Origin of the sequence: Pseudomonas sp. NPDC087697 (assembly GCF_044743155.1) — a bacterium.
Classification (GTDB): domain Bacteria; phylum Pseudomonadota; class Gammaproteobacteria; order Pseudomonadales; family Pseudomonadaceae; genus Aquipseudomonas.
In genome coordinates this window covers 1-56,242 of record NZ_JBIUVW010000045.1, presented here as the reverse complement: position 1 = coordinate 56,242, position 56,242 = coordinate 1, and the positions used below count along the sequence as shown (strand labels likewise).

Here is a 56,242-nt window from a genome sequence, read left to right as displayed (position 1 = left end):
CGCGATGGAAGTGCAGGGCGCCAACGACCGCAAGCAGCTCGCAGAGCTTGAGCGTCACTATCAGTTGCGTGAAGGCCGTCGCCTGATGGCTCAGGGCGTGACGCTGCGCGATCCAGCGCGTTTTGATGTGCGCGGTGAAGTGACCGTCGGCCGTGATGTACTGATCGACATCAACGTGATCCTGGAAGGTCGTGTGGTTATTGAAGACGACGTGGTCATTGGCCCGAACTGCGTGATCAAGGACAGCACCTTGCGCAAAGGCGTGGTGATCAAGGCCAACAGCCATATCGAAGGCGCGATATTGGGCGAGGGCAGCGATGCCGGTCCGTTCGCGCGCCTGCGTCCGGGCACTGTGCTGGAAGCCCGCGCCCATGTGGGTAACTTTGTCGAACTGAAGAATGCCCATTTGGGTGAAGGTGCCAAGGCCGGCCACCTGAGCTACCTGGGTGACGCCGAGATCGGTGCGCGCACCAACATCGGCGCGGGCACCATCACCTGCAACTATGATGGCCTCAACAAGTGGAAGACTGTCTTGGGTGAAGACGTATTCATTGGCTCCAACAACTCGTTGGTGGCGCCTGTGGATATCTTGGACGGCGCGACCACTGCGGCGGGCTCGACGATTACCTCGAATGTGGATAAATCCCAATTGGCCATTGGGCGGGCTCGGCAGAAGAACATCGATGGCTGGAAGCGTCCGGTGAAAGTCCACAAGAGCTGAGTTATCCACAGGTCAATGATCGGGCTGGAGTTATTCACAGCCTGATCCATCGCATTCGCGAGCAAGCGAACGTCGCCCGGCCCTTCCCACAGGTTTATACGCAATTCCTGTGGGAGCGGGCTTGCTCGCGAATGGGTTAACCACAGATGTTTTTTTCGTGCGCCGGCTTGACGAAGTTTCGCCGATAGGTTTTGATTGCTTTCGTTATCTTTCGAATCGAAACTTACCTAATCATGTCAAAGCGCAATACACCACAACGTCGCCACAATATCCTTGCCTTGCTCACTGAGCAGGGCGAAGTCAGTGTGGATGAACTGGCCAAGCGTTTCGAAACCTCGGAAGTTACGATTCGCAAAGACCTCGCGGCGCTTGAAAGCAATGGCTTGTTGCTACGCCGTTACGGCGGCGCGATCACCATGCCGCAAGAGTTGGTCAGTGATCCGAGCCAACCCGTCTCTCAGTACAAGCAAGCCATTGCCCGAACCGCGGTGATGCGAATTCGCGAACACGCGCGAATTATCATCGACAGCGGCAGCACGACCGCCGCGATGATTCCGAAACTTGGGCAACAACCGGGTCTGGTCGTCATGACCAACTCTCTGCACGTTGCCAATGCTCTGAGCGAACTTGAACATGAGCCAGTATTGTTGATGACGGGTGGAACCTGGGACCCGCATTCCGAGTCTTTCCAGGGGCAGGTCGCCGAACAGGTCCTGCGCTCTTATGATTTCGACCAGTTGTTCATCGGTGCCGATGGCATTGATCTGGTGCGCGGTACCACGACTTTCAACGAGCTGCTCGGTCTGAGCCGAGTGATGGCCGACGTGGCTCGTGAAGTGATCGTGATGGTCGAATCCGACAAGATCGGCCGCAAGATTCCAAACCTGGAGCTGCCATGGAGCAGCGTCCATACCCTTATTACCGATGATCGCCTGCCGCAAGAGGCACGCGATCAGATTCAGGCCCGCGGCATTAACTTGATTTGCGCGGCAGTCAGCCAGGAGATATAGCATGTGTGGAATTGTCGGCGCAGTCGCGGAACGTAACATCACCGCCATTTTGCTCGAAGGTCTCAAGCGCCTCGAATACCGCGGCTATGACAGCGCCGGTGTTGCGGTTTACACCAACGGCGAAAAACTCGAGCGCATGCGTCGCCCGGGCAAGGTCAGCGAGTTGGAGCAAGCGCTGGCCGCCGAACCGCTGGTCGGCCGTCTGGGTATTGCCCACACCCGTTGGGCGACTCACGGTGCGCCCTGCGAGCGTAACGCTCACCCGCATTTCTCCGGCGATCTGGCGGTGGTGCACAACGGCATCATCGAAAACCATGAAGCCCTGCGTGAACAGCTCAAGGCCCTGGGTTACGTGTTCACCTCGGACACCGATACTGAAGTCATTGCCCACCTGCTGAACCACAAACTCAAAGACCTCAGCGACCTGACCATCGCCCTCAAGGCCACGGTCAAAGAACTGCACGGTGCCTACGGCCTGGCCGTTATCAGCGCGCAACAACCCGATCGTCTGGTCGCCGCCCGCAGTGGTAGCCCGCTGGTGATCGGCCTGGGTCTGGGCGAGAACTTCCTCGCGTCCGACCAATTGGCACTGCGTCAGGTCACTGACCGTTTCATGTACCTGGAAGAAGGGGACATCGCCGAAATCCGCCGCGACAGCGTGCAGATCTGGGATATCGATGGCAAAGCTGTCGAGCGCGAAGCAGTGCAGTACCGCGATAACACCGAATCCGCCGAGAAGGGCAAGTTCCGCCACTTCATGCTCAAGGAAATCCACGAACAACCATCGGTCGTGCAACGCACTCTGGAAGGTCGCCTTGGCCCGAACCAGGTGCTGGTTCAGGCTTTTGGTCCACAAGCCGCCGAGTTGTTCGCCAAGGTCCGCAATGTGCAGATCGTCGCCTGTGGCACCAGCTACCACGCCGGTATGGTCGCGCGTTACTGGCTCGAAGAACTGGCCGGGATCCCGTGCCAGGTCGAAGTTGCCAGCGAATTCCGTTATCGCAAAGTGGTCGTGCAGCCAGATTCGCTGTTCGTCACGATCTCCCAGTCTGGCGAAACCGCCGACACCCTGGCCGCACTGCGCAATGCCAAAGAGCTGGGTTTCCTCGCCAGCCTGGCCATCTGCAACGTCGGCATCAGTTCCTTGGTGCGTGAGTCCGACCTGACCCTGCTGACCCAGGCCGGTCGCGAAATCGGTGTGGCATCGACCAAAGCGTTCACTACTCAGTTGGTGGGTCTGTTGCTGTTGACCCTGTCGTTGGGTCAGGTGCGTGGCACCTTGGCCAAAGGCGTGGAAGCTGAACTGGTCGAAGAACTGCGTCGCTTGCCGACTCGTTTGGGCGAAGCGCTGGCCATGGACAGCACCGTCGAAAAAATCGCCGAGTTGTTCGCCGACAAGCACCACACGCTGTTCCTCGGCCGTGGCGCGCAGTACCCGGTGGCGATGGAAGGCTCGCTCAAGCTCAAGGAAATTTCTTACATCCACGCCGAAGCCTACCCGGCCGGCGAGCTCAAGCACGGCCCGTTGGCACTGGTCGACGACGACATGCCGGTGGTGACTGTGGCACCGAACAACGAGCTGTTGGAGAAGTTGAAATCCAACCTGCAGGAAGTTCGTGCCCGTGGCGGTCAGCTGATTGTGTTTGCTGACGAGAAAGCTGGCATGAGCAATGGCGAAGGCACGCATGTGGTCAACATGCCGCACATCCACGACATCCTGTCACCGATCCTCTACACCATTCCGCTGCAGCTGCTCTCGTACTACGTCGCCGTGCTCAAAGGCACTGACGTCGACCAACCGCGCAACCTGGCGAAGTCGGTGACGGTGGAGTGAGTTATCCACAAGGCTGAAACCTGAGCTGGTTTTTACCAAGCGGTTTCGACGCTATGCAAAAACCCCCTGAGTCAGGGGGTTTTTTATTATCTGGCCCTTTCATCACGAAGCGGCTGTGAGGATGCTTTCCGGGGAGGGGATAGGGGGCTGCTGTACAGGCAGGACGAAAGCTTGCGCCATTCGTCCTGCCTGTTAACAGATTTAAGCGAGTGCCAGTTGGATGACCTTGTAAATCACCATGACCATTGCCACCACCAGATAGCCGCGCAGCACGCCCATCCAGATGCGATTGCGTTGCGACAGTACCATCGGCTTCAGTTGTGCCAGTGGCGGCGTCCGCCACGAGTACATCATTTGTTGGGTGAAGGTAACGGTGTTCTCAGGCAGCATCCCGTTGTCGACCTCTTTGCGGGCGTGTAGCACATTCACCGCAATGGCGATGACGAGTCCCACCAAGCCACCACCGATGAGGATGTTGGTGATGGTTTCACCGGACATATCCGGGAAGGCCACCGAAGCCGTCAAGATGACCGACAGCAGTACCAGCACTGCCACAATGATCGCAGTAATGACGTTGGTGAAGCGCTTGTTTGCCCATGGGCCCAGCACTTCCTTGTCGTTGCACAGCAGCAACAGGAACACGGTGGCGCTTGGCAGCAGTACACCCGCCAGCGTCTGTACCGCGTTGGTCAGCAGGCCGAGCGGCACACCCGGAATCAACACCAGCGCTGCGGCCAGTGCAATCAGGCCGCAGTACATCACGTAAAAGCCCTTGGCATCGCTTGGTTTACGGTGCAGCGAGTGTTTCAGTTTCAGTACATCACCCAGCGCGTAGGCGGTCGACAGCGAGACCGCCATTGCGCCGATGATGCTGGCGTCGATCAATGCGATCGCAAACAGTACCCCCGGCAGGCGCCCGTGATATTTGGCGATGCCTGTGGCGATGGCGCCGGCATCGGTGAACTGGCCAAACTCAGGGTGACCGACAAAAACCTGCGCGGTGAAAGCGATCATTGCCACGGCACCAATCACCACCATCGCAATGCCCAGCCATAGATCGGCGCGTTCGTACTTGATGAAGCGCGGGGTGATGCGTTTGTCGATCACGTAGCTTTGCTGGAAGAACAGCTGCCATGGTGCCACGGTAGTGCCAACAATGCCGATGATCAGCAGCAACACTTCCGACAATTTGCCGTCAGTCGGCAGTTGCGGGATGAAAAAGTCGTGAGCGACTTGCGCCATGGGTGGATGGATCATCACGAAAATCGGTACCAGGAGCAGGCTGCCAATCACCAGGATCAACGCGAAGCGTTCGAAGCGCCGGAAGTCGCCGGTGCAGGCTGCGAGCATGATGAACACCGCTGCCACACAGACACCGGCCACCTTGGGCACTCCGAGGAAGTCCATCCCGAGGCTGATGCCGATGAACTCGGTGACAATGGTCAGCGCGTTGAGGATGAACAGGTCGATCGCACTGAACGCACCCCAGAACTTGCCGAAGCGTTCAAAGATCAGTCGGGCGTGACCGACACCCGTCACGGCACCCAGACGCAGCACCATTTCCTGATTGACGTACAGCACCGGGATCAACAGCGCCATGGTCCACAGCAGCATGGTCCCGTAGTTCTGGCCAGCCTGGCCATAGGTGCTGAATGCACCGGCATCATTGTCACCCACCATCACGATCAACCCGGGGCCCAGGATGGCCAGCAGCGTTTTGAAGCGCTGCCACCAACCATTGCGCGGGGCGATGTCGTCGTGACGGATAGTACCGAATGCTCCGCGGATGTCTCCGACGTGGGCGCTGTCAAGAACAGCTGTTTCAATCTTCAAGTTGGACATAACGAAATCTCTCCAAAAGCGTAACGCTGGATGCCGCTTTCGATTCCCGCCGGACCGGTGTGCTGGTGTCTCCCTCTGTAAACCACAACCTAAAGCTGGAATCAGAGTGGAAAATCAGGCGTCCTGGTGCTGAGGGGCGCGAAATAAACGGGCACTAAACCGTCGACCAAATAGGTCGGAGTCGTGAGAGGTCACGCGGAGAGAAATGCGGAAAATCGAGGGGAAGATCAGCCAGTGATGGTTGTGCTACTGCCCGCTAGACGCCGCCATTTCAATCAGAGTGACCGGACTACTACTACTGGGGTCCATAAGTGGTCTCTCCTTCATGATGTTCATGGCGGCACAGCTTCGAATATTGAGATGGCCTTTGATTACTTTCAGGTGGCATGACGCCCTCCTTTCCGTACCTGGTGGTACGAACACGTTAAAACAATCGCTACTGCACAAACGGAGGCAGGCGATGAGTCAGAAACCTGCGACCGCAACGAACGCAAGACGCACGCGCGGATCACGAGCGCGCAGATAAATCTGCCCACTCAGGTTTCATGTTTTAGTTACGCGAAGGAGTTTGATACTGATGCGCGCAACGTCCTGCACTTGGCAAGACGTTGGCTAAGGGGATCTAGCTGAGGTCGTGCCAAGCTTTTACGGAGAATTTCTCCGATTCACAACAATGACTGTCCAAAGAAAAATGACCTCAGATGTAACAAGTTGTAAATTTTGGCGGGCGGAGCTGGGAAAGTCAACACTGCTCATTCAACCCCCCGCTCGCTACCTGATGGCCGGTGGAGTCGAGATGCGGCAATGGGCATCGATTCCGCCAATGGGAGGGTGGCCATTCACAAATACGTAAAAAATACGTCAAGTTTATGTTTCTGTAACAATTAGAAACGTACAATCCGCCCCGGAAAAGCCGCGCGTCGGCATCGACTTCGATTGCGTGTGCCGCAGGCAAAATCTGCCGGCCCGATGACGTAGTGCTTTTCCTGTCCAAATGTCCTTTTCACTCCCGTTCAGGAGACTCCAGCCATGGACCCTGCCGATTCTCGGCGGGCCACCCATTGGGATGCCAAGTGAGGCGCAGAGGGTAAATGGTGTGTTCAGATCCACGGATTTCTGAGCCACTGAACCATTTTCTGCATCGCCCCCGTAGCGTTCGTTTGTGTGGCCTCCCTCCATCGTTTTATTACCCCGCTAGAGTGTACGTAGCTGTGCTGCAACTGCCCGTTGAGCTGTTCAGTGCGCGGTCACTCTAGAAACTGTTGATCGGTGGTCAACGATCACCTCCAGAACGCTACTGGAATCACTGAACATGAATAAGGTATTGCGTCATTACATACCGGCCACGGCACAACGGTTGCTTCCCAACCGCTGGGACCTGATCGCCATGCCGTTGGTGATTGGCTTCCTGCTGTTTTTCTCGATTGGTGCCCACGAGACCTGGGCCCCGATCTCGACGTTGCAGACCCAGGCCATCTCGCTGGACCCGGCTGACTTGCCCGAATATGCGATCCGCACAACGTTGCGCATGCTCGCGGCCATGGTGGCGTCACTGATCTTTACCTTGGTGTACGGGACGTTGGCGGCCAAAAGCCGGCGTGCAGAGAAGCTGCTGGTGCCGGTGCTGGACATCCTGCAATCGGTGCCTGTTCTGGGCTATATCTCGTTTACCGTGACATTTTTCCTGTTGCTGTTTCCAGGGCGGGTGCTGGGCGCGGAGTGCGCGGCAATCTTTGCTATCTTCACCGCCCAGGCCTGGAACATGACGTTCAGCTTCTATCAGTCGCTGCGCACGGTGCCTCGGGATCTCGAAGAGGTGTCCAGCAACCTGCAGCTTTCCGGCTGGCAAAGGTTCTGGAAACTGGATGTGCCGTTCGCCATTCCGGGCCTGGTCTGGAACATGATGATGAGCATGTCCGGAGGCTGGTTCTTCGTGGTGGCCTCGGAAGCGATCACCGTGGGCGACAAGACCATTACCTTGCCGGGCGTCGGTTCCTATCTGGCGACGGCCATTGAGCAGCGCGACATGCACGCCGTGGGTTACGTCATTCTGGCGATGATTGTAGTCATCCTGATTTACGACCAGTTCCTGTTTCGGCCGCTGGTGGCCTGGGCAGACAAGTTCCGGATGGAGGACACCGCTTCCCAGGCCGGGAGCCCTGAGTCGTGGGTGTTGAATCTGATTCAGCGCACCCGCGTCGTTCAGCGCCTGTTGCGGCCGTTTATCCGGGCCATCGTGCGCATCACCAACATGCGCCTGAGCCTGCCACGCTCTAAAGCAGTGGTGGTTCATCAGACCAGCCCGGCGGTTTCAAGGGCTATCGACTGGGTCTGGGGCGCGGCGATTGCGCTGATGACTCTTTACGCGCTGTATCACATTGTCATCTACGTCGGCAGCGAGGTGACGCTTGATGAACTCTGGCATGTGATTGGTCTGGGGGCGATTACCCTGCTGCGGGTGGCCCTGTTGATTCTGTTGGCCTCACTGATCTGGGTACCGCTGGGCGTGATGATCGGTTTGCGCCCGCATCTGGCGGAGAAGATCCAGCCGCTGGCCCAGTTCCTGGCGGCGTTCCCGGCGAACCTGTTGTTTCCGGTGTTTGTCATCGTGATTCTGCACTACAAGTTGAACCCGGACATCTGGCTCAGCCCGCTGATCGTGCTGGGGACGCAGTGGTACATCCTGTTCAACGTGATCGCCGGTGCCAGTGCATTTCCCAACGATTTTCGCGAGGCCGCGGCGAATTTCCACATTCGCGGCTGGCAGTGGTGGCGCAAGGTAATGCTGCCCGGCATTTTCCCGTATTACGTGACCGGTGCGATTACTGCCTCGGGCGGGGCGTGGAACGCCAGTATCGTTTCCGAATTCGTTTCCTGGGGGCAGGACAAAGTGGTCGCTCACGGCTTGGGGGCCTATATCGCCCAGACCACCGCGGCTGGCGACTTTCCAAAAATCACCTTGGGCGTGGTAGTGATGTCGTTCTTTGTCGTGGCGTTCAACCGCGTGCTGTGGCGGCCGATGTACGCCATCGCTGAAAACAAACTCCGTCTGAATTAACAGGTGTCGATGTCATGAATAGCCATACTGAAAAAACAGGCGCGCACTCCGAAATTTATGCACTCACGAATGTGAGCCGCGGGTTTGGCAAGGGCAAGGACGAGTTACAGGTACTCAGCGATGTCGATCTGACCCTGCGCGAGGGCGAAATCGTCGGCATGCTGGGTCGCTCCGGCTCCGGCAAATCGACGCTGCTGCGGATCATCGCCGGCCTTATTCAGCCCTCTTCGGGCGAGGTTCACTACAACGGCTCATTGCTGACCGGACCTGCCAAAGGCGTGGCCATGGTCTTTCAGACCTTTGCTTTGTTTCCCTGGCTGACAGTTCTGGAAAACGTAGAAGCCGGTCTTCAGGCGTTGCAGGTCGAACCCAAGGAAGCGCGCAAGCGTGCATTGGCGGCGATCGACCTGATCGGCCTCGACGGATTTGAAAACGCTTACCCACGGGAGTTGTCGGGCGGCATGCGTCAGCGGGTGGGCTTTGCCCGGGCGCTGGTGGTCAACCCGACCTTGCTGCTGATGGACGAGCCGTTCTCGGCGCTGGACGTACTGACGGCAGAAACCCTGAGAACCGATTTGCTGGACCTGTGGAGCGGCGGCCAGTTGCCGATCAAGTCCATCCTGATCGTGACCCACAACATCGAAGAGGCGGTGTTGATGTGCGACCGCGTGTTGGTGTTGTCGTCGAACCCCGGTCGGGTCGTGGCGCAAATCAATGTGCCGTTCGCCCACCCGCGCAACCGTCTGGATCCGACCTTTCGCAAAATGGTCGATGACATCTATGCCTTGATGACCAACCGACGCAGTGCCGATGCCAAAACCGGCAAGGCCGAACTGCAATTGGGCAGCCCATTGCCTGAAGTGTCGACCAACCTTATGGCCGGTCTGATCTCTGCACTGGCGGCCGAGCCGTATTATGGGCAGGACAGCCTCTCCAATGTCGCCGAGCGTTTGTTGCTGGAGGTCGATGACCTGTTTCCGGTGGCGGAGATGCTCGAGCATCTGGGATTTGCCGAGCTCAAGGGCGCCGACATCAAGCTGACCGACGCGGGCAAGCTGTTCGATGAGTACGGCACCCAGGAACGCAAAACCATTTTTGCCGAACATCTGCTCCGGTATGTGCCGTTGGCCACCCGTATCCGTCAGGTGCTGCAGGAGCGCCGTGGGCACTGGGCGCCGCGTGTCCGTTTCGAGCAGGAGCTGGGAGACTCGCTCAACGATGCAGCGGTGGAAGAAACCCTGGAGAACGTGATCAGTTGGGGTCGGTACGCCGAAATATTTTCCTATGACGACAACACTGAGACCTTCAGTCTGGAAGATGTCGAAGGCAGTCTGTAACCGGCTCATTCAAGGTCGGCACGACGGTGCACCAGGTAGCCCATGGACAGACTCCAGGAAATGCAGGTATTCGTCGCCGTGGCGCAAGAGCAGGGTTTCTCTGCGGCGGCGCGGCGTTTGGGGTTGTCTGCGGCTAGCGTGACGCGGGCGGTGGCGGCGCTGGAGGCGCGCATCGGTACTCAATTGCTGACGCGAACCACGCGCAGTGTGCATCTTAGCGAGGCCGGTCAGCGTTACCTGGAAGACTGCCGACGCATTCTGGCGGACATTCAGGAAGCCGAGGCGTCAGCCGCTGGCAGTCACGCGCAGCCGCGTGGGCAACTGACAATCACCGCGCCAGTGTTGTTTGGTGAGTTGTTCGTCACGCCGGTGATGGTTGGCTACCTGGAGCAGTTTCCCGATATCAGCATCAACGCGCTGCTGGTCGACCGGGTGGTGAGCATGGTCGAGGAGGGGATCGATGTTGCTGTGCGCATCGGTGAACTGCCTGACAGCAACCAGCACGCCATTCTGGTGGGCGAGGTGCGGCGGGTTATCTGCGGGTCTCCCGATTATCTGAAACGCCACGGTCGGCCTGTGCATCCCGATGATTTGTGTCGAGCGCGGATTGTCGCCACTTCATCCATTGGGCAACAGAGAAACTGGCCCTTTATTGTGGCTGGGGAGGTGTTGAGCATTCGCCCTGAACCGCGTCTGGTGGTGACCGCGAATCAAGCGGCAATCACCGCCGCTGCTCTGGGGCTTGGACTGACCCGGGTTCTTTCCTATCAGGTGGCCAGCAAGGTCGCCGCCGGTGAGCTTGAAATCGTCCTGCAAGACTTCGAACTTTCTCCATTGCCCATCCATGTGGTGTATCAGGGCGGGCGCAAGGCGCCGGCGCGGATACGCAGTTTCGTGGACTATGCAGTGAAGGCGTTGCGTGAACATCCGGCGTTGCGCACCTGAAGCGTTATTGCACCGGCTGAAATGATGGATTGTGTTTTCTGGTTATTCTGTTGTTTTGGTAGCAGGTGGAAGATGGCGCCATTCAGCGCGGTTCTCTCCTGAACGGCGCGATCCACCCGCGGAGTCGACCATGCACGCCATCAAACTCTACAACTTCCCACGTTCTGGACACGCCCACCGTGTGGAGCTGATGCTGTCCTTGCTTGAGCTGCCAACCGAGCTGATTTTCGTCGATCTGGCGAAAGGCGCGCATAAACAGCCGGACTTTCTTGTGATCAATTCCTTCGGTCAGGTTCCGGTGATCGATGACCAAGGTGTGGTGCTGGCTGATTCCAACGCAATTCTGGTGTACCTGGCGCACAAATACGGCAAGGGCCGTTGGCTGCCCACTGATCCGGTCGGTGCGGCCAGGGTTCAGCGCTGGTTGTCGGTAGCGGCCGGGCCGATTGCCTTCGGCCCCGCCATTGCACGGCTGATCACGGTGTTCGGTGCGCCTTACAACGCCGAAGAAGTGATCGTCCGTTCCCACAATTTGCTCAAAGTGATTGATCAAGAACTGAGCAAATCCACCTATCTTGCTGGCGATCAGCCGACCATCGCCGATGTTGCCGCCTACAGTTACATCGCCCATGCGCCGGAAGGCAACGTGTCGCTGGCCGACTATGACAACGTGCGGGCCTGGCTGGCGCGGGTCGAGGCCTTGCCCGGTTTTGTCGGCATGCCCCGCACCGTGGCCGGTTTGCAAACCGCCTGAAGCGCTTACGGCCCAGCGAGGTTGGGCCGTTCACACTGCGCCGGGCGCGCAGGGGAGGACCGCGATGGAGCTTTCACCTTGGCATGCTGGCGAGAAACAGTTGCAGGCTCATGCAGGGGTTGCCGAGCGCATGGAAGCGCACGGGCGCAAGGTGATCCGCAGTGAAATGCCGGATCAGCATCGGCAGTTTTATCGTCAGTTGCCGTTCATATTGTTCGGTGCCGTCGATGCCGACGGTAACCCTTGGGCGAGCATCCTCGGAGGCCAACCGGGTTTTGTCCATTCTCCCGAACCTGCGCGGTTGCAACTGGACAGCCTGCCCACGCCAGACGACCCGGCGCAATTACAGGCCGGGGCGGCGATTGGTTTGCTGGGGATCGAGTTGCACACAAGGCGGCGTAACCGTATCAACGGCCGGGTCAGCACGATTGGCGCGCAAGGCCTGAGCGTCGCGGTTGAGCAGGCTTTCGGTAATTGCCCGCAGTACATTCAATTGCGTCAGTTCGAATCAGTACCGCTGGCCGATCCGTCGACTCGCATTGCACAGCGTCTGAATACGCTGGATGACGCGGCCACTGCAATGATTCGTGGTGCCGACACCTTCTTTGTCGCCAGTTATGTGGATGTGGATAACTTGCGCTCTGTGGATGTTTCCCACCGGGGTGGCCAGGCAGGCTTCGTCCAGGTTGAGGGCGACTGCCTGACCATTCCTGATTTTGCCGGCAATCTGCATTTCAATACATTGGGCAACCTGCTGCTCAATCCGCGTGCCGGGTTGCTGTTTATCGATTTCACTTCGGGCGACCTGCTGCAGGTCAGCGGTCGTACCGAAATCATCCTCGACGGCCCGCAAGTGGAAGCCTTTCAAGGTGCCGAACGGCTGTGGAAGCTGCATGTGCAGCAGGTAGTTCGGCGACCCGCAGCATTGGCGTTGCGCTGGCGCTTCGACGGGGTTTCACCCAACAGTTTGATGACCGGCACCTGGGAACAGGCTGCCGCCCGGTTGCAGGCCGCGGCGTTGGGCGATCGCTGGCGGCCCTTGCGAGTCATCCGGATCGAGCGGGAAAGCCAGAACATTCGCTCGATCTATCTGGAGCCGGCTGACGGCGCCGGGTTACCGCTGTTCCAGGCCGGGCAACACTTGCCGGTGCGTTTCACGCTTGATGGCCAGGTGCACATCCGTACGTACAGTCTGTCGAGCGCGCCATCCGACGAATTCTTTCGCATCAGCGTGAAACGTGAAGGGTTGGTGTCTTCACATGTGCACGAACAGATTCGGGTCGGAGACCTGATTGAAGCACGCGCACCGCAAGGGTATTTCACGGTAGCCGCCAATGAACGCCGGCCGCTGGTGCTGTTGGCGGCCGGGGTCGGCATCACGCCTTTGTTGTCGATGCTGCGTGAAGTGGTTTACCAGGGCCAGCGTACCCGGCGTACACGGCCGACTTGGTTGATCCAGAGTTCGCGTAGCCTGGCCGATCAACCGTTTCGGGCTGAGCTTGACCGTTTGTTGGACGGTGCGGATGACGCTGTGCGGATAGTTCGGCTGCTCAGCCAGCCGGAGCACCAGGCGCTGGAAGGCGAGGACTTTGACCTGACCGGTCGCATAGACCTCACGCTGCTTAAAACCATCCTGCTGGTGGAAGACTACGATCAGCTGGATTTTGTCCTGTGTGGCCCGAGCAGTTTCACTCAAGGGCTGTACGACGGTTTACGTGGGTTGGACATCCGCGATGAACGCATTCACGCCGAAACCTTTGGTCCTTCGACGTTACGTCGGCAACCGGATCCGGAGGCGGTAGTCATCGAGCAGCCTCCAGCGGCCACCACCTCGGTCGCGGTGGTGTTCCAGCGTTCGGCCATCGATGCACGCTGGCAGCCGGACGGCGGTAGTTTGCTTGAGTTGGCGGAAAGCCGGGGGTTGCGGCCAGAGTTCAGCTGCCGTGGCGGTTCCTGTGGCACCTGTAAAACCCGTTTGATCAGCGGTCAGGTTAATTATCCACAGCCCCCGGCGGAGTTGCCAGGTGCGGCGGAAGTGCTGATTTGCTGTGCGGTGCCGGCTCAGGGTTCGCAGCCGTTGGTGCTCGACTTGTAATCAGTGTGGGAGCGGGCTTGCTCGCGAAAGCGGTGGGTCGGCTGACATCAATGTTGCATGTTCAATCGCCTTCGCGAGCAAGCCCGCTCCCACCAAAGGCGGTTAGGCGTAGGACAGGGATTTTTCCTCCAGCAGCTCCTGATACAGCTCCGTCCATTTGCGACCCATTTCGTCCGCGGTAAACAGCTGCCGGTAACGAGCTTCAGCCTTCACGCCCATTTCCGCTGCGCGGACAGGGTTTTCCCAGAGCGTGCGCATCGCTTCGCGGAACGCCTGTGGATTACTCGGTGGCACCACCAGCCCGGTTTCACCGTGAATATTGATGTAACTGGTGCCGGTACCGATTTCGCTGGAGATCATCGGTTTGCCGTACATCGCTCCTTCGAGCAGGGAGATACCAAAGGCTTCGGAGCGCAGGTGTGACGGAAAGACAATCGCGTAGCTCAGTTGCAGCAGCGCGACTTTATCTTCGTCGTCCAGGCGTCCGAGGAAATGCAGGTTACGCAAACCCAGTGCGGCGGCTTGGGCGTGCAGCTCATTTTCCAGAGGTCCGGCACCGACGATCACCACCGGGTAATCGACGTCTTTGAGTGCCTCAAGGAGGATGTGCAAGCCTTTGTAATAGCGCATTACGCCCACGAACAGGAAAAATTGCTCACCCAGACGCTGGCGCCAACGGGCCATACGTTCGGTGTCGGGTTTCGGATAGCCGGACTTGTTGAGGCCATAGGGAATGACCCGGGTTTTTTCCGGAAAGCTCTGTAGAACGTCGCTGGTGTGGAGGTAGTTCGGTGATGCCGCGACAATCCGGTCAGCGCTGGCGAGAAAGCGGTTCATCAGTGGACGGTAGAGCTTGAGCAGGTGTTTCTGACGGATGATGTCCGAGTGATACGTCACCACGCTGGGTTTGTTAATGCCGCTGACGAAATGCACCACGTCCATGAACGGCCAGGGGAAGTGGTAGTTGATCACGTCAGCGTCGGCGGCCAACTCCCGAAACTGTTTGAACACACTGTAGGAAAAACCGGTGGAAGCGAACTGCACATCGAGTTTGGCTCGATGGACCTCGTGTTGACCGAACGGGATGACCGCTGGTGTAGGGTTGGCACTTAATGTCAGGACCTTGCTTTCAATGCCGTGCTGTACGCCGCTTTCGCAGAGCTGGAAGATGACTTGTGCAATGCCGCCGACGGTGTCGGACAGGTACGATTTGTAGAAATGAAGAACACGCATTCAACCCTCCAGAGCCCGGCAGTAGGCGCGAGCAGTGACCCTCGCGCAACGCTCCCAGGAAAAAAGCTTTGCTTGTTGCAATCCCGCTTCTCGGCATACCTGCCAATGCGCTTGATCATTGATAAGACGGATCATGACTTCGCACAAGCCGTGCAGATCTTCAGGTTCAATATAGTTGCCCGCAGTGCCCGCGACTTCGGGCATTGCCGAGCGTCGGGTCAGTATCACCGGCGTGCCACTGGCCATCGCCTCCAGAACCGGAAGACCGAAACCTTCATAAATTGACGGAAAAATCAGCCCTCGGGCACCGGCCATCAGGTGTGCGACCTGCTCATCAGGCAGGTACCCCAGCAGGCGGACATGACCGCTTGCCAGCGCCGTGTGTAATTCATCTGCGAGCTGCTCACCTTTCCATCCGGCCATCCCCACCACCAATAAAGGGAAGCGCTGACGCAGTGCCTGAGGCAGCTCGGCGTGGGCTCGCAGTACCAGTGCCAGGTTTTTGCGCGGCTCCAGAGTGCCAACACACAGAAAGTATCCCTGCGGCTGCACGCCATGAGATTGCAGTACCTGCTGCAAGGACTCGTTAGAACGTGGATGAAAACGCGCGGCGGCCCCCAGTGGGGCAACCACGAATCGCTCGGGTCCAAGGCCGAAATAGCGCTGAGCCTCGTCGGCGACAAACTGCGAGTCGGTCAGGATCAGACGTGCCTGTTGCACGCCCTGGCCCAGTCGGCGTTCTATCTCCCGCAATCGCGCTGCGGGCTGGGTTGATGGGTAGTGCAGATGGGTCAGGTCGTGCAGGGTAATGACAGTCGGGCCCTTGAATGCCAGGGGCCACAGACTCGGTTCGTGGTAGAGGTCGATGGCCGCAGAGCGCCCTCGGTCGAAGCGCCGTTGCTCCAGCCAGCGCCGCGCCTGGTAAGCACCGGGGATTTGTCGTAGCAACGGTGTCAGCCGTGAATAACCGGGCATCGCTGCCGCCGGTAGCGACGAACTCCAGCCCCAGCCGTGGAACAATGACAGTTCGAGGTCCGGCTCATGGCGCAGGGCGCTGACCAGCTCGGCCAGATAGTGGCCGATACCCGTTCGGGGTGCCTGCAGAATTCGTGCGTTAAGGGCAATCTGCATGCTGCCTCTCAACTGCGACCGGGGCCTTCTTCAGGTTACGCAGGACTCGCTTGACCAATTGCGCACTGGCTTCGCGCCAACCGAGCCAGCGCCATTCGCTCACCGTGCGCGCGGCCGGGAAGGTCCCGGTGTTTTCCATGTGGGTGACCAGGTCGACCAGGCTTTGCGGGGCTGCGAGATCGAAGTAGGCCATGAATTCACCGCCAATCTCGCGGAACACCGGAATGTCGCTGCCCATCGCTGGCAAACCGCGCTGCATCGCTTCCACCAGCGGCAGGCCGAAACCTTCGACGTAGGAGGGGAACACCAGTGCACTGGCGTGGGAGTAGGCATGTTCGAGACTGGTGTCACTCAGGTCGTTAAACATGAACAGCCGCTGGTTCAGCTCCGGATGTTCACGCACGCGGGCGAGCAGGGCATCGCACTTCCAGCCGATTCGGCCGGCAATGCACAGTCGGGCTTTGGAGCCCGCGGCCCAGGCAAGCTCGAAGGCGTCCAGCAGATAGCCGTGGTTTTTGCGCGGTTCGATGGTGCTGACCATCAGGAACACCGGTTCCGACGTTGCGAACAACCGGGTCAGGCGCGGTTCCACGGCGGCGCTGGCTTCGCTGAGGTCCAGTTCGGAGCCGAGGTGGAAATAGTCGAACCACAACGTGTCGGCTTTCGCCGGGCCGACCCGGCGATGCAATTCCTCACGCACCTGATCGCGCACCGTGGTGGAAATAGTCACGTAGCCGTCGGCGATTTTGCTGATCCAGTCGAACCACTCGTTAAAAATCTGCACAAGCCGTGTGTCGTAGAACTGCGGGTGGGTCAGGGGAATCAGGTCGTAGATCACCGAAACGATACCCACGCCGTCGCGCTTGAGCTGCTCGGCCAACGGGAAGAAATCCGCGTGCCAGGACGAATCCAGCAATACCAGTTGATCCCCCGGCTGGTGTTGCAACGGCGAGCAACGCTTGGGCAGATGATATCGGTTGAGCTGGTCAATCAGGCGCAACGGAACGCTGAAACCCGCCACTGCCGTGAGACGGTAAGCCACATACAGCGCTCGCCGGGTCCATTGCGACGTGCAGCGCTGGTCGAGGCGTTGGTGCAGTTGGTGGTAGCGGTGCGCCAGGCGCTCCAGCCGCCCGCCGAACGCCATCAACCCATTGAAAAACGGATTGTCCAAAGGGCCAAGTTTCAGCACTCGGTAGAGCTTGCCCTTGAACATCGCCACGGGAATGCATTGCACGCCGTCCACGGTTTCCGGCAGCTGATTGATGACATTGCGCACCACCCGCTGAATGCCCGAATTGACCTTGGGGTGCTGGAATACATAGGTGCACTCCACCAGCAGGCGAGTCATGGCGTGGTCTCCGAAACAGTCTGTGCGGTTGTGCGCGTGATGGTGGTTTTCGCTCCTAGCCACGAGCAGCCGACGAAGTCTTCATGTCGGTTGTTGATGACGTGGAACACCAGGCCGTAATCGCGCCATTCGAAGTTGCGGTCCAGGTGCGAGTCCAGCCGAGATAAGCTCAGGGCCACGGAGTAGTTGCCCTTGCCCAGGCCCATGACGAAGGCAAAGCGATAGGTGACCCGCTCAAAGGCCTGCAGGTCGGTCAGCGCCTGATCCTGACGATGGGTGTTGATCCCGTACATGGCCTGGCCCAGGCGATCCTTGATCATGAAGCCCAACACCAGCCGTTCGACGTCCTGGCGGACTTCGACCTGGACCTCCAGCATCACGGGCTGACCGACTTCGGCGGCGTCGATGGCGCGTTCGCGCTCATCCAGCAGGCGCACGCTGAGGATGCCGGCTTCGCCAGTACCGGAAACGGTTTGTACTTGCCCGCCGGCGAGCATTTCCTGACGCACTGTCTGGCCTTCCCGTTCGGCGAGCAAGGCGTTGTAGTAATCCAAGACCGCTTCGGGCTTGTCGTGCATGGCCATGCGGCCGTTTTCCAGGAGGATCGCCGAGTCGCATATCGACTGGATTGCCGAACGGTCGTGGGACACGATCAGCAGTGTGGTGCCGGCTTTGCGAAAGCTGCGGATGCGGTCGAAGCTCTTGTGCTGGAAGTAGGCGTCGCCCACCGACAGTGCTTCATCGACGATCAGGATGTCCGGGCGCTGGGCGGTGGCCACGCTGAATGCCAGGCGCATCTGCATGCCGCTTGAATAGGTGCGCACGGGATGATCTATGGCTTCGCCGATTTCCGCGAAACGTTCGATCTCGGGCATCAGGGCTTCGATGTCTTCGATCTGCATGCCCAGCAGTTGCCCGGCCATGACCGCGTTCTGCCGGCCGGTGAAATCCGCATGAAACCCCATGCCCAGTTCCAGCAGCGCGGCAACCCGGCCTTCGAGCTGAATCTGTCCACAGGTCGGTTGGGTGGTGCCGGTGATCATCTTCAGCAAGGTACTTTTGCCGGCGCCGTTAACCCCGACAATGCCCACCGCTTCGCCGGGGGCAATCTCGAATTCCACATCTTGCAGCACCCAGTGCTGGCGATGACGGATCGGCGAAAACGGGATCAGCCATTCCGCCAGTCGGCTCCAGCGGGTGGGGTACTGCTTGTAAGCCTTGCCCAGGCCTGTAACGCGTATGTGTCCCATCAGAGTTCATCCACCATTTCGCCGACCCGCTGGCGAAACAGTCGCAGCCCGATCACGCAGAACAACACACCGATCACCAGGATCGGCAGCAAAGAGTTCCACGCCGGCCATTGACCGTAGAGGAACAGGTTCTGGTAACTGGTTATCAGGTTGGTCAGGGGATTGAGTTGCAGCAGGCGCTGGACCCACTCGGGCAGGATACTCATCGGGTACACGATCGGCGTCAGCCAGAACCAGAACTGCAGGCAGATGCCGAAAAACTGTCCGACATCGCGAAAGAATACGTTCAGCACGCCAAGAATCATCCCCAGCCCGGCGCAGAAGATCACCTGCAAGGCCAGCAGCGGCACCATCGCCAGCAAGGCCATGCCCGGCAGGCGCCCGGTGATCAGTAGAAAGCCCAGGAACAGCCCGATGATGATCGCGAAGTTGATGCCGGCATTGAACAGCACGATCACCGGCAAACAGATTCTCGGGAAGCTGATTTTTTTCAGCAGATTGGCGTTTTCCAGAAACATGTTCTGGCAGCGCAAGGTGATTTCCGAGAACAGTCCCCAGGTCAGCAGGCCGGCGCAGAGGTAGATGCTGTAGGCCATACCGTCATCCACCCCCGGCAAGCGAGCGCGCATGATGTGGGAAAAGACCACCGTGTACACGACGATCATCGACAGCGGGTTGAGCACGGTCCACAAGGCACCGAACAGCGAATTGCGATAACGCGATTGGAACTCTCGCTTGACGCTACCGAGGATGAAACCCCGGTAGCTCCACAGCGAGCGCAGATTGAGCAACATTCAGACCGTCCTGCCGTACTGATCTTCGAAGCGGACGATATCGTCCTCTCCCAGATACTCACCGCTTTGAACTTCAATGATCACCAGATCGATCACCCCCGGGTTTTCCAGACGATGCTTGTGCCCGGCAGCAATGAAGGTGGACTCGTTTTTGGCCACCAGGTGCGATCCCGAGCCATTGTTGGTGACTTTGGCCATGCCTTCGACCACCACCCAGTGCTCATTGCGGTGGTGATGCATTTGCAGCGACAGCTTGGCGCCGGGTTTGACCACGATGCGTTTGATCTTGAAGCGCGGACCTTCCTCCAACACGGTGTAAGTGCCCCACGGACGGCTGACGGTGCGGTGCAGGCGATAGCTTTCGTGCTCTTTCTCTTTGAGCTGTTTGACCACCTTGCGCACGTCTTGAGCTCGGTCGGCATGGGCCACCAGCACGGCGTCGGCAGTGTCGATGACGATCAGGTTATCCACACCCACGGTCGCGACCATGCGGCCATCGCTCTGGACGAAGTTGTTGTGGCTGTCGATGAACAGCGCGTCGCCGCTGGCGCGGTTGTTTTGTGCGTCGGCCGGAACCAGGGCACTGACGGCACCCCATGAACCGATGTCGCTCCAGTCGAAAGCGGCAGGCACCACCACCACCTTGTCGGAACGCTCCATCAAGGCATAGTCGATGGAGATATCAGTCATCTCGGCGAAATGTGTCGCCGACAACTCCTGTTGCAGACAACCACCGGTCTCGACCGTGGTGCTGGCCGCGAGGCACGCGTCGGCCTGTTCGAGCAATTGCGGGGCGTGGTTCTGCAACTCCGCCAGCAAGGTGCCGATCGAGAAGCAGAACATGCCTGAGTTCCACAGGAAGTTACCGCTTTCCAGGTAATGCGTGGCGGTTTGCAGGTCGGGTTTTTCGACGAAGCGTGCAACCTTGGCCGCTCCTTGCTCGTCCAGTGGCTCACCGCGTTCGATATAACCGAATCCGGTCTCCGGTGCCGTCGGGACTACACCAAAAGTCACCAGATGCCCGGCCTCGGCCAGTTTCACGGCATGCCTGACGGCGGTCTTGAAAGCATCTTCGTTCTGGATCAGGTGGTCAGCTGGCATCACCACCAGAATTGCTTCGTTGCCGTGCAACGCCTGCAGCGACAGGGCGGCGGCGGCGATGGCCGGGGCGGTGTTGCGGCCCACCGGCTCCAGCACGAAGTGTCCGCGGTGATGACCCAGATCGGCGTCCTGATAATAATCCTTGCTTTGAAAGTAGTAGTCACGGTTGGTCACCGTGACGATATCACCGTGTGTGCCTAGCAGCCCGGCCGCGCGTTGATAGGTCTTGCCCAGCAGCGTCTGGCCGTCAGGCAAGGTCATGAACGGCTTGGGATGACCTTCACGCGAAACCGGCCACAGCCGGGTTCCGGCACCCCCTGAAAGAATCACGGGAATCAGCATGGCCTACTCCTTGGCGACGCGTTTCATGTCCGCATCCATCATCATGCGGATCAGGGTCTGCAAATCTGTTTTTGGCTTCCAGCCCAACAGCCGTTGCGCCTTGGCCGGATTGCCCAGCAGCACATCGACTTCGGCCGGGCGGAAAAACGCCGGGTCGATTTTCACGAAGTCACGGTAATCGAGGCCGACATGCTCGAAGGCGATCTGGCACATCTCGCGGACCGTGGTGGTGACCCCCGTGGCAATCACGAAGTCATCGGCCTTGTCCTGTTGCAGCATCAGCCACATGGCTTCGACGTAGTCGCCGGCAAAGCCCCAGTCGCGCTTGGCGTCGATGTTGCCCAGGCGCAATTCCTGCTGCTTGCCCTGTTTGATGCGGGCGGCGGCGTCGGTGACTTTGCGGGTCACGAATTCGATCCCGCGCAGCGGTGATTCGTGGTTGAACAGGATGCCGCTACTGGCGTGCAGGTTGAAGCTTTCGCGGTAGTTCACGGTGATCCAGTGGCCATAGAGCTTGGCCACCCCGTAAGGGCTGCGCGGATAGAACGGGGTGTTTTCGTCCTGTTGCTCGGCCTGGATCAGGCCAAACATTTCGCTGGTCGAGGCCTGGTAGAAACGGCTGTGCGGGCTGAACTGACGGATCGCTTCGAGCAGGTGGGTCACCCCCAGACCGTCGACGATCCCGGTGGTCACGGGTTGGTCCCAGGACGCGGCGACAAAACTTTGCGCGGCCAGGTTATAGATTTCGTCAGGGGCCGACTTGAAGACCGCGCGCTGCACCGAGCAGGCGTCTGCCATGTCGCCGTCCAGGTAGACGATGTCGCCTTCGACGCCCATTTCGCGCAGACGCCAGCGCGAGTCGCTGCTGCGCCGCGCCACCAGACCGTGGACTTTATAGCCCTTGTCGAGCAGCAACTTGGCCAGGTAGGCGCCGTCTTGACCGGTGATCCCAGTGATCAGTGCACTTTTAGTCATTCTTGTAATACCCGTGACTCCCAGTCGGACAGAATCGCCCGCAAGGATTGTTGTGTTGTAAGTTCAGGCGCCCATCCTGTGCTCTGGTGCAGCTTGGCATGGCTGCCACAGACGCGACGCTGTTCTGCGCGGCGAAGGCGCGCGGGGTCTTGAATCAGTTGCATATCGACCTGGGCCAGATCCGCCATCTGCTCGATCAGGCCGCGGATGCTCCGTTCGACCCCAGAGCAAATGTTGTAGACCTGCCCGGGCGCACCGCGCGCAAGTAATGCGAGGTAGGCGGAAACGACATCGCTGACATCAAGAAAGTCGCGCGTCACGTCGATGTCGCCGACTTCAAGTTCAGGTGCTTGCAGGCCGTGCTTGATCCGGCAGATCTGCCGGGCGGCGCTGGCAATAACGAAGCTGTCCAACTGCCCGGCGCCGATGTGGTTGAAGGGCCGCGCGACCAGTACAGGCCAACCTTCGGTCATGCCCCATTGCAGACACAGCATCTCCGCCGAGAGTTTGCTCACGGCATAAGGATTACGCGGGCAGGGCGGTTGGTGTTCGTCGATCGGCAAGGCGCTTTCGCTGACCTGACCGTAGACATCGCCAGAGCTGACATACAGGAAGGTGCCGTTGAAGCCTCGGGCCTTGAGGGCTTGCAGCAGGTTCAGGGTACCCAGGAGGTTGACCTGAAAAGTCTTCGCCGGGTCACGAAAGGCTTCGGGGACAAAGGTTTGTCCTGCCAGGTGAATCACCGCATCGGGCATGTGCGGCCACAGGCCGTCGAGGCTTTTGGGGGCGCAAAGATCATAACGGGATGTGACAGGCGACAATTCCCACTCCGACTCGGAAGAGTTCAGACGGGATTGGATGTGACGTCCTACGAATCCATTCAGACCCGTAACGAACAGACGCTTCTTCAAGCAGCAGCCCCCTCAATGAGCAGACTTCGTCAACCCCCAGTCTTGGCTGGTTAAATCCGGATTGCTTACGCAGTTTTCTCGGAAATATCTGGTACGAAGGTTTTGTTTTAATTGTTTGGTCGTCAATCTGTGCCAATTGTGCGGCAATTTCAACAGGTCCAACCGTGACCGGTCAGTTCTCGTCAACGTAGCCTGATTTATTCTCGCCGGGCGGTTCACGGATCCCCAATGGATGTGTTTAGAATGCCCCTCGTCATGATCGCCCAGGGTTCGGCCGGGTTGTTCAGAAACCCCGCGAAACTGACCATTAAAACAAGAACGTAGACGGACAAGGAGACGATGGACGAGGGCAGGCAAACGCCGACTCGATCCGTGGCTTTGCCGTCATAGAGCGAGGCTGCCGGGACGGCGGTTTCATCGTGAGATGCCATGAATTTCATTCTTTACTCGGACATCAACGACAGCTCCATCAGCCAGAGCCTCGGTCGCCCCGAATACAGTTATTACTTCGTGCTCAAGGCCTATCGCCCAGTGCTCGAAAGCCTTGGGCGAGTGCATGTGGTGTCCTCCACCGCCGAGGTAGACCCCCTCTATAACCAACTGCTCGCCGTTGGCGAAGACAGCCTGTTTCTGTCCTTCACGCCACCGCAGAACACCCCGAACGACCTTGAGTGCCCGACGATCTGCGTGGTGGCCTGGGAGTTCGATTCGATTCCCGATGAGCAGTGGGACAACGACCCGAAACAGGACTGGACGCAAATGCTGGCTCGCCAGGGCCGGGTTATCACACTCTCCAGTCATACCGCCCGGGCGATCCGCCGGGCCATGGGTGAAGACTTCCCGGTGTTGGTATTGCCGACACCGTTGTGGGAGAACTTCGCGGCCATTCGTAGCCGACACACCAGCCTGCCGGTCAATCCGGGTTCGTCCCTGGACATCAAGGGTTGCATCCTCGATACCCGCGTTCTCGGGTTGTCCGCCGACTCGCTGACCCCTGATCAGCAGGCCGAACTCGATGCCTTGTTACCGCCACCACTGACGTTGAAACGGCGCTTTGTCATCGCCAAACATTACCTGCGCCTGTGGGCGCTGGATCTGGGCAAGGCGCAACCGGTGCCGGTCCATCGCACGCACTTCCTGAGTCGGTGGTACTGGGAGGGCATTCACGATCTGTTATCGGACGCTGCTCATAACCGACTGGCAAACCACCTGCCGGCCATTGCCGGCCCGCAGTCGCTTGTGGTGCCCGAACCCGCGCCGATGGATTTGCCCGATACCACGGCCCAGGTCGAAACCCGGGTCGATGGTGTGATCTACGTCACCGTGTTCAACCCCCGGGACGGTCGCAAGAACTGGCATCGACTGATCTCGGCGTTCTGCTGGGCTTTCCGGGAAACCGAGGACGCCACGCTGGTGCTGAAGATTACCCACAACGATCTGTCGTCCTACTACACCGAACTGATGACCTTACTGGCGCAACTGTCGCCGTTCGCTTGTCGGGTGGTGGTGATGCACGGTTATCTGGACGATCCGCAATACGCCCGGCTCTACGAAGCCGCCAGCTATTACGTCAACGCTTCGCGCTGCGAGGGCCTGTGCCTGCCGCTGATGGAGTTCATGGCCAGTGGCAAACCGGTGATCGCCCCGGACCACACCGCCATGGAGGACTACATTGACGAGCGTGTGGCGTTCGTGGTCGAGTCCAGCGAAGAGCTGACCATCTGGCCTCAGGACACTCGCATCATCTACCGCACCCTGCGTTACCGGCCGGACTGGGGCTCGTTGAAAACGGCTTACGAAAACAGCTATCGAATGGCCAAGGAGCAGCCGCAGGATTATCAGCGTATGTCCCGCGCCGCCATCGAACGGATGCACAAGTACTGCGCCTTCGCCCCGGTGCAACAGCGCCTGTCGGATTTTTTCGGGCTGGCACCGCTGACTTCGCAGGCAGCGACCGTGACGGATAACGCCTTATGCTGATCATCATTCATTCGGAAACCAACCAGCACACCATTGCCAAGAACCTCGGCCGCTCGGAGTACAGCTATTACTTCGTGCTCAAGGAGTACCGACCGGTGCTGGAGCGGTTGGGGCGGGTGGTGGAGGTCAGCGATCCGCAGACCGAAGTCGATGCCTTGTATCTCGACTGCCTGTCCCGTGGGGAAGACTGCGTGTTCCTGTCGTTCTCGCCGCCTCATCGCACACCCGTGCACTTCGCCTGTCCGACCCTCGCGGTGTTTGCCTGGGAGTTCAGCACCATTCCCAACGAGCCATTTGCCGGAGAACCACGCAACGACTGGCGCAACGTATTGCGAGCGTCAGGCGCTGCGATTACCCACTCCAGCTACACCGTTAATGCCGTGCGCGAGGCAATGGGCGCCGATTATCCGATCGTCGCGGTGCCGGCGCCGGTGTGGGATCGTTTTGCCGCGCGCGGTGCGCAGTTACAGCGCCAGCCGTTGGCCAGTCAGGTGCGATTGACGATCAAGGGATTGCTGGCAGACAGTCGCCAGCTCGACCTGCGTGCCTTTGGTCCTGCGCATTTGCGCGCCGGCAAGGGTATCAATTTCCAGGCGCCGGCTCGCGAGCACGAGTTAGTCCTCGACGGTGTGATCTACACCTCGGTGTTCAACCCAAGTGACGGGCGCAAGAACTGGGAAGACATGCTCAGTGCCTTCTGCGTGACCTTCCGCGAGGTGGAAGACGCGACACTGGTGCTTAAACTGACCCACCACGATGCCGAAGAAGCGCTGACCGACATCCTCCATCACTTGTACAAAAATCAGTCTTATCGCTGCCGCATCATACTGATTTACGGCTACCTCGCGGATGCGGACTACGAGCGTCTGGTGCAGGCCACGAGTTACGTGGTGAACACGTCCTACGGTGAAGGCCAGTGCCTGCCGTTGATGGAGTTCATGTCCTGCGGCAAACCGGCAGTCGCGCCACGCACCACGGCGATGATTGATTACCTGGACGCCGACAACGCATTCCTGATCGACACCACCGATGAGCTGACCGCCTGGCCCCACGATCCACGCCGGGCGTTCCGCACACTGCGTTATGTCACCAACTGGGCATCGTTGTGCAGGGCTTATCGGGCCAGCTATGACGTAGCCCAAGACGATCCCGAGCGTTACGCGCAGATGTCCGCTCACGCGGTGGCCAGTCTGGAAACCTTCTGTAGCCAGGCAATCGCTGCGCAACGCCTCGGAGAGTTTTTCGCCCGACTGTTCGAGACCCACGCTGTGTCTGCCGTGGAACCCCCCGAGGCATGATCCGCGCACTGTTGAAACGCCTGCTTCCTGCGGTGAAGTCCGACCCGTTACCGGTTGTGCCGAGCCCGGTGTCACCCAGGGATGTGGGCTTGCACGACGCGATGCTCGACGGCTGGTTTCTGGGTGACAGCGGTGAGTTGCTCAAGGGTTTCGCCATCACGGCGGATGACACCTTGCTGGACGTCGGTTGCGGTGAAGGTGTGGCGACTTTGTTTGCGGTACGTCAGGGCGCGTCGGTGATCTTCACTGACAGCGAACACGACAAGGTCCGCAGCCTCGCCCGGCAGGTGGAAGCACAGTCGGACAAGCCGAGCCTGGGGCTGGTGAGCAACAGCCTGCCACTGCCTTTGGCCGATGGCTGCGCGAGCAAAGTTGTGTGCATGGAAGTGCTCGAGCACATCGATCAGCCCGAACCGTTCATGGCCGAGCTGGTGCGTATGGGACGTCCCGGGGCGCTGTATCTGCTGAGCGTTCCGGCGCCGGTGGGCGAGCATTTGCAGCAAGGCATCGCACCGGCCAGCTATTTTCAATCGCCCAATCATGTGCAGATTTTTACCCCGGAACGCTTTGCCGCGTTGGTTGAAGACGCAGGGCTTGTGATCGAGCATCGTCAGGCCACCGGGTTTTTCTGGGTCATGGGCATGATCTTTTTCTGGGCCAGCGAGCGGGCTGCCGGTCGGGATCTGGGGGGCGCGGTGCGAGACCGAATTCAGGCGCCGTACCCGCCGCTGATGGAGAGCTGGGCGAAAACCTGGCAAGACTTGCTGGCGCAGCCCGATGGCCTTGCGATCAAGCAGATGCTCGACCGGTTTATGCCCAAAAGCCAGGTGGTCATCGCCCGCAAACCGGCGGATACCGATGCAACGTCCAGGAGGACGGCATGAGCAGCAAACGGATCATGGACATCGAGTTATTGCGCGGTATTGCGGTGCTCGGCGTACTGATTCATCACCTGCAAGGCAGCCTGTTTTCGGATACGGTGCCGCTGTTGCACACCATTACCGAGTATGGGCAATCCTGGTGGGGCGTCGATCTGTTTTTCGCCATCTCGGGTTTCGTCATCGCACGCAGTCTGATACCGGCGTTGCAAGGCTGCAGCACGCGTCAGGAGTACTGGCAGCAGACGCGCAACTTCTGGCTGCGGCGAGCCTTCCGGCTGTTGCCGTCAGCGTGGCTGTGGCTGGCGCTGATGTTGTTGGCGTGTGTGTTTATCAATCGCTCCGCAGCCTTCGGCACATTGCACGCCAACCTGCAGGCGACGCTGGCCGGGGTGGCGCAGTACGCTAATTTCCGTTTCGCCGACAGCTTCTACCACTACGAGTACGGCACCAGTTTCGTCTACTGGAGCCTGTCGCTGGAGGAGCAGTTCTACCTGTTGTTTCCGCTGCTGATTCTGGTCTGTCGCAAGCATCTGGTGTGGGCACTTCTGGCGCTGGTCGCGGTGCAGCTGTTGACGTTGCGCACGCCGCTTCTGATGGTGGTCCGCACTGACGCGCTGGCCCTCGGCGTGCTGTTGGCCATGTGGAGTACGCGACCTGGGTATGTGCGCTGGGAACCGACGTTCTTGCGTCGGCCGTGGGCCGGTGTGTCGGTGCTGGTGGCCGGTGTGGTGATGCTAAGTGTGCTGGCCACCGATCGCTTCACGTTCACCGATTATCGTATCGGCGCGATTGCCGTGCTCAGCGCGCTAATGGTCTGGGTGGCGTCCTACAATCGTGACTACCTGATGCCACGGGGACTGCTGAAGAGTCTGATGATCTGGATCGGAAGTCGCTCCTATGGCATCTACCTGATTCATATCCCGGCCTATCTGCTGGTCCGCGAATTCACCTTCCGCTTACAGGCGGCTGGTCTGGCTAGTCCGGCAGGCCATCCGATCCTGACGTTGCTGATCGCTTGCGGGCTGATCGCCCTGTTGAGCGAGCTCAACTACCGCTTTATCGAAATGCCCATGCGCAATCGCGGCGCCTTGCTGGTGCAACGTCTGGGCACGTCCCGAACCGCCGTCCCATCCTCTGGAGTTACCTCATGCTGAGCCTTTTGAAGAAACTCACGGCGAGGGCTCCTGCCCCCGCTCCCGTGCAGCCAGAAGTGCCCGCAGCCAAGGTCGATCCGTTCATGCTGGGCTTGTACGATGCGGCCCTCAGCGGCTGGTTCAATCAGCAAACCGGTGAGTTGTTCACCGGTTTTCCGGTGAGCGCCGAGGACACATTGCTTGATGTCGGCTGCGGTGACGGTGGCAATGTGCGTTTCTGTGCCGCGCGCGGTGCAAGGATCATCATCGCCGATATTGACGCGGCCAAGGTCGAGGCGACCCGTCAGCGTCTGAGCGACACGATCGCACCCAGCGTCGAGTGTCACGTGACCGACTGCGCGCCGCTGCCGATCGCCGATGCGACGGCGACGCGGGTGGTCTCTACCGAGGTCATCGAACATGTTGACGATCCGGCGCAGTTCCTCGCCGAACTGGTGCGGGTCGGCAAGCCCGGCGCGCTGTATTTGCTCAGCGTCCCGCATCCCAGTTCCGAAGACCTGCAAAAAGACATCGCGCGCCCCGAGTATTTCCAGAAGCCCAACCACATCCGCATCATCAGCGAAGAGCAGTTCAAGCAAATGGTCAGCGATGCCGGCCTGGAACTGATCAGCCATAGCCAATACGGCTTCTACTGGTCGATGTGGATGTTGCTGTTCTGGGAGGCCAACGTCGACTTCGCTAACCCCGATCATCCACTGCTCCATCACTGGGCCGAGACCTGGCAGGCGGTGCTGGATTCGCCGCGCGGGGCGCAGATCAAGCAGGCGCTGGACGCGGTTGTGGCGAAAAGTCAGGTGATCATTGCCCGCAAGCCTATGGCTGCGTAGGCTAACGTGCTGAGCAACAAGGGCCCTTAGAGGCCCTTTTTGCGTTAAGGGATTAACTCAGCCACAGGCCTTTATGTCAGCGACTTTTTTCGTCCGTTGCGCACTACTGCTAGTCGCTGTGCTGCTCAACGGTTGCCAACAGCAGGACGCGCCGCCTCTCGATCAACAGCTTTACGTCTGGCAGCGGCAATGGACCGAGGCCCATGACGACGCCCTGGCTCAATCGCGCGGGGACTTTTCGACGCTGCGGGTGCTCGCCTTACAGACTTATCCACAGGCCGGCTGGCATCGTGCGCGAATCAATCCGGCGCTATTGAAAAACGATGGTCGCCCACTGATTGCGGTGATTCGACTCGATGGCCAGCTCAAGACCCTGGATCAAACCGAAGCCACGGCGCAGATCCAGCGGGTAGTGGCCGATTGGCAAGCCGAGGGCCTGACGCTGGCCGGCGTCGAGATTGACCACGATGCCGGCACGGCGCGCTTGCCGGCCTACCGTGAGTTTCTCGCCGGGTTGCGCAACATGCTGCCGGCCGCGCTGAAACTGAGCATCACCGCGCTGCCCACCTGGCTCGACAGCCCCGAATTGCCGGCGTTGCTGGCGGTGGTCGACAGCAGCGTGTTGCAGGTGCATGCGGTGAGCAATCCCGAACATGGCTTGTTTGATCCGGCGCAGGCCAAACAATGGGCCGGTCGCTGGGACCGGATTACCACGAAACCCTTCTACCTGGCGTTGCCGGCGTACGGTATCGCGCTGCTGCCGGGGGACGGTGGGGCGCCGATGGTCGAAAGCGAAGTGCCGATCGATCGTGTTGGGCGACGCCGTGAGCTGCTGGCCGATCCGCTGCAGTTATCGAAACTCGCCAGCCAACTGCGCGCCGAGCCACCGCGCCATCTGGCCGGGTTGATCTGGTTCCGTCTGCCGCTCAAAGGCGACAGGCGCGCCTGGAGCCTGGCGACGTTGCGTGCGGTGGCGCGGGGGGATCGACTGGCGAGTCAGCTCAACCTGAACCTTTCCAATGACGACGGTCTGTACGACATCAGTGTGAGCAATCGCGGCAATCTCGACGGTGGTTTGCCCGAGCGCGTGACGCTGGCGGTCACGCAATGCGATGCGGTGGATGCGCTCAATGGTTATGCCGTGCAACAGACGCCCGGACAACTCAGCTTTACCCGCCTCAAAGACGGCCGTTTGCCGGCAGAGGCCAAGCGCACTCTTGGTTGGGCGCGCTGCACAAAAATTGATCAAGGAAGCTCATATGTCTATCCGTAACTGGCCGTGTCATTTGCTCGCTTTAAGCCTCTGTCTGCCGTTGGGTTCGGCGATGGCCTGTGGGCCCAACTTTCCGATGCGTTTGCTCGGCGATCGGGCACAGACCCTGGGCGAATTGCCGGAAGGCAGCTTCCGGTTCGAAGTGAATCGCCTGGGCAAAGCCATCGCCGGTCTGAAGCGTGCCGAGATGATGACGGTCGACTACGTTTACGGCACTGACAATGATCTTTATGTGCAGGAGCGGAACACGGCCGAGCAGGTGGGTTTGAGCGACTCTCAGCGTGCGCAGGTGGCGCAGCTGCGAACGCTTCAGGACGCGCAACAGGTGCAAGCCGAGGGCGCCAGCCTGCCGCCTGAACTCAGCCTGTACACTACTGGTGCCGTGGCCTTCAGCGCGGGCGAGCATGCCGTGGCGGCGGAGTATTTTCGCAAAGTGCTGGCGCTGCCGGCCGATCAGCGTGCATTGCGCAGCACCTGGGCTGCGTATTCGCTGGGCCGGGCCTTGTTCGCGATTGGCCAGGAGGCCAATGACCTCGACGAAGCTGGGCGCCGCGAAAGTCTGCAACAGGCCCGTCAAGCTTTTGTGCAGGCTCGCCAATTGAGTGTCGAAGGCTTTAGCGATCCTCTGGAGCTGGGCATCGCCAGTCTCGGCGAGGAAGCGCGGCTGGTACGCCAGGCGGGCGACTGGAACACCGCTATCGAACTTTACGCGACTCAAAGTCTGCAAGGCTCGCAGGTCGGCTACAGCTCGCTTAAGCAGTTGATGGGCGAATTGAGCGCGATGCCAGAAGCGCAGCTCAGCGAGCTGCTCAAGGGCAAAGCCGTTCAGCAATTAGTCACGGCGGCGCTGATCAGCCATGTCGGCTGGTCGTACGGTGAACAACCGCCAGCTGAACAGAAAATGATCAAATCGTTGGTCCAGAGTACCGTCGGCAGCCTGGATAATGCTGACCGCCTGGCGGCGCTGAATTATCAGATCGGCGACTATGCCACCACCCAAATCCTGCTCGAACACGCCGGTGACGGCGGGCTGGCCTGGTGGCTGCGAGCCAAAATGGCCTTGCGTCAGGGTGACAAAGCGGCGGCTGCCAGCGCCTATGCCAAGGCGGCCAAAGCCTTCCCGCAGGACGAAAACTGGGGCGAGCGCAGCACCTTCAGCGGCGATTATGAAACCCTCAAACCCGGCTGCCGGGTCGACGGTGAAAGTGCGTTGCTGGCGCTGGACCGTGGCGACTATCTGCAAGCCTTCGAACAGCTGTATCGCAGCCAGGATCTGTATTGGCAGGACGCGGCCGTCGTCGCGGAGCGGGTGCTGACCGTCGATGAGCTCAAGCAGTTTGTCGACCGCCAGGTGCCAGCGCCGGCGCCGTTGACTCAGCAGGAGCGCGAGCGCTACGTGCCTGTACCGGTCGCGGCGCGTCTACGCGACTTGCTCGGTCGTCGATTGCTGCGTGAGGAGCGCTATGACGAAGCGTCGGCGTACTTCGATAATCCCGAGTTGCAAGGCAAAGCTCGGGCCTATGGGCAATTGCGTCAAGACGCCGAATCACGCTGGTGGCCAACCCGTCGCGCAGCGGATTATTTCAACGCAGCCAGGATGGCTCGCGAGTGGGGTATGGAGCTGCTCGGTTACGAAATGGCTCCGGATTACGCCACTTTTGATGGCAACTACAGCCTTGAGAGTACTGAGCTGAAAGTCGGTCCGCTGATCACCGAAGGTGAGGTGCAACGACAGCAGGCCAGCGCAGCCAAACCGGATGAGCGCTTCCACTACCGGTATATCGCCACGGGGCTGGCCAGCAAAGCCGCCGACCTTTTGCCTCATAGCAGCCAGGCCTTTGCCGCGGTGCTGTGTACCGCTGCGGGTTGGGGAACCAGTCTTGAGGAAGAGAGTGCGTTCTATCAGCGCTACGTCAAAGAAGGCCCGTATGTGGATTGGGCCGTGAACTTTGGGCATCAATGCCCCTATCCCGACTTCCAGAACGCCGATAAACGTTACGTGACCCAAGCGCTGGAGCCCGTGCGTTCAACTTTGCGGCCGTATAAAAAGTGGCTGCAGATGGGAAGCGTGGTGGTAGTCACGGCAATCGCCTTACTGCTGATCAATCGCCGTCGGCGCAAGGCGTCGTAGGTTTCAAGCCTGCTGGACGAATGTCAGGCGCAGCGCAAAACCGATCAGCAAGCTGCCAAACAGCCATTGCTGCACGCGCTGCGCCGAAGGGCTGCGTTCCAGCCAGCGGCCGAGCCAGGCGCCGATCAGCGCGTAACAACTGTCGAACAGCAAACCGGCCACCACCAGCAATACGCCCAGGGTCGCGAACTGCGTCAGCACCGGTCCGGCCTGCGGGTCGATGAACTGCGGCAACAGCACCGAGCAGAACAGCAGCGCTTTGGGGTTGAGCAGGTTGGTCAGCAAGCCGCGCTGGATTGCTTCGCGCCACGCCAGTTTTGAATGTGCGGTACCACCAGCATTCAGATTCGGCAACATGTTGGAGCGCAAGCATTGAATACCCAGCCACAGCAGATAGGCCGCACCGGCCAAACGTACTACCTCAAAGGTCCAGGGCGCAGCCTTGAACAGCGTTGCCAGGCCCAACGCAGCCAGCGCAACGTGGCAACCACGGGCAATCGCCAGGCCGATAGCGGTGGCCAGCGCCGCAGCTTTGCCCTGCCTGGCGCCAGTTTGCAGCAGCAGAATCATGTCCGGACCGGGCAACAGATAAACCACTGCCAAGGCCAAAAAGAACATCCAGAGTTCTGCCATGTTGCACCCCATTCGTTAGCGATTCGGTGATCAAAGTCTATGGCCGAAGGGCAGGGCAGGTGCTTGCGTAGTCGCTCTCGGAAACGGCTAGACTTGGCAGCTTCTGCCAATCGATGAATAAAAACAGTCAGGAACTGCCAAACCATGAAACTGGATGCCTACGACCGTCGAATCCTTGCCGCGCTGCAACGCGACGGTCGCCTGAGCAACGTGCAACTGGCGGACGAGATCGGCCTGTCGGCTTCGCCGTGTTTGCGTCGGGTGCGGATGCTGGAAGAGGCCGGGGTGATTCGCGGGTATCAAGCCAACCTGGACCGCGACGAAGTGGGGCTGGGGCTGACCGTGTTTGTCGGGGTCAAGGTCGAGCGCCACAACGACGAAGAGGCCGAAGCCTTTCGTTTGGCGGTGACGGCATTACCCGAGGTGATTTCGGCGTTTCTGGTGTCAGGCGAATCGGATTTTCTGCTGCAAGTGGTGGTGCCGGATTTGCGCGGTTATGAGCGCTTTCTGACCGGCAGCCTGCTCAAGTTGCCGGGCGTGAGTGATATTCGCAGCAACTTTGCGATTCACACCGTGAAAACCCCAGGGCCATTACCGCTGGGGCATTTGCCGAGTTGAGGCACGCTACATCTGCGTCGCCATTCCTTCGACATTCATCGCCGCCTGACGCAAGGCTTCCGAGCGGGTCGGGTGCGGGTGGCAGGTCAGGGCAATGTCTTCGGCTGAGGCTGAAAACTCCATGGCCACGCAGTATTCGCCAATCATCTCACTCACACTTGGCCCGACCAGATGCACGCCCAGCACCTCGTCCGTCCGTTCGTCCGCGAGTACTTTGGCGAAGCCTTCGGTCTCGTGGTTGATCTTGGCGCGACTGTTGGCGGTAAACGGAAATTTTCCGACCTTGTAGGCGCGGCCTTCGGCCTTGAGCTGCTCTTCGGTCTTGCCGACGCTGGCCAGTTCCGGTTTGGTGTAGATCACGTTGGGGATCAGGTTGTAATTCACCTCGCTGGCCTTGCCGATGATTTGCTCGACGCAGGCCATGGCCTCGTCTTCAGCCTTGTGGGCAAGCATTGGCCCAGAGGTGACATCACCGATCACCCAGACACCTTGAGCTTCAGTGCGGTGGCCGTTGTTGGCCAGCATGCCGCGTTTATCCGTGGCGAGGTCGACGTTCGCAAGACCCAGCCCTTTGGTGAAGGGGCGTCGGCCGATGGCTCGGAGCCGGTGGCGATAATGATGTCCTTGGCGCTCAGTTGAGTCCTGGTGCCCTGGCTGTCGGTCACGGTGACCTTGCCCGGGCCGTCGATATGACCCCAGCCCTTGATCCAGTCGACCTTGTTTTTACGAAAGAGAAACTCGATGCCCTGGGTTAGCCCGGCTACGCTTTCATCTTTCTGCTTCATCATTTGTGCGAGATTAAGCGTCGGCTTGACCTCGATCCCGAGGTTGGCGAACTCGTGACCCATCGCCGCGTCGTAGAGTTCGGAGGCGTGCAGCAGCGCTTTGGAAGGCATGCAGCCGACGTTGAGACAGGTTCCGCCCAGCGTCGCGCGGCCTTCGACGCAAGCGGCCTTGAGGCCCAGCTGGCCGGCACGGATTGCCGCGTTATAGCCGCCGGGTCCACCACCCAGAATCACGACGTCGTAGGTACTCATGGCTGTACTCCTGTATTGGCGATCGACGAGAGAAGAGATGCCGCAATAAAAATTATGATTGTAATATGAGTGCACCGAGCGCGCTGAGTCAAGGCCTCAGCCAGTGCCGCATTGCGGTTTGGTGATGGGCGGGGAGCAAAAAATTCACTACCATCGTTATATCGTAACGATATAACGATGGGTGCAGCGGCCTGGTGACTTATCCACAGGCCAGGTTCAGGTAACAGCAAGTACTGAGGTGGTATGCAAGTCGATTTGGAGGCTGAGGGGGCGAACGTGGAAGGACTGCCGCGTTTTCAGCAGGCGGTGTTTCACGGACGTCGGTTGAAGCTGGTGGGCATCGGCCTGGCGAGTATCGCGGCGGCAGGATTGTTGCTGGCGTTTTTTGTCGGGCTGTTTGCGCCGAAATCGCTCTGGGCGCCGCTATTGGTCAGTCAGTCCTCGGCGTTGATCGTGGTGGTGGCCGGCCTGCAATCGGCCTGGTGGGTCACCCAATGGCGGGCGCGGGCGCTGGTTGAACCGGTGGTTGTGCTGGCTGCAGAACAGGTCGAACCCACCGAGGCGCTCGGTTGGTATGAGCGACTGTTGGCGCGCATTGGTGAGCGCTGGGTCGGGTTGCTGGCGCAGATCGGCGCGCCGACGCTGTGGCTGGCCTGTTGGTCATTGCTGGCATTGTTCAGCATCGAACAGTTCTGGAACCTGACATTACCCGCTGCTGCGCTAGGCCTTTCGGCCAGCGTTGGGGCGGCGATATCGTTGCTCCTGGCGTTCGGTTTGCTGGTGTGCGAGCGCCAACTGGCCCAGGAACATCCCGCCGAATGGCCTGAAGCCGGGCAGTTGGCGCAGCTCACTCGCGTGGCGATCATCTGTCTGGTGATCAGCGCATTCTGCCTGTTGTTCAGCAGCGAAACTGCCGTCTGGCCGGTGCGCCTCGCTGTGTTGATCGGTTTGTTGCCGGGGCTGGTCGCCGTAGAGTTGTTGCTGCGTGCGGGGCTATCGTTGTTCAGTCCACGTCGCGAACTGCTCGAACCGACGCTGCTGGCGCGCAGTTTTGTCGCGGATATGTTGCGTTGGCCGCCGCAACCCCTGTTGGCGTTGCAGCACGAATTGCATAACCGTTTTGGTATCGACCTGCGGCAGATCTGGGCTTTTACCTACATGCGTCGGGCGTTCTTGCCGGTGTTGACGGTGGTGCTGGCGGTGGGTTGGTTGCTGACCGGGATTCACGAAATACCACTGCAAGGGCGGGGGATCTACGAGCGCTTCGGCAAACCGGTGCAGGTGTTTGGCCCGGGTTTGCATACCGGTCTGCCTTGGCCGCTGGGCCGGGTGCTGAGCGTCGAAAATGGCGTGGTTCACGAATTGGCGGCCAGCGTCGGTGACGCGCCGGCGGTGATGGCGGTCTATTCTGCGGAAGGGCCCGCGCCGGCGATTGCCAACCGGTTGTGGGACGCCAGCCACGTGAATGACAAGTCTCAGGTGATTGCCAGTAGCAGCAACGATAAACAGAGCTTCCAGATCGTCAACATGGACGTGCGTTTCGTCTATCGCATCGGTCTGAGCGATCAGGCCGCGTTGGCAGCGACCTACAACAGCGCCGATGTACCAACGCTGATTCGCAGCACTGCCAGCCGGATTCTGGTGCACGACTTCGCCTCACGAACCCTCGACGGTTTGCTCGGCGCAGATCGGGTAGGGCTCGCCGAAGACATTGGTCGTGCAGTGCAGGCCGATCTGCAGAAACTCGACAGCGGCGTGGAAATCCTCGCCACGGTCGTCGAAGCGATTCATCCGCCGGCGGGTGCAGCCAACGCTTATCACGGTGTGCAAGCCGCGCAGATTGGCGCACAGGCGTTGATCTCCCGCGAGCGCGGTGCGGCGGCCGAGCAGACCAATCAGGCGCAATTGCAGGCCAGTGTCGCCCATGACCAGGCGCTGGCTACGGCCCGCGAGGTCAACGCCACGGCCCAGGCCGCCGACCTGCGTTTTGCTGCCGAGCGCAAGGCCTACGCCACAGCCGGTCGGGCTTTTGTGCTGGAGCAATACCTCGCCCGGCTGAGCCAGGGTTTGGCCAACGCCAAAGTATTGGTTCTCGATCATCGTCTGGGTGGCAACAGTACACCGACCATCGACTTACGCAGCTACACGTTACCCGCCACCTTACCGACTGACACTTCGCCGTCACGTCAGCCCGTTCAGTCAGGAGCCGCCAATTGAGCCCGTCGCATTCCCACGAGCCGCATGATCATCACGACCACGCCGGCCATGACCATGGCCATGGCGGGCATCATCACGGCCACCACCATCATCACCATGGCGACCCGCAAGAGGCGGGGCCGTTTCCGTGGCGGCGGATGGGCTGGGCGGCGCTGCTGGTGCTGTTTGCCATTGCGGCGGCCAGCCTGGTGCAAGTGCGCTCGGGCGAGGCGACGGTGATTACCCGTTTCGGCAATCCTTCGCGGGTGCTGCTGGAACCTGGCCTCGGCTGGCGCTGGCCGGCACCGTTCGAGGCGGCGATACCGGTGGACTTGCGGCTGCGCACCACCTCCAGCGGTTTGCAGGACGTGGGCACGCGCGATGGTTTGCGGATCATCGTTCAGGCCTACGTCGCGTGGCAGGTGCAGGGTGATCCAGACAACGTGCAGCGCTTCATGCGTGCGGTACAGAACCAGCCGGACGAAGCGGCGCGGCAGATTCGTACGTTCGTGGGCTCTGCGCTGGAAACCACCGCCAGCAGTTTCGACTTGGTCAACCTGGTGAACACCGACGCCAACCAAGTGCATATCGCCGATTTCGAGGCGCAACTGCGCAAGCAGATCGATCAGCAACTGCTGACCACTTACGGTGTGCGTGTGCTGCAAGTCGGCATCGAACGCCTGACATTGCCGTCAGTGACCCTAACGGCCACCGTCGACCGTATGCGCGCCGAGCGTGAAACTATTGCCACCGAGCGCACGGCCATCGGTAAGCGCGAAGCGGCGCAAATCCGTTCGGCCGCCGAGCGCGATGCACGCATCGTCCAGGCCGACGCCACGGTGAAAGCTGCAGACATCGAAGCCCAATCGCGGGTTGAAGCTGCGCAAATCTACGGCAAGGCCTACGCCGGTTCGCCACAGCTGTACAACTTGCTGCGTTCGCTGGACACCTTGGACACGATGGTGACGCGGGGCACCAAGTTGATTCTGCGTACCGATGCCGCGCCATTTCGGGTGCTGGTTGATGGACCTCCGACGCTGGATAACAAGTCTGGGTCGCAGCCATGAGCATGGTTCCACGTGGAACAAATGAACTCAGCAGCCCGTGGATTCAGGCAGGGCGCCTGACATTTCTCGCGCTCTATGCAGTAACGGTGTTGGCTGCGTTGGTCTGGGCTTTCTCCAATGTGCGGCAGATTGATCCGCAGAATCGCGCCGTGGTGTTGCACTTCGGAGCGCTGGATCGCATTCAAAACGCCGGTTTACTGTTGGCGTGGCCGCGTCCGTTCGAGCAGGTGATTTTGTTGCCAGCGGCGGATCGAGTGATCGAGCGGCGGGTTGAGAATCTGCTGCGCTCGGATGCCGCGCTGCAAGGTGAGCGCGTGGCGAGTTTCGCCACGCCGCTAAGCGATGCGCTGGCTGGTTCGGGGTATTTGCTCACCGGCGATTCTGGCGTGGTGCAACTGGACGTTCGGGTGTTTTACAAAGTGACCGAGCCTTACGCCTTTGTCCTGCAGGGTGAACATGTGCTGCCGGCGCTGGATCGGTTGGTGACTCGCAGTGCGGTGGCGCTGACGGCTGCGCGAGATCTGGACACCATTCTGGTCGCTCGGCCGGAGTTGATCGGTGCCGACAATAAGGCCGCGGAGCGTCGCGAACGATTGCGCGGTGATCTGGTGCAAGGGATCAATCTACGCTTGGCCGAATTGGCCGCGACGGGGCAGGGGCTGGGCATCGAAGTGGCACGGGTCGATGTGCAATCGAGTCTGCCGGGACCTGCGGTAAACGCTTTCAACGCGGTACTCACTGCCAGTCAGCAGGCGGATAAAGCCGTGGCGAACGCACGTACTGAAGCCGAAAAACTCACTCAGACCGCCACCCAACAAGCTGATCGGACACTGCAAGTTGCTCACGCTCAAGCCAGCGAGCGCCTGGCCAAAGCGTCTGCCGATACTGCGACGGTGCTCAGCCTGGCGCAGGCGCAACAGCAGGGGACCGACCCGGAAATGCTCCTGCGGATCTATCGCGAGCGTATGCCGAAAATTCTCGGTCAGGCCGGCTCGGTCACTACGGTCAACCCTAAAGACGATTCCCGCCTGATCATTCAGGGAGCCGAACAATGACAGCCCAAACCGCCGCCGCGCCAAGCATGCTGAGCACGGCCGAACAACGCAGTGCCGCACGCCAATTGACCTTGGCGATGCTCGCTTTGGGCTTGCTCGGTTTGGGGCTGGTCTGGCGTTGGTTATCGCCGGAGCAAACCGGTGTCAGCCAACTGCTGCTTGGGCTGGCTTCGTTGCTGGTGGCTGTTCCCGTCATGCGTTCGGCCTGGTACAGCCTGCGTTACCCAAGCCTGCACGGGATCACCGATCAACTGATCGCTCTGGCGATGATGGGCGCCTGGGCTACGGGCGATCTGCTGACCGCAGCCTTGTTGCCGATCATCATGATCTTCGGCCACGTGCTGGAAGAGCGCAGCGTGATTGGCTCTCAGGAAGCGATCCACGCGCTTGGCCGTCTGACGCGTAGCCACGCGCGCAAGGTTCAGGCCGATGGCTCGATTATCGAAATCGACAACGGCGCGCTGAAAGCTGGAGACATCGTCGAAGTGCGCGCAGGCGATCGAGTACCGGCCGATGGGCTGGTGCTGTCCGGCCAGGCGAGCCTGGACACCGCGCCGATTACCGGTGAATCGGTGCCGCTTGAGGCCACCGTCGGCATGCAAGTGTTCGGCGGGGCGATCAACCTTGATGGTTTGCTGCGGCTGGAAGTGACCCGCACCGGCAACGAATCGACCCTCGGCAAAGTCATTGCGCTGATGCAAAGCGCTGAGCGTTCCAAACCGCCGATTACCCGTTTGCTGGAGCGCTACGCCGGCAGCTACATGGTGCTGGTGTTGTTGTTGGCCGCTGTGACCTGGTTCGTCACCAATGATGCGCAAGCGATGCTCGCGGTACTGGTTGCTGCGTGCCCGTGCGCCTTGGTGCTGTCGGCCCCAGCGACGGCGATTGCCGGGATCGCTGTGGCTGCGCGCCACGGCATCCTGATTCGCAGCTCGGCGTTCCTCGAAGAGCTGGCGGACCTGACATCGCTGGTGGTCGACAAAACCGGCACCCTGACGTTCGGCACGTTGCGTTTGCAGTCAATCGATAGCCCGGTCGAGGACCGCAGCACCTTGCTGAAACTGGCTGCCAGCCTCGGCTCAGCGAGCAGTCACCCGGTCAGTCGGGCGTTGGCCGGGTTGGTCGCTCAGGAGCATTTTCTGCTGCTGTCGGACATCCGCGAGCGTCAGGGTCTGGGTGTGGTGGCAATGACCGAACAGGGTGAAGCGGCGCTCGGCCGACCAGAGTTGTTTGCGCAGTTGGGCATCACCACCTCGACGGTACCGGAGCACGACGGGCCGATTGCCGGTCTGGCGTTGAATGGGCGTTTCCTCGCGTGGTTGTTGCTGGCTGACAGCGTCAAACCGGAAGCGCGTTTTGCCTTGAGCGAACTGCGCGAGCTGGGCCTTGGTCGACAGTTATTGTTGACCGGTGATCGACAGAGCGTCGCCCATAGCCTGGCCCATGAAGTCGGTATCAGCGATGTTGAGGCTCAGGCCTTGCCGGAGGACAAGCTCAACCGCGTCCTGACCGAAATCGACAATGGCTTCCGGCCGATGGTGGTCGGCGATGGCATCAACGATTCGTTGGCGCTCAAGGCTGGCGTGGTCGGAGTGGCCATGGGCGCGGGCGGGGCGGACATTGCCCTGGCCTCGGCTGACATCGTGCTGATCGGCAGCGACCTCCGCCGGCTCGGTACCTGTGTACGCCTGAGTCGCCAGTGCCGGCAGACCTTGCAGGTCAATGTGATCATTGGCCTGGGCTGGACGCTGGCGATTGTTGCGTTCGCCGCGTTTGGCTGGCTGGGTGCGGCAGGGGCGATGATTGCTGCGGTCCTGCACAATCTCAGTACTTTGCTGGTGCTGGGTAATGCCGGGCGTTTGCTGCGGTTCCAGGAGCCACTGCTCAAGCTCAAAGAGGAGGGTTGAGGGCTTGGCCTTACCAGGCCAGCCTGACACCCGACGAGGCGCAGGCACTGAACGGCTGGAGCTTTGCCGAACTGTGCGCACAATTGACAGTCAACTGTGGAGAGGGTGCACCTCTTCACGCCGTCACTTGGATGAAACAATGGATTTACGACAGTTTGTTGCACCGTCGTGATTCATAGGAAAAGGCTATTAAATCGATAGCCAGCTAATTTTCCACGATGGTCTACCCTCAAGACAGACGTCTGAAACAAGGGGGACTATTCATGCTCGCGCAACTGCCACCGGCCTTACAGAATCTGCAATTACCGCTTCGCTTGCGACTCTGGGATGGCCATGAATTTAATCTGGGTCCTGCGCCCAGCGTCACGATTGTGGTCAAGGACCCGCAACTGGTGTCTCAATTCACCCGTCCAAGCCTCGACCTGTTGGGCGCCGCCTTCGTTGAGGGCAAGCTCGAACTCGAAGGCTCGATCAGCGATGTGATCCGGGTGTGTGATGAGTGGAGCCAGGCATTGCTGGATGATGCTGACGACAATCAGCCGGTGCGCTCTGTCCATGACAAAGCCACTGACGCGGCGGCGATTTCCTATCACTACGACCTCTCGAATGCCTTCTATCAGCTCTGGCTCGACAGTGACATGGCGTATTCCTGCGCCTACTTCGAGACCGGCAGCGAAACCCTGGAGCAGGCCCAGCAAGCAAAATTCCGCCACCTGTGTCGCAAACTACGGCTGCAACCCGGCGAGTATCTGCTGGATGTCGGCTGCGGCTGGGGAGGGTTGGCGCGTTATGCGGCGCGGGAGTTTGGGGTAAAAGTATTTGGCATCACCCTGAGCAAGGAACAGTTGGCGTTGGCCCGGGAACGGGTGATCGCCGAAGGCCTGGAGGATCAGGTCGAGCTACAACTGCTCGATTACCGCGATCTACCCCAGGATGGGCGGTTCGATAAGGTCGTGAGTGTCGGCATGTTCGAACACGTTGGCCACGCCAATCTGGCGGAGTACTGCAAGACATTGTTTGGTGCCGTGCGCGAAGGCGGCCTGGTGATGAACCATGGCATTACCGCCAAGCACACGGATGGCCGGCCAGTCGGACGCGGAGCTGGCGATTTCATCGAGCGCTACGTATTCCCTAACGGTGAATTACCGCACCTGGCGATGATTTCGGCCGAGATCAGTGAAGCGGGGCTGGAGATCGTCGACGTCGAAAGTCTGCGCCTGCATTACGCGCGCACGTTGGACCATTGGAGCGAGCGGCTCGAGGACAACCTCGAAGCCGCCTCCAAAGAGGTTCCGGAGCAGGCGTTGCGGATCTGGCGGCTGTATCTGGCAGGTTGCGCCTATGCGTTCGCGCGGGGCTGGATCAACTTGCACCAGATCCTTGCAGTCAAGGCCCACGCCGACGGCAGCCATGAGCTACCGTGGACGCGTGACGATATCTACAACCCTTAAAGGATCGGCGAGATCAGCCGGGCGACCCGCATGCCGAGCTGTTGCAAGCGGTGGGTCTTCCGGCTTTCGCCTTTGGCGATTTCGTGGGCCTGGGCAAAGTCGTCGTTGAGCATGTGTTCCACCTCATTGGCGAATTCGCTGTCGACGGTCAGTAGCATCACTTCGAAGTTGAGCCTGAACGAACGGTTGTCCAGATTCGCACTGCCGATGGCAGTGATCTCGCTGTCGACCAGCACGACCTTCTGATGCAGGAAGCCCGGCTGGTAACGGAATACCCGGACCCCGGCGCGTACCGCTTCGAAGGCGTACAGGCTGGAGGCGGCGTAGACGATCCGGTGATCCGGTCGCGATGGTAGCAGAAGCCGCACATCGACACCACGCAGCACGGCCAGGCGTAGCGCGGCAAACACCGCCTCGTCAGGGATGAAATACGGGCTGGTGATCCACACACGCTCGGTCGCGGAATGGATGGCTTCAACGAAAAACAGTGAGCAGGTTTCGTAAGGGTCCGCCGGGCCGCTGGCCAGCAGTTGGCAGAGCACACCGTCATCGGGGTAGCTCTGCGGCAGTATTAGCGGCGGCAGTTTGCGGGAGGCCCAGAACCAGTCTTCCGCGAACGATTCCTGCATGCACGCAACCACGGGGCCGCTGACGGCAATGTGTGTATCGCGCCAGGGTGCCAGCGGTGGCTTCTCGCCCATGTATTCGTCGCCGACGTTGTGCCCGCCGACAAATCCCAGAACACCGTCGACTACCACAATCTTGCGGTGGTTACGGAAGTTCACCTGGAACCGATTGAGCCAGCCACTGCGTGTGGCGAATGCTTCGACCTGCACCCCGGCGTCGCGCAGGGGTTGAACGTAGCTGTGAGGCAGGGAGTGGCTACCGATCCGATCGTAGAGCAGGTAAATGGCGACACCTTCTGCGGACTTTTCCATCAGCAGCTGTTGCAGGCGCCGACCCAGTTGGTCGTCATGGATGATGAAGAACTGAATCAACACCGCTTCGCGGGCGGTGCGAACCGCTTCGAAAATCGCATCAAAGGTTGCGTGGCCGTTGATCAACAGGCGCACCTGATTGTTCGCCAGGCACGGCATCCGCCCCAGTTTCGGCATCGCCCGCAACGACGCGTAGGCATTAGAGGCGCGGGCGGTCAGCGCTTCCTCAACCCACGGGCGCCAGTCCAGGTCGGCGATGGCTTTGCGCATTTCTTCGTTGGCCTGTCGACGAGCCTTGATATAAGCGTCGAAGGTGCTGCGACCGAAGACCAGATAAGGGATGAGCGTGAGGTAAGGTATGAACACCAGCGACAAGGCCCAGGCAATCGAGCCTTGAGCAGTCCTGACGGTCAATACGGCATGAATGGCTGCGATCGTGCCCAGAGAGTGGATGAGCGCAATCAGATAAGCGAAAAGATGGGGTCCAAAAAAATCCATGGGGCAACCGTGCTCCTGACAATTCAATGCTTAACAGACCATGTTCCACGGTGAATGTCGCTATTTAATTAGACATGCAACCGAAGTAGATTGGCGACGTCTAACGGCCACTATTGTCTAGGAGTTACTCGATGAACGTACGTCTGCTGGGTTTGGCCATGGCTGTTGGCTTGTCACTTCCTGTGGCCGCTCAGGCGCAGATGCTGCAACCGGGTTTGTGGGAATTGACCTCAAGCAACATGAAGGTCGATGAGCAGAACCTGCCGGATCTGCAGTTGATCCTAAACCAGTTGGGCAGCCAGATGACGCCGGCACAAAAGGCTGCACTGGAGAAACAGGGCATCACCATGGGCGGCAAAGGGATTCGTGTGTGCCTGACCCAGGCACAGGTTCAATCCGACACCATTCCGTTGCAAGACCCACAATCGGGCTGTACACAGCAGATCACCGACCGCAGCGGCAATCAGTGGAAATTCCGCTTCAGCTGCCCGAAAGCCCAGGGCGCCGGTGTTGCTACGTTCCTTAGCGACCGTGAGTTCAACACCACGGTGAATGGCACGTTCAACGCCACCGGCATTCAGCAAAAGGGCAGCATGGATACTCGCGCCGTGTGGTTGGGGCAGGATTGCGGGACTGTCAAACCTCGCGCCTGATCTCTATCGCCGGCAAGGCCAGGCCCCGGCCTTGCCAGCGATAGTACCCACTTCAATCCGTAGCCGTTCACACACCGCTTCAACACTCATCCGCCCCAAATCCTCACCCTTGCCGCTGCGCAAACTGACGAATCCACCGTCCATTTCCTTGTCACCGATCACCAGCAAGTAGGGCACCGCCTGCAGAGTGTGGTGGCGAATTTTGTTGCAGATGTTTTTCTTGCGCACATCCGAGTTGGCACGCAAACCAGCGCGACGCAGCGCTTCGGTGACTGACTGCGCGTAGCCGACCTGACGTTCATCGATGTTCACGACGACCGCCTGTTGTGGGGCTCGCCATTCATCGAGCTCCTGCTGATTAGCCCAACACACGCCGTAAATCCGTTGCCGCGATGTTCCGCAGAGATGGGCCAGAGTGAACGCCTCTATCATTCTGGTTGAAGGTACGTGCGGACCATCACCTACATCTTCGAAGTTCCCCAGCCGAGATCGCGACAACACGTGATTGATCGAATGGTTGGTGGCTGCCAGTGCATACATCCGCGTTTCGATCAGCTTCAGGTCGTCAGGGCGTAACGATTGTTCGTGGGTAAACTCACAGTAAAAACCGTCACCGACTACCGAGCCTGTGTACAGCTTTACCTCGGCATAGAGCTGCCTGATCGCCATCGCCAGCAAGACCGCGCAAGACCGGCGAAGGATCTCCAGACCTTCCGGTTCGCGCGGTGTGACGATGTTCACCCTCGCGTCCTGACTGATCACGAATGCACAATCCACCAGCGTGCCATTCACCCGGCCGGCGACCGCCGCTTTAGCCAGGCCAATACCAATGCTCGCAGCAACTTCAAATACCGAGAGCGGTTGGTCGTACTCGCGCAGTGAGCCGTCGGGCAGGGTGATGTGGATCATCGTCGGTGTTCCTGGGTGTCTCACGCAAAACGCAATTCAACGCGTGAACCGTAGAGGCAAACCCCGACAGTTGTCATTTAGACGTTCGGCGTACCAGGCAATTTTCCCCGAAACCAACGTCGTGCTGACGCTGTGTCGAAAGCGCTGCCCGGCGAACGGTGTCCAGCCGCATCGAACTCACGACCTTCGTTGACCAGTCGGGCGTTGCGAATCAGCACGCTGCTCATGTTCAAAACTCGTTCTGCAGAGCTTTGTAGCCGCGCACCAGATCAACGTTGGTGCGCGCGACGTCCTCGGAAAACTCCGAGGCGCTGACACTGACCGGTGGGAACTGGGACAAGTCGGTTTTGGGGCCGATGCGCGTGGTGGAAGGCACGTAGAAGTCGGCCGGCAAGTCTCGCCCGTCGACCACCGAGTTGTGCCGCACCACGCAGCCGTCGCCGACTGCACAGTTGAACAGCACGCTGTTGAAACCGATGAACACCCGGTTACCGACCGTGCATGGGCCATGGACGATGGAGCGGTGAGCGATGGAGCTGAACTCGCCGATGGTCACCGCCGCACCGGATTTGGAGTGGATCACCACACCATCCTGAATGTTCGAATTGGCACCAATGGTGATTGGCTCCATCTCGCCCGAACCGTCGACTTCATCGGCGCGGATCACCGCGTAGGGACCGACGAAAACGTTTTCGCCAATCACTACCTTGCCGCAGATGATCGCGGTTTTATCGACGTAGGCGGACTCGGCAATCCGCGGCAAATCGCCGGACGGGTTCTTGCGGATCATGGCTTGCTCAAGGCGTCGTAAAGCGTGTTGAGGTTGTATTCGAACAACCCGGCGAAGGTGCTGGCCGGACCTTCGGCGGCGAGTGCGTCCGAGTACAGGGTTCCGCCAATTCGCGCACCGCTTTCATCGGCGATTTGCTTGAGCAGGCGGGCGTCCTTGATGTTTTCCATGAATACCGCTTTGACCTTGGCCTGACGGATCTGGGTAATCAATGCGGCCACTTCAGCGGCAGATGGTTCGCGCTCGGTGGACAAGCCTTGAGGTGCCATGAAGTCGATGCCGTACGCCTGACCCAGATACCCGAACGCGTCATGAGACGTAACGATCTTGCGGTTGCCCGGCGGCAATGCACCGAGCTTGGCTTTGGCCTCGGCCAGCAGACGGTAAATCTGTTTCAGGTAGGTCTGACTGTTGTGTTCATAGTCGGCTTTGTTCGCCGGGTCAGCGGCGATCAGCGCCTTGGTGATGTTGTTCACATAGAGTTCGGTGTTCGCCAGATTGTGCCAGGCGTGCGGGTCGGGGATGGTCTCGCCGTCTTCTTCCATTGTCCTGGGGATCACTCCACGGCTGGCAGTGATCACTGGGGTTTTGGTTGCGGTGCTGGCAACCATACGGTCCAGCCATGGCTCGAAACCGAGGCCGTTCTTGAAGATCAGTTTGGCCTTGAGCAGGGCTTTAGCGTCATCCGGAGTTGGCTCGTAGGTGTGAGCGTCAGCGTCCGGGCCCACCATGTTAGTGATCTGGATGTGGTCGCCACCGACCTGATGAACCATGTCGGCAAGGATGCTGAAGCTGGCGACCACTGGAAGTTTTTCTGCTGCCGATACCGTTGATAACGACATCGACAACCACACACTGAACAGTACGAGTAGAGCGCGCATCGGGAAACACCTCATTGGGATGTGAGCAAAGGCGGGCGGCGCAGCAAACCGTGCACCGGACCGAACACCACGGACAGCAGGTACAACGCCCCGGCCACCAGCACGATGGCCGGTCCGCTGGGCAGTGAGTAGTAGAACGACAGCAACAGACCGAGCCACACTGAGAGGCAGCCAAGTACCGCGGCGATGGCCATCAGCATCGGCAAGTGTCGGCTCCAGAAGCGCGAAGCTGCCGCTGGCAACATCATCAGTCCGACCACCATCAGCGCACCGATGGCCTGGAAACCGATCACCAGATTCAGCACCACCAGGGTCAAAAACACGCCATGCGCCAAAGGGCCGAGACGGCTGACGGTTTGCAGAAACAGCGGGTCGAGGGTGTCTAGCAACAGTGGCCGATAGATCAGCGCCATGGCGATCAGACTGATCCCCGAGACCCAGAGCATGCCGGTCAATGTCGGGCCGTCGACGGCTAATGCCGAGCCGAACAGCAGGTGAAGCAAATCGAGACGTTTGCCGGCGATCCCTAGAATCAGCACGCCGCTGGCCAATGAGATGGGGTAGATCGCCGCCAGGCTTGCGTCCTCCCGAAGGCCGGTGCGGCGGGTGATCCATGCTGCCAGTCCGGCCATGCTCAGGCCCGCACCGAGGCCACCGATGGTCAGCGCTGACAAGCTCAAACCGGCGAACCAAAACCCTAACGCGGCACCGGGCAAGATGCCGTGAGCCACGGCGTCGCCAATCAGACTCATGCGTCGCAGGATCAGAAACACCCCAAGCGGTGCGGTGCTGCAAGCCAACACCAGGCCACCGATGAGGGCCCGGCGCATGAACACGAATTCGTGGAAGGGTTGCCAAAGTTGCGCAGCGACGAGCATTACGCCACCTGCGTGTGTGGTTGCTGGAGAATCAGTTCACGGCTTGGCGCCAGGACGCAGCCGGTGTTTTTTATCAGCAATGCTTGAGGAATGTGTTGGCGCACCGCAGCGAGGTCGTGACACACCACGACCAGAGTTCGGCCTTCGTTGTGCCAGGTATGGATGTGTTTCCACAGCAGCGCCTGGCCGAGTTCGTCCAGTGCCGCGTGAGGTTCGTCGAGCAGCAACAGTGGCGCCTCGGCGAGGCTCAAGCGGGCGAGCAGGGCGCGTTGCAATTCGCCGCCCGACAACGCCATCAATGGGCGTTGCTCCAAACCGCTCAGACACCAGTCGTTCAGCACGCTGTCGAGGCGTTGGCGGCGAACGTCCGGCGTTTGTTTGCTGCCCCAGAATCCGGCGCTTACCAACTCTTGCAAGCTGATGGGGAACTGTCGGTCGAGGTGCTGTTGTTGCGGCAAAAAAGACAAACCACCCCGTGGCAAAACATCCAGGACGACTTTGCCGGCTAGCGGTTTTTGCAGGCCGGCGATGACTTTCAGCAAGCTGCTTTTACCCGAGCCATTGGCACCGATTACCGCCGTCAGGCTGCCGCTGGGTAAATCGAAATCGACGGGGGGCGTCAGTGGTTGGCCGGGCGCGCCCCAGCGTAGTCCTTGGCAACGAATCATGCGGCCTCCCAGTTCCAACGACTTTCGGCCACCGCATCGTGGGCGTGCAGACTTTCGGCGTGAACCACGCGCAACTGAAAAGCCTTGATGCCGGGAGAGCGTTTCAACGCCAGATTCAAGCGCCGTGCGGCGTCTTCGCAGAACATCAGGTTTTGACCGTTGGCTAGGGCGAAGGCTTGTTCGTCGGCGCGCTTTACTGCGGTTTGCACAGCGGTACCGAGCGCGGCTTCGGTGTCGTTGATCGCGGCGATCAGAGGCAGATCGTCCAGAAAGTCATCCAGTCGTAACCGCAATTGCGCGCTGCTGCGTTGGCTGTGGGGCGTCGCGATGATGCCTTTTGAGGAACCGATCCACGCCAGAACGTCGGCGTGCTGCAATGGCGTGTTGGCAAAGTCGTCGATGAATTGCTGCTGGATCAACTGCCTGGAAAGTGCTGCCGAACACGGGCAAGTAGACGAGTAGGCAATCTCAACTTTAAGTTCCACGTGGAACACTGCGTTTTCCAGACGCGCTTCGATGCTCACGGGGTAGCTTTTCCATCCGCTTAACGGGCTAACCAATGCGGGGCGTTTGAGCAGCAAATCCGCATGAATACGCAGGTAAGCAGCACGGGATAAACCGTCGTGACTGTCGAGAAAACGTTGTAGAACACGCTGCAAAATCGTTGGCGTGAGGTTCTCCTGCTCTAGCATCTCCAGCGCCAGATACAGGCGCGACATATGGATGCCACGTGCTTCGCCATCATCAAGACTGACGCCTGCGTCGGCTTTCGCACTCAATCGCTGGCCGTCGAACATTACAGGAAGAGCAACGCCGCACATGCCCACCCATTCGAGTGGCAAGGCTTGGCGTGAGGCCTGCGCGGCGATATCCGGCAGAGTCAGCGCATTCATGAGCAGGTCCATCGTTGGAAATAATTAGTAATGTTATATTATAACTATTTGGTCGACTAAACTTTTTCTCCTACGGTCTTTCACTATGCACAGGCGACAATTGCTCAACCTGTTGTTGGCCAGCGCTGCGCTGGTTCTACCTTTCGGCGTGTCGGCCACGCAGATCCGCAATGCGCGGCTCTGGCGTTCGGATGACAAGCTTCGGCTGGTGCTCGATCTGAGTGGACCGGTGCAGTACAAAACCTTCTCGTTGAGCGCGCCTGAGCGACTGATCATTGACTTGAGCGGTGCGCAACTCAGCGGTGACTTCAGCCAATTAGCGCTCACCAACACGGTTATTCGCTCGATCCGTTCAGGGCACTTCGGGCAAGGTGATACGCGGATCGTGCTCGACCTTACCGGTCCGGTGCAGCTCAATAGTTTTCAACTGCCGCCACAGGACGGGCAGGGTCATCGTCTGGTGCTCGATCTACTGAGCGCCGCGCCCGTGCAGATCGCCGCCGCTGCACCGTTGGTTCAGCGTGAAACGCCGATCGACAAGGCTCACCCCAAGCGCGACATCATCGTCGTGGTCGACCCCGACCATGGTGGCAAGGACCCCGGCGCGATTGGTGCCAAAGGCGAGCGCGAGAAAGACGTGGTGCTGTCCATCGCACAATTGCTGGCCAAGCGCTTGAAGCGCGAGAAAGGTTTCGATGTGAAATTGGTGCGCAACGACGACTTCTTCGTGCCGCTACGCAAGCGTGTGGAGATCGCCCGTACGCACAAGGCTGACATGTTCATCTCGGTGCATGCTGACGCGGCGCCAAGGCTCACGGCCTCTGGCGCTTCGGTTTACGCATTGTCCGAAGGTGGTGCGACCTCGGCCACGGCTCGCTTTATGGCGCAACGGGAAAACGGTGCCGACTTGCTGGGTGCGACCAGTTTGCTCAACTTGAAGGACAAGGATCCGATGCTCGCCGGAGTGATTCTCGACATGTCGATGAACGCCACCATTGCTGCCAGTTTGCAGCTCGGCAACACGGTGCTGGGCAGCCTGGCGGGCATTACCACGCTGCATCAGAAACGCGTGGAGCAGGCGGGGTTTGCGGTACTGAAATCACCGGATGTGCCATCGATCCTGGTAGAAACCGGCTTCATTTCCAATGCCCGCGACAGTCAGCGATTGGTCACGGCGCGGCATCAGCAGGCGGTAGCCGACGGTCTTTTTGAAGGCTTGCAGCGTTACTTTCAGAAGAATCCGCCAATGAACAGTTACATGGCCTGGCAGCAGTCACAGCAAAAAACGCAGGCCTAGCAGCCAGTCAGCCGGCTACAGGTGAACTTGGCGCTAGAACCGCCGGAGCTGGAAAACCGATTGATGGTGGTCCAGCCAACGCGGCGGCTGTAGCCGACCCAGGCTTCGCCATCCGACGCCAAACCGGTGAAGAACGTCAGTTGGCCATAACGGCTGCTGGTCTGCGCCCAATAGCGTTTACCGGTCACTTCAAACCCGCGCATGTAGGTCGTACTGCCCGCCGTGGCGACGCTGTAAGCGTTGCCGTCGGGATCCACGCAAGCCAGCAGATTGGCGCTGCGCGTGCACTTCGCCAAGCTCGGCGCCTGCGCGCAAGCGTCTGCCGCGACCAACAGCGAAAGGCTCAACAGCGTGCATTTCAAGGCGTTGTGCATGGGCTTTCTCTTGGTGTGAACGGGCCCAAGCATTACGCCCTTCGTCGTTGTGAGCAAGAGGGGATTGGCTTCTTTGTGTTGTTATACTATAACATTAAAAGATCGCCTGACCTGTGATCCGCCCATGACTGAACAAGAACTCCTCGGCCAACCTGCCACCAACTACATGGATGACGCCCAGCAAGGCTTCTTTCGCGAATTGCTGCTGGCCCAACGCAACGAGCTGCAAGAGCGCATCGCCGGCGAGTTCGACGTATTGCGTGAGCACGAGCCCAGCAGCGACCCCGCGGACATCGGCAGCGCGGAAGAACAACGCCAATGGCAACTGCGCCTGCTGGAACGGGAAAAGAAGCTGCTGGACAAGATCGACGAAGCCCTCGAACACCTGGCCCGCGGTGAGTACGGCTGGTGCCGCGAAACCGGTGAGCCGATTGGCCTGAAACGCCTGCTGCTGCGACCCACCGCCACCCTGTGTATCGAGGCCAAAGAACGTGAAGAGCTGCGCGAACGCCATCAACGGGCGATTTGACCGGCCACTCCTGATGAGGAATACCTGATGCCCAATCGTCTCCCCGTTACTGTGCTGTCCGGCTTTCTCGGCGCCGGCAAAAGCACGCTGCTCAACTATGTACTGCGTAACCGCGAGAACCTTCGGGTCGCGGTGATCGTCAATGATATGAGCGAAATCAACATTGACGGCAGCGAGGTTCAGCGCGATGTCACCTTGAACCGCGCCGAAGAAAAACTCGTCGAGATGAGCAACGGCTGCATCTGCTGCACCCTGCGCGAAGACCTGCTGGAGGAGGTCAGCAAACTGGCCAGAGACGGTCGCTTCGATTACCTGCTGATCGAGTCCACCGGCATTTCCGAACCTCTCCCAGTGGCGGAGACGTTCACCTTCCGCGACGAGCAAGGCCAAAGCCTGGCCGACATCGCACGGCTCGACACCATGGTCACGGTGGTCGATGGGATGAACTTTCTGCTCGATTACCAGGCCGCTGAAAGTCTCGCCTCACGCGGTGAAACCCTTGGTGAGGAAGACGAGCGCTCGATCACTGACTTGTTGATCGAGCAGATCGAATTCGCCGACGTGCTGCTGATCAGCAAGATTGATCTGATCAGCAGCACGGAGCGCGAAGAGTTGATCGCGATCCTCAAACGGCTCAACGCTCAGGCGCAAATTATCCCGATGGTCATGGGCGAAGTACCGCTGAAACAGATCCTCAACACCGGCCGCTTCGACTTTGAAAAAGCCTCACAGGCGCCGGGCTGGTTGCAGGAGTTGCGCGGCGAACATGTGCCGGAAACTACCGAGTATGGCATCGCTTCAATGGCTTATCGGGCACGCCGGCCCTTTCATCCGCAGCGCTTTTTCAGCTTTATCAATCGGCCGTGGGTGAATGGAAAACTGCTGCGCTCCAAGGGCTTTTTCTGGTTGGCCAGCAAGCACCAGGACGCCGGTAGTTGGTCCCAGGCCGGTGGTTTGATGCGCCATGGGTTCGCGGGTCGCTGGTGGCGCTTTGTGCCGAAATCAGAGTGGCCGCAGGATCAGGAAAGTACCGCAGCGATCATGGAAAACTGGACCTCGGCTACGGGCGATTGCCGTCAGGAACTGGTGTTCATCGGCCAGAACATCGACTTCGCTCAGCTCACTGAGCGCCTCGACAACTGCCTGCTCAACGATGACGAAATGTCCTTGGGCGTCGAAGGTTGGCGCCTGATGGCTGACCCGTTTGGTCCATGGCTCGAAGAGGAAGCGGCCTGATGTTGGCGCCGAGTCTGAATGCGAGCCTGGTGGTTCGCCAGGTACAGGGTCAAACCCCTGAAGTCTTCACGCAGATACTTGAAGACGGCACTAACCTGGCTCTCTGGCAGCGGCGATTGCCGGCACATATCGCCGATTTCGGCACATTGTTGTTATCGCTGAACGAACCGCTGGCCGAGTCGTTGGTGGTGGAGTTGGCGACTGACGACGCTGATCCCGATCTGCGTGGTCTGGCCGAAAGCTACAGTGATCTGGAGGGCTACGAAGGGTTTATCACTGACGTTTCATGGCTGGTCAGCGCGTTTGCCTGCTTGCTGGGGGCGACGCGTATCGGCTTGCGTTTGCGGGTGCTGGATAAAGCCATGTGCCCGCGTTTTCACGTCGATCATGTACCCGTGCGGCTGATCACCACCTACGCCGGTATCGGCAGTCAATGGCTCAGAGAGGGCGCCACGGATCGACAGAACCTGGCCAGAGCGGAGGTCGAGCCGCAGGGCTGTGAGCAAATGCTCTGTGGTGAAGTGGCGTTGCTCAAGGGTGAGAAGTGGCACGGCAACGAGGGTTTTGGGCTGATTCATCGTTCGCCGCTACCCGCACCGGGTGAGCGTCGGCTGATCCTGACCCTCGACTGGCTCGGTTGATTCAAGGCGTGAGCCAAGCGCCCTGGCTTTGGCTTTCGCAATACGGCTTCAGGTACGCCGCATCGGTGGCCACACCGTAATAGTGAATATCCTGCCGGTAAGGCATATTGGCAACTTGAGCGTTGCTGCACACACCGAAGGCACCGCTGGGGCATTGGTCGAGGAATGCGACTTCGACCTTCTGACCCGCGAGGTTTGGCTGACAGAAGCCGTCATGGAACATCTTTTCCGGGATGTTGCGGTTCTGCTGGCAGACTTTGACGTCGAGCCGCTCCGCCTGGCTATGAACCATGCAGGCCTCGGCCAGCACCTCGCCCGAGGCGAAGGCCAATAGCAATGGCAAGCCAATCAGTCGCATCCTTTTCCTCCCAAGAAACCGTCGAACATGTTGCAGGACATTCCTACTCACGTCATTGCCGGGCCGTTAGGTGCCGGCAAGACCAGCCTGATCAAGCATCTGCTGACGCAGCGGCCGGCGAACGAGCGCTGGGCGGTGCTGATCAATGAGTTCGGCCAGATCGGTCTCGACGCCGCGCTGTTGACTACCGGTGCCGATGGTATCGCACTGGGTGAAGTGGCTGGCGGCTGTTTGTGTTGCGTAAATGGTGCGCCGTTTCAGATCGGCCTCGGGCGGTTGCTGCGTAAATCGCGGCCGGACCGCTTGTTTATCGAGCCCTCCGGGCTGGGACATCCGGCGCAACTGCTCAAGCAATTAAGCGAAGCGCCGTGGCAGGGTGTGCTGGCGATTCAGCCAAGCGTTATGGTGCTCGACGCTCAAGCACTGGCCGCCGGAAAACCACTGCCAGCGGCGCAGCAGACGGCACTGTCGAGCGCCGGTCTGTTGCTGTTGAACAAGGCTGAGCAACTGAGCGACGAAGAGCGCCAGCGCATCATCGCGCAATTGCCGGAATGCCCGCTGTATTGGACGCAGCAGGGCGCTCTGGCGCTGAGTGACTTGCCGGGCGTGCACAGTCGAGCGGTCGAGGGTGTGGATAACTTCAGTGTGCCTAAAGGTCTGGCGCAGATACCGGCAGTCTGGACTGACCCGACGCAGCCGATTTGCCTGAGCCAGCAGCAGGAAGGTGGCTGGAGCATCGGTTGGCGTTGGCATCCGGGTCAGTCGTTCGACCTTTCCAGGGTCCGGGCCTGTCTGGCGGCGTTGGACTGGCGCCGGGCCAAGCTGGTTATCCACAGCGCCGAGGGCTGGGTGTCGGCCAACTCGCTGGATAACGCCACGCTCTGCTGGCAAGCCAGCGAATGGCGTCAGGATTCGCGCATCGAGCTTATTTTCGATAAGCCGCAGGATGCCGAATCACTACAGAGGAAACTCGCGAGCTGCCGTGTGAGCCTGATTTAACGCGGCTCAGGTTCAATGACGCCACTTGTTATGGTCCTGGCGCCATTGGCTCAGCTCGATCACTTCGGCGCTGGGCAGCACAGGTTTTTCCTCAAGCGGAATCGGGTAAGGTGCCAATTCGATCTGCGCGCTGTGGGCACCGAATTGGGTGATGGTGCCCATGTGACGTGTTTCTCCGGTCACGGTGAACTCAAAGTTATACACGCGGGCCAGACGTCGCCGCCCGTTGGCATCCTTCACGAAGCCAATCTTTTTCAACGCCACATTGCCATCGAGCAGTTCAATATCAAGTTTGGCGCAATGCCGTTTGACTCGCTCCAGTGCCCGCTCGCGCAAGCCATGGTTGTGCCACAGCCAGGCGGCACCGGTCGCCAGCAGCATCAGCACGAAGATATTTCCAAGGGTCAGCATGAACAGTGCTCCAACAAATTAGTGTCAGCTTAACTGTGTCTCTGGTCTGTCGTACAGGCTCTGTTTAGTCGCATACTGCGCGGCTCGAATTTCAATCGTTTTACGGAAATCCCGCATGAAACGTACTCCCCATCTGCTCGCCATCCAGTCCCACGTGGTTTTCGGTCACGCCGGCAACAGCGCCGCGGTTTTCCCGATGCAGCGGGTCGGGGTGAACGTCTGGCCGCTCAATACCGTGCAGTTCTCCAACCACACTCAATACGGCCAGTGGGCCGGTGAAGTGCTGGCGCCGCAGCAGATTCCCGAGCTGGTGGAAGGGATCGCAGCTATTGGCGAGCTGGGCAACTGCGACGCCGTACTGTCCGGTTATTTGGGCAGTGCCGCTCAAGGGCGGGCGATCCTCAGCGGCGTTGCACGAATCAAGGCGATCAACCCCAGCGCCTTGTACTTGTGCGACCCGGTGATGGGGCATGCGGAGAAAGGCTGCATCGTACCGCCTGAAGTCAGCGATTTCCTGCTGAATGAAGCGGCGGCAGTGGCGGATTTCATGTGCCCGAATCAGCTGGAGCTGGACAGTTTCTCCGGGCGCAAGCCGCTGTCGCTGTTCGATTGCCTGGCGATGGCCCGCGCGTTGCTGGCGCGTGGCCCGAAGGCGGTGTTGGTCAAGCATCTGGACTACCCAGGCAAATTGCCGGACAGCTTCGAGATGTTGCTGGTGACGGCCGAAGGCAGTTGGCATCTGCGTCGTCCATTGCTGGCGTTTCCGCGTCAGCCGGTGGGCGTGGGCGACCTGACATCGGGTCTGTTTCTGGCGCGGGTGTTGTTGGGTGACAGCCTGGTCGCGGCCTTTGAGTTCGCGGCGTCGGCGGTGCATGAAGTGCTGCTGGAAACCCAGGCCTGCGCAAGCTATGAGCTGGAACTGGTGCGTGCCCAGGACCGTATTGCCCATCCTCGGGTGAAGTTCGAGGCGACTGCGATCAGTTTGTAACGGCGTCGCGGCGGAAAAGATCGCAGCCTACGGTGTTGTGGTTCAGTTTTTTTGAACCGCTCTGTAGGAGCATTAGGCCGCTTGCTGCTCAAACAGCGCAGGCGGCAGG

At 59.7% G+C, this 56,242-nt stretch carries 49 protein-coding genes and 2 pseudogenes (1 of these 51 cut by a window edge); 28 read left to right on the top strand and 23 right to left on the bottom strand.

Annotated features, from left to right (window positions below; all coding sequences use genetic code 11):
* From glmU to glmS, 3 genes are all read left to right on the top strand, one after another.
* Positions 1 to 721, top strand: partial view of a bifunctional UDP-N-acetylglucosamine diphosphorylase/glucosamine-1-phosphate N-acetyltransferase GlmU gene (glmU, locus tag ACIPIN_RS24280; RefSeq protein ID WP_401123124.1) — the 3' portion only. Its footprint begins 647 nt before the window's first position; 721 of the gene's 1,368 nt are visible here — the last part of the coding sequence; its start codon lies beyond the left edge, outside the window; the stop codon is at positions 719 to 721.
* Between the two features lie 230 nt (positions 722 to 951).
* On the top strand, positions 952 to 1,731 hold the full coding sequence (locus ACIPIN_RS24275) for a DeoR/GlpR family DNA-binding transcription regulator (RefSeq protein ID WP_401123129.1): 780 nt from the start codon (positions 952 to 954) through the stop codon (positions 1,729 to 1,731).
* A 1-nt stretch (position 1,732) separates the two neighbouring features.
* Complete coding sequence (gene glmS / locus ACIPIN_RS24270) at positions 1,733 to 3,565, top strand: glutamine--fructose-6-phosphate transaminase (isomerizing) (RefSeq protein ID WP_401123122.1); 1,833 nt, start codon at positions 1,733 to 1,735, stop codon at positions 3,563 to 3,565.
* A gap of 201 nt (positions 3,566 to 3,766) precedes the next feature.
* On the opposite strand, the gene ACIPIN_RS24265 is transcribed toward glmS, so the two are convergent.
* Positions 3,767 to 5,407, bottom strand: coding sequence for an Nramp family divalent metal transporter (locus ACIPIN_RS24265; protein ID WP_401123119.1), 1,641 nt, complete (start codon positions 5,405 to 5,407; stop codon positions 3,767 to 3,769).
* 1,312 nt (positions 5,408 to 6,719) lie between these two features.
* Between ACIPIN_RS24265 and ACIPIN_RS24260 the strand changes: the two genes are divergently transcribed.
* From ACIPIN_RS24260 to ACIPIN_RS24240, 5 genes are all read left to right on the top strand, one after another.
* Positions 6,720 to 8,465, top strand: coding sequence for an ABC transporter permease (locus ACIPIN_RS24260; protein WP_401123117.1), 1,746 nt, complete (start codon positions 6,720 to 6,722; stop codon positions 8,463 to 8,465).
* 14 nt (positions 8,466 to 8,479) lie between these two features.
* Positions 8,480 to 9,802 carry an AAA-associated domain-containing protein gene (locus tag ACIPIN_RS24255; RefSeq protein WP_401123115.1) on the top strand — a complete coding sequence of 441 codons (1,323 nt, stop codon included), beginning with the start codon at positions 8,480 to 8,482 and terminating at the stop codon, positions 9,800 to 9,802.
* A 42-nt stretch (positions 9,803 to 9,844) separates the two neighbouring features.
* Positions 9,845 to 10,747 carry a LysR family transcriptional regulator gene (locus ACIPIN_RS24250; protein ID WP_401123112.1) on the top strand — a complete coding sequence of 301 codons (903 nt, stop codon included), beginning with the start codon at positions 9,845 to 9,847 and terminating at the stop codon, positions 10,745 to 10,747.
* A 130-nt stretch (positions 10,748 to 10,877) separates the two neighbouring features.
* Positions 10,878 to 11,501, top strand: coding sequence for a glutathione S-transferase family protein (locus ACIPIN_RS24245; protein WP_401123109.1), 624 nt, complete (start codon positions 10,878 to 10,880; stop codon positions 11,499 to 11,501).
* Between the two features lie 64 nt (positions 11,502 to 11,565).
* The gene (locus ACIPIN_RS24240) at positions 11,566 to 13,596 is read left to right on the top strand and encodes a pyridoxamine 5'-phosphate oxidase family protein (RefSeq protein ID WP_401123106.1); all 2,031 of its coding nucleotides are present in this window, start codon (positions 11,566 to 11,568) and stop codon (positions 13,594 to 13,596) included.
* Between the two features lie 102 nt (positions 13,597 to 13,698).
* Here ACIPIN_RS24240 and ACIPIN_RS24235 read toward each other — a convergent pair whose 3' ends face one another.
* The 9 genes from ACIPIN_RS24235 to ACIPIN_RS24195 form a co-directional block, all read right to left on the bottom strand.
* Positions 13,699 to 14,829, bottom strand: coding sequence for a glycosyltransferase family 4 protein (locus tag ACIPIN_RS24235; RefSeq protein WP_401123104.1), 1,131 nt, complete (start codon positions 14,827 to 14,829; stop codon positions 13,699 to 13,701).
* Positions 14,830 to 15,960, bottom strand: a complete 1,131-nt coding sequence (locus ACIPIN_RS24230; protein ID WP_401123101.1) for a glycosyltransferase family 4 protein — start codon at positions 15,958 to 15,960, stop codon at positions 14,830 to 14,832.
* Positions 15,944 to 17,311: a glycosyltransferase family 4 protein gene (locus ACIPIN_RS24225; protein ID WP_401123099.1), complete on the bottom strand. Its 1,368-nt coding sequence runs from the start codon at positions 17,309 to 17,311 to the stop codon at positions 15,944 to 15,946. Before ACIPIN_RS24225 ends, ACIPIN_RS24230 begins: the two co-directional genes overlap by 17 nt.
* Complete coding sequence (locus ACIPIN_RS24220) at positions 17,308 to 18,561, bottom strand: ABC transporter ATP-binding protein (protein WP_401123096.1); 1,254 nt, start codon at positions 18,559 to 18,561, stop codon at positions 17,308 to 17,310. The genes ACIPIN_RS24225 and ACIPIN_RS24220 overlap by 4 nt, the downstream gene beginning before the upstream one ends.
* The gene (locus tag ACIPIN_RS24215; protein ID WP_401123093.1) at positions 18,561 to 19,355 is read right to left on the bottom strand and encodes an ABC transporter permease; all 795 of its coding nucleotides are present in this window, start codon (positions 19,353 to 19,355) and stop codon (positions 18,561 to 18,563) included. The genes ACIPIN_RS24220 and ACIPIN_RS24215 overlap by 1 nt, the downstream gene beginning before the upstream one ends.
* On the bottom strand, positions 19,356 to 20,798 hold the full coding sequence (locus tag ACIPIN_RS24210; RefSeq protein WP_401123091.1) for a mannose-1-phosphate guanylyltransferase/mannose-6-phosphate isomerase: 1,443 nt from the start codon (positions 20,796 to 20,798) through the stop codon (positions 19,356 to 19,358). It lies immediately after the preceding gene.
* A gap of 3 nt (positions 20,799 to 20,801) precedes the next feature.
* Positions 20,802 to 21,773, bottom strand: coding sequence for a GDP-mannose 4,6-dehydratase (gene gmd, locus ACIPIN_RS24205; protein ID WP_401123088.1), 972 nt, complete (start codon positions 21,771 to 21,773; stop codon positions 20,802 to 20,804).
* On the bottom strand, positions 21,770 to 22,684 hold the full coding sequence (locus ACIPIN_RS24200; RefSeq protein ID WP_401123085.1) for a GDP-mannose 4,6-dehydratase: 915 nt from the start codon (positions 22,682 to 22,684) through the stop codon (positions 21,770 to 21,772). The genes gmd and ACIPIN_RS24200 overlap by 4 nt, the downstream gene beginning before the upstream one ends.
* Positions 22,685 to 22,899: 215 nt before the next feature.
* Positions 22,900 to 23,115 (bottom strand): hypothetical protein, encoded by a 216-nt coding sequence (locus ACIPIN_RS24195; protein WP_401123082.1) that lies wholly within the window; start codon positions 23,113 to 23,115, stop codon positions 22,900 to 22,902.
* Here ACIPIN_RS24195 and ACIPIN_RS24190 point away from each other — a divergent pair.
* The 7 genes from ACIPIN_RS24190 (at position 23,114) to ACIPIN_RS24160 (ending at position 32,228) form a co-directional block, all read left to right on the top strand.
* Positions 23,114 to 24,664: a glycosyltransferase gene (locus ACIPIN_RS24190; RefSeq protein WP_401123080.1), complete on the top strand. Its 1,551-nt coding sequence runs from the start codon at positions 23,114 to 23,116 to the stop codon at positions 24,662 to 24,664. The genes ACIPIN_RS24195 and ACIPIN_RS24190 overlap by 2 nt on opposite strands.
* Positions 24,658 to 25,962 carry a glycosyltransferase gene (locus ACIPIN_RS24185; RefSeq protein WP_401123077.1) on the top strand — a complete coding sequence of 435 codons (1,305 nt, stop codon included), beginning with the start codon at positions 24,658 to 24,660 and terminating at the stop codon, positions 25,960 to 25,962. The genes ACIPIN_RS24190 and ACIPIN_RS24185 overlap by 7 nt, the downstream gene beginning before the upstream one ends.
* Positions 25,959 to 26,846 carry a class I SAM-dependent methyltransferase gene (locus ACIPIN_RS24180; RefSeq protein WP_401123074.1) on the top strand — a complete coding sequence of 296 codons (888 nt, stop codon included), beginning with the start codon at positions 25,959 to 25,961 and terminating at the stop codon, positions 26,844 to 26,846. Before ACIPIN_RS24185 ends, ACIPIN_RS24180 begins: the two co-directional genes overlap by 4 nt.
* On the top strand, positions 26,843 to 27,997 hold the full coding sequence (locus ACIPIN_RS24175; protein WP_401123071.1) for an acyltransferase family protein: 1,155 nt from the start codon (positions 26,843 to 26,845) through the stop codon (positions 27,995 to 27,997). Before ACIPIN_RS24180 ends, ACIPIN_RS24175 begins: the two co-directional genes overlap by 4 nt.
* On the top strand, positions 27,991 to 28,824 hold the full coding sequence (locus ACIPIN_RS24170) for a class I SAM-dependent methyltransferase (protein ID WP_401123068.1): 834 nt from the start codon (positions 27,991 to 27,993) through the stop codon (positions 28,822 to 28,824). The genes ACIPIN_RS24175 and ACIPIN_RS24170 overlap by 7 nt, the downstream gene beginning before the upstream one ends.
* 73 nt (positions 28,825 to 28,897) lie before the next feature.
* Positions 28,898 to 30,097, top strand: coding sequence for a DUF3142 domain-containing protein (locus ACIPIN_RS24165; RefSeq protein ID WP_401123066.1), 1,200 nt, complete (start codon positions 28,898 to 28,900; stop codon positions 30,095 to 30,097).
* On the top strand, positions 30,084 to 32,228 hold the full coding sequence (locus ACIPIN_RS24160) for a hypothetical protein (protein ID WP_401123063.1): 2,145 nt from the start codon (positions 30,084 to 30,086) through the stop codon (positions 32,226 to 32,228). Before ACIPIN_RS24165 ends, ACIPIN_RS24160 begins: the two co-directional genes overlap by 14 nt.
* Positions 32,229 to 32,231: 3 nt before the next feature.
* On the opposite strand, the gene ACIPIN_RS24155 is transcribed toward ACIPIN_RS24160, so the two are convergent.
* On the bottom strand, positions 32,232 to 32,861 hold the full coding sequence (locus ACIPIN_RS24155; RefSeq protein WP_401123060.1) for a LysE family translocator: 630 nt from the start codon (positions 32,859 to 32,861) through the stop codon (positions 32,232 to 32,234).
* A gap of 144 nt (positions 32,862 to 33,005) precedes the next feature.
* Between ACIPIN_RS24155 and ACIPIN_RS24150 the strand changes: the two genes are divergently transcribed.
* Positions 33,006 to 33,479, top strand: a complete 474-nt coding sequence (locus tag ACIPIN_RS24150) for an Lrp/AsnC family transcriptional regulator (protein ID WP_054594814.1) — start codon at positions 33,006 to 33,008, stop codon at positions 33,477 to 33,479.
* 6 nt (positions 33,480 to 33,485) lie between these two features.
* Here ACIPIN_RS24150 and ACIPIN_RS24145 read toward each other — a convergent pair.
* Positions 33,486 to 34,516 (bottom strand): annotated as a pseudogene (locus ACIPIN_RS24145) (dihydrolipoyl dehydrogenase family protein).
* A gap of 243 nt (positions 34,517 to 34,759) precedes the next feature.
* Between ACIPIN_RS24145 and hflK (ACIPIN_RS24140) the strand changes: the two are divergent.
* The 5 genes from hflK (ACIPIN_RS24140) (at position 34,760) to cfaB (ending at position 42,192) form a co-directional block, all read left to right on the top strand.
* Positions 34,760 to 36,733, top strand: coding sequence for a protease modulator HflK (gene hflK, locus ACIPIN_RS24140; protein WP_401123057.1), 1,974 nt, complete (start codon positions 34,760 to 34,762; stop codon positions 36,731 to 36,733).
* Positions 36,730 to 37,779, top strand: coding sequence for a protease modulator HflC (gene hflC, locus ACIPIN_RS24135; RefSeq protein WP_401123055.1), 1,050 nt, complete (start codon positions 36,730 to 36,732; stop codon positions 37,777 to 37,779). The genes hflK (ACIPIN_RS24140) and hflC overlap by 4 nt, the downstream gene beginning before the upstream one ends.
* Positions 37,776 to 38,834 carry a protease modulator HflK gene (gene hflK / locus ACIPIN_RS24130; protein ID WP_401123052.1) on the top strand — a complete coding sequence of 353 codons (1,059 nt, stop codon included), beginning with the start codon at positions 37,776 to 37,778 and terminating at the stop codon, positions 38,832 to 38,834. Before hflC ends, hflK (ACIPIN_RS24130) begins: the two co-directional genes overlap by 4 nt.
* Positions 38,831 to 40,741 (top strand): cation-translocating P-type ATPase, encoded by a 1,911-nt coding sequence (locus tag ACIPIN_RS24125; RefSeq protein WP_401123050.1) that lies wholly within the window; start codon positions 38,831 to 38,833, stop codon positions 40,739 to 40,741. The genes hflK (ACIPIN_RS24130) and ACIPIN_RS24125 overlap by 4 nt, the downstream gene beginning before the upstream one ends.
* Positions 40,742 to 41,004: 263 nt before the next feature.
* Positions 41,005 to 42,192, top strand: a complete 1,188-nt coding sequence (gene cfaB / locus ACIPIN_RS24120; protein ID WP_401123049.1) for a C17 cyclopropane fatty acid synthase CfaB — start codon at positions 41,005 to 41,007, stop codon at positions 42,190 to 42,192.
* Here the strand turns inward: cfaB and cls are convergent.
* The gene (cls, locus tag ACIPIN_RS24115) at positions 42,189 to 43,628 is read right to left on the bottom strand and encodes a cardiolipin synthase (RefSeq protein ID WP_401123047.1); all 1,440 of its coding nucleotides are present in this window, start codon (positions 43,626 to 43,628) and stop codon (positions 42,189 to 42,191) included. The genes cfaB and cls overlap by 4 nt on opposite strands.
* A gap of 131 nt (positions 43,629 to 43,759) precedes the next feature.
* Between cls and ACIPIN_RS24110 the strand changes: the two genes are divergently transcribed.
* Positions 43,760 to 44,281: a DUF3617 domain-containing protein gene (locus ACIPIN_RS24110; protein WP_401123044.1), complete on the top strand. Its 522-nt coding sequence runs from the start codon at positions 43,760 to 43,762 to the stop codon at positions 44,279 to 44,281.
* Between the two features lie 3 nt (positions 44,282 to 44,284).
* On the opposite strand, the gene ACIPIN_RS24105 is transcribed toward ACIPIN_RS24110, so the two are convergent.
* From ACIPIN_RS24105 to folE2, 7 genes and pseudogenes are all read right to left on the bottom strand, one after another.
* A complete protein-coding gene (locus ACIPIN_RS24105; protein ID WP_401123042.1) occupies positions 44,285 to 45,190 on the bottom strand; it encodes a His/Gly/Thr/Pro-type tRNA ligase C-terminal domain-containing protein in 906 nt (301 codons plus the stop codon).
* 36 nt (positions 45,191 to 45,226) lie between these two features.
* Positions 45,227 to 45,364 (bottom strand): annotated as a pseudogene (locus ACIPIN_RS24100) (dihydroorotase); the annotation flags it as partial.
* 55 nt (positions 45,365 to 45,419) lie between these two features.
* Positions 45,420 to 45,980, bottom strand: a complete 561-nt coding sequence (locus tag ACIPIN_RS24095) for a carbonate dehydratase (RefSeq protein WP_401123040.1) — start codon at positions 45,978 to 45,980, stop codon at positions 45,420 to 45,422.
* Positions 45,977 to 46,861 (bottom strand): metal ABC transporter substrate-binding protein, encoded by an 885-nt coding sequence (locus ACIPIN_RS24090; protein ID WP_401123039.1) that lies wholly within the window; start codon positions 46,859 to 46,861, stop codon positions 45,977 to 45,979. Before ACIPIN_RS24090 ends, ACIPIN_RS24095 begins: the two co-directional genes overlap by 4 nt.
* A gap of 11 nt (positions 46,862 to 46,872) precedes the next feature.
* Positions 46,873 to 47,739, bottom strand: a complete 867-nt coding sequence (locus tag ACIPIN_RS24085) for a metal ABC transporter permease (protein WP_401123037.1) — start codon at positions 47,737 to 47,739, stop codon at positions 46,873 to 46,875.
* On the bottom strand, positions 47,739 to 48,407 hold the full coding sequence (locus ACIPIN_RS24080) for a metal ABC transporter ATP-binding protein (RefSeq protein ID WP_401123034.1): 669 nt from the start codon (positions 48,405 to 48,407) through the stop codon (positions 47,739 to 47,741). The genes ACIPIN_RS24085 and ACIPIN_RS24080 overlap by 1 nt, the downstream gene beginning before the upstream one ends.
* On the bottom strand, positions 48,404 to 49,300 hold the full coding sequence (folE2, locus tag ACIPIN_RS24075) for a GTP cyclohydrolase FolE2 (RefSeq protein ID WP_401123031.1): 897 nt from the start codon (positions 49,298 to 49,300) through the stop codon (positions 48,404 to 48,406). Before folE2 ends, ACIPIN_RS24080 begins: the two co-directional genes overlap by 4 nt.
* A gap of 85 nt (positions 49,301 to 49,385) precedes the next feature.
* Here folE2 and ACIPIN_RS24070 point away from each other — a divergent pair, with 85 nt between their 5' ends.
* The gene (locus tag ACIPIN_RS24070) at positions 49,386 to 50,597 is read left to right on the top strand and encodes an N-acetylmuramoyl-L-alanine amidase (protein WP_401123029.1); all 1,212 of its coding nucleotides are present in this window, start codon (positions 49,386 to 49,388) and stop codon (positions 50,595 to 50,597) included.
* Here ACIPIN_RS24070 and ACIPIN_RS24065 read toward each other — a convergent pair.
* Positions 50,594 to 50,971 (bottom strand): glutamine synthetase, encoded by a 378-nt coding sequence (locus ACIPIN_RS24065; protein WP_401123026.1) that lies wholly within the window; start codon positions 50,969 to 50,971, stop codon positions 50,594 to 50,596. The genes ACIPIN_RS24070 and ACIPIN_RS24065 overlap by 4 nt on opposite strands.
* Before the next feature lie 124 nt (positions 50,972 to 51,095).
* Between ACIPIN_RS24065 and dksA the strand changes: the two genes are divergently transcribed.
* From dksA to ACIPIN_RS24050, 3 genes are read left to right on the top strand one after another with little or no spacing between them, the layout of a single operon-like run.
* Positions 51,096 to 51,500 (top strand): RNA polymerase-binding protein DksA, encoded by a 405-nt coding sequence (gene dksA / locus ACIPIN_RS24060; RefSeq protein ID WP_401123023.1) that lies wholly within the window; start codon positions 51,096 to 51,098, stop codon positions 51,498 to 51,500.
* A 27-nt stretch (positions 51,501 to 51,527) separates the two neighbouring features.
* Positions 51,528 to 52,736: a zinc metallochaperone GTPase ZigA gene (zigA, locus tag ACIPIN_RS24055; RefSeq protein WP_401123021.1), complete on the top strand. Its 1,209-nt coding sequence runs from the start codon at positions 51,528 to 51,530 to the stop codon at positions 52,734 to 52,736.
* Positions 52,736 to 53,377 carry a DUF1826 domain-containing protein gene (locus tag ACIPIN_RS24050; protein ID WP_401123019.1) on the top strand — a complete coding sequence of 214 codons (642 nt, stop codon included), beginning with the start codon at positions 52,736 to 52,738 and terminating at the stop codon, positions 53,375 to 53,377. The genes zigA and ACIPIN_RS24050 overlap by 1 nt, the downstream gene beginning before the upstream one ends.
* A gap of 1 nt (position 53,378) precedes the next feature.
* Here ACIPIN_RS24050 and ACIPIN_RS24045 read toward each other — a convergent pair whose 3' ends face one another.
* Positions 53,379 to 53,735, bottom strand: a complete 357-nt coding sequence (locus ACIPIN_RS24045; RefSeq protein ID WP_401123017.1) for an NADH:ubiquinone oxidoreductase — start codon at positions 53,733 to 53,735, stop codon at positions 53,379 to 53,381.
* A gap of 27 nt (positions 53,736 to 53,762) precedes the next feature.
* On the opposite strand from ACIPIN_RS24045, the gene ACIPIN_RS24040 reads away from it, so the two are divergent.
* Positions 53,763 to 54,734, top strand: a complete 972-nt coding sequence (locus tag ACIPIN_RS24040; protein WP_401123016.1) for a CobW family GTP-binding protein — start codon at positions 53,763 to 53,765, stop codon at positions 54,732 to 54,734.
* Positions 54,735 to 54,746: 12 nt separating this feature from the next.
* Here ACIPIN_RS24040 and ACIPIN_RS24035 read toward each other — a convergent pair whose 3' ends face one another.
* Positions 54,747 to 55,145, bottom strand: a complete 399-nt coding sequence (locus ACIPIN_RS24035) for a DUF3301 domain-containing protein (protein WP_401123013.1) — start codon at positions 55,143 to 55,145, stop codon at positions 54,747 to 54,749.
* A 115-nt stretch (positions 55,146 to 55,260) separates the two neighbouring features.
* Between ACIPIN_RS24035 and pdxY the strand changes: the two genes are divergently transcribed.
* Positions 55,261 to 56,133, top strand: a complete 873-nt coding sequence (gene pdxY / locus ACIPIN_RS24030) for a pyridoxal kinase PdxY (protein ID WP_401123010.1) — start codon at positions 55,261 to 55,263, stop codon at positions 56,131 to 56,133.
* Positions 56,134 to 56,242 lie beyond the last annotated feature (109 nt).

What these genes read in the sequence shown, in the direction of transcription:
- glmS (WP_401123122.1), top strand. Translation starts at nt 1,733, where the DNA reads ATGTGTGGAATTGTCGGCGCAGTCGCGGAACGTAACATCACCGCCATT.
- ACIPIN_RS24265 (WP_401123119.1), bottom strand. Translation starts at nt 5,407, where the DNA reads ATGTCCAACTTGAAGATTGAAACAGCTGTTCTTGACAGCGCCCACGTC.
- ACIPIN_RS24260 (WP_401123117.1), top strand. Translation starts at nt 6,720, where the DNA reads ATGAATAAGGTATTGCGTCATTACATACCGGCCACGGCACAACGGTTG.
- ACIPIN_RS24255 (WP_401123115.1), top strand. Translation starts at nt 8,480, where the DNA reads ATGAATAGCCATACTGAAAAAACAGGCGCGCACTCCGAAATTTATGCA.
- ACIPIN_RS24250 (WP_401123112.1), top strand. Translation starts at nt 9,845, where the DNA reads ATGGACAGACTCCAGGAAATGCAGGTATTCGTCGCCGTGGCGCAAGAG.
- ACIPIN_RS24245 (WP_401123109.1), top strand. Translation starts at nt 10,878, where the DNA reads ATGCACGCCATCAAACTCTACAACTTCCCACGTTCTGGACACGCCCAC.
- ACIPIN_RS24240 (WP_401123106.1), top strand. Translation starts at nt 11,566, where the DNA reads ATGGAGCTTTCACCTTGGCATGCTGGCGAGAAACAGTTGCAGGCTCAT.
- ACIPIN_RS24235 (WP_401123104.1), bottom strand. Translation starts at nt 14,829, where the DNA reads ATGCGTGTTCTTCATTTCTACAAATCGTACCTGTCCGACACCGTCGGC.
- ACIPIN_RS24230 (WP_401123101.1), bottom strand. Translation starts at nt 15,960, where the DNA reads ATGCAGATTGCCCTTAACGCACGAATTCTGCAGGCACCCCGAACGGGT.
- ACIPIN_RS24225 (WP_401123099.1), bottom strand. Translation starts at nt 17,311, where the DNA reads ATGACTCGCCTGCTGGTGGAGTGCACCTATGTATTCCAGCACCCCAAG.
- ACIPIN_RS24220 (WP_401123096.1), bottom strand. Translation starts at nt 18,561, where the DNA reads ATGGGACACATACGCGTTACAGGCCTGGGCAAGGCTTACAAGCAGTAC.
- ACIPIN_RS24215 (WP_401123093.1), bottom strand. Translation starts at nt 19,355, where the DNA reads ATGTTGCTCAATCTGCGCTCGCTGTGGAGCTACCGGGGTTTCATCCTC.
- ACIPIN_RS24210 (WP_401123091.1), bottom strand. Translation starts at nt 20,798, where the DNA reads ATGCTGATTCCCGTGATTCTTTCAGGGGGTGCCGGAACCCGGCTGTGG.
- gmd (WP_401123088.1), bottom strand. Translation starts at nt 21,773, where the DNA reads ATGACTAAAAGTGCACTGATCACTGGGATCACCGGTCAAGACGGCGCC.
- ACIPIN_RS24190 (WP_401123080.1), top strand. Translation starts at nt 23,114, where the DNA reads ATGAATTTCATTCTTTACTCGGACATCAACGACAGCTCCATCAGCCAG.
- ACIPIN_RS24195 (WP_401123082.1), bottom strand. Translation starts at nt 23,115, where the DNA reads ATGGCATCTCACGATGAAACCGCCGTCCCGGCAGCCTCGCTCTATGAC.
- ACIPIN_RS24185 (WP_401123077.1), top strand. Translation starts at nt 24,658, where the DNA reads ATGCTGATCATCATTCATTCGGAAACCAACCAGCACACCATTGCCAAG.
- ACIPIN_RS24180 (WP_401123074.1), top strand. Translation starts at nt 25,959, where the DNA reads ATGATCCGCGCACTGTTGAAACGCCTGCTTCCTGCGGTGAAGTCCGAC.
- ACIPIN_RS24175 (WP_401123071.1), top strand. Translation starts at nt 26,843, where the DNA reads ATGAGCAGCAAACGGATCATGGACATCGAGTTATTGCGCGGTATTGCG.
- ACIPIN_RS24170 (WP_401123068.1), top strand. Translation starts at nt 27,991, where the DNA reads ATGCTGAGCCTTTTGAAGAAACTCACGGCGAGGGCTCCTGCCCCCGCT.
- ACIPIN_RS24165 (WP_401123066.1), top strand. Translation starts at nt 28,898, where the DNA reads ATGTCAGCGACTTTTTTCGTCCGTTGCGCACTACTGCTAGTCGCTGTG.
- ACIPIN_RS24160 (WP_401123063.1), top strand. Translation starts at nt 30,084, where the DNA reads ATGTCTATCCGTAACTGGCCGTGTCATTTGCTCGCTTTAAGCCTCTGT.
- ACIPIN_RS24155 (WP_401123060.1), bottom strand. Translation starts at nt 32,861, where the DNA reads ATGGCAGAACTCTGGATGTTCTTTTTGGCCTTGGCAGTGGTTTATCTG.
- ACIPIN_RS24150 (WP_054594814.1), top strand. Translation starts at nt 33,006, where the DNA reads ATGAAACTGGATGCCTACGACCGTCGAATCCTTGCCGCGCTGCAACGC.
- hflK (WP_401123057.1), top strand. Translation starts at nt 34,760, where the DNA reads ATGCAAGTCGATTTGGAGGCTGAGGGGGCGAACGTGGAAGGACTGCCG.
- hflK (WP_401123052.1), top strand. Translation starts at nt 37,776, where the DNA reads ATGAGCATGGTTCCACGTGGAACAAATGAACTCAGCAGCCCGTGGATT.
- ACIPIN_RS24125 (WP_401123050.1), top strand. Translation starts at nt 38,831, where the DNA reads ATGACAGCCCAAACCGCCGCCGCGCCAAGCATGCTGAGCACGGCCGAA.
- cfaB (WP_401123049.1), top strand. Translation starts at nt 41,005, where the DNA reads ATGCTCGCGCAACTGCCACCGGCCTTACAGAATCTGCAATTACCGCTT.
- cls (WP_401123047.1), bottom strand. Translation starts at nt 43,628, where the DNA reads ATGGATTTTTTTGGACCCCATCTTTTCGCTTATCTGATTGCGCTCATC.
- ACIPIN_RS24110 (WP_401123044.1), top strand. Translation starts at nt 43,760, where the DNA reads ATGAACGTACGTCTGCTGGGTTTGGCCATGGCTGTTGGCTTGTCACTT.
- ACIPIN_RS24105 (WP_401123042.1), bottom strand. Translation starts at nt 45,190, where the DNA reads ATGATCCACATCACCCTGCCCGACGGCTCACTGCGCGAGTACGACCAA.
- ACIPIN_RS24095 (WP_401123040.1), bottom strand. Translation starts at nt 45,980, where the DNA reads ATGATCCGCAAGAACCCGTCCGGCGATTTGCCGCGGATTGCCGAGTCC.
- ACIPIN_RS24090 (WP_401123039.1), bottom strand. Translation starts at nt 46,861, where the DNA reads ATGCGCGCTCTACTCGTACTGTTCAGTGTGTGGTTGTCGATGTCGTTA.
- ACIPIN_RS24085 (WP_401123037.1), bottom strand. Translation starts at nt 47,739, where the DNA reads ATGCTCGTCGCTGCGCAACTTTGGCAACCCTTCCACGAATTCGTGTTC.
- ACIPIN_RS24080 (WP_401123034.1), bottom strand. Translation starts at nt 48,407, where the DNA reads ATGATTCGTTGCCAAGGACTACGCTGGGGCGCGCCCGGCCAACCACTG.
- folE2 (WP_401123031.1), bottom strand. Translation starts at nt 49,300, where the DNA reads ATGAATGCGCTGACTCTGCCGGATATCGCCGCGCAGGCCTCACGCCAA.
- ACIPIN_RS24070 (WP_401123029.1), top strand. Translation starts at nt 49,386, where the DNA reads ATGCACAGGCGACAATTGCTCAACCTGTTGTTGGCCAGCGCTGCGCTG.
- ACIPIN_RS24065 (WP_401123026.1), bottom strand. Translation starts at nt 50,971, where the DNA reads ATGCACAACGCCTTGAAATGCACGCTGTTGAGCCTTTCGCTGTTGGTC.
- dksA (WP_401123023.1), top strand. Translation starts at nt 51,096, where the DNA reads ATGACTGAACAAGAACTCCTCGGCCAACCTGCCACCAACTACATGGAT.
- zigA (WP_401123021.1), top strand. Translation starts at nt 51,528, where the DNA reads ATGCCCAATCGTCTCCCCGTTACTGTGCTGTCCGGCTTTCTCGGCGCC.
- ACIPIN_RS24050 (WP_401123019.1), top strand. Translation starts at nt 52,736, where the DNA reads ATGTTGGCGCCGAGTCTGAATGCGAGCCTGGTGGTTCGCCAGGTACAG.
- ACIPIN_RS24045 (WP_401123017.1), bottom strand. Translation starts at nt 53,735, where the DNA reads ATGCGACTGATTGGCTTGCCATTGCTATTGGCCTTCGCCTCGGGCGAG.
- ACIPIN_RS24040 (WP_401123016.1), top strand. Translation starts at nt 53,763, where the DNA reads ATGTTGCAGGACATTCCTACTCACGTCATTGCCGGGCCGTTAGGTGCC.
- ACIPIN_RS24035 (WP_401123013.1), bottom strand. Translation starts at nt 55,145, where the DNA reads ATGCTGACCCTTGGAAATATCTTCGTGCTGATGCTGCTGGCGACCGGT.
- pdxY (WP_401123010.1), top strand. Translation starts at nt 55,261, where the DNA reads ATGAAACGTACTCCCCATCTGCTCGCCATCCAGTCCCACGTGGTTTTC.